The following is a 56553-nucleotide window of genomic DNA, read 5'->3' as shown; positions in this document are numbered from 1 at the left end:
GATGACCCACGGCACGAGGTACTCGCGCGCCCACGAGAGGTCCTCCGTCCGCGCTTCGCGCCACGTGCGCTCGGGCAGCGGCTCGGGCTTCATGGGCTCGAGGTCGTTCCCGACGTTCAGGGCGTCGAGCACCATCCGGGCGACCGTGTGATGGCCGAGCGCGTTGAGGTGCAGGCGGTCGCGGTCCCACATCCGCTGGTCCTGGATCTCGGCGAGGGCCCACTGGTCGGCCACGAGGCAGTCGTGCTTCTGCGCGATCGCCCGGAGGTTCTCGTTGTAGATCGCGACCTTGCCGCGGATGCCGCGGAACACGGGGGAGAATCCCACGTCGACCCCGGTGAAGATCACGATCGTCGCGCGGTCGCGCGCAAGCCGTTCGATCGCGTACTCGAAGCGCGCCGAGATCTCGTCGGGGTCGGTGCGGGGGCGGATCACGTCGTTGCCGCCCGCCGAGACCGTGATGAGGTCGGGCCGCAGCTCGAGCGCCGGCTCGACCTGCTCGTCGATGATCTGCTGGATCAGCCGACCGCGGATCGCCAGGTTCGCGTACGCGAAGTCGTCGGCTCCCTGCGAGAGGACCTCGGCGACGCGGTCGGCCCAGCCGCGGTGCCCGCCCGGCACGCCGGGCTCGGGGTCGCCGATGCCCTCGGTGAACGAGTCGCCGATCGCGACGTATCTCGACCAGGGATGCTGCTGGGTGACCATCCCTCCATTCTGCACAGCTCGCGAGCGGCTCGTGCGGCGTGTCCAGTGCACGTGCGTGCGGCACGCGACATCCGTGTCGGGCGTCTCGACTACAGTGCTGCAGAGTGAGCAACGCGACCCCCACCGGCAGCCATCACCTGCCCGGCACCTCGGCCGCCGAGCATCTCTCACCATCGTTCCCCGCCCGCGCGCCCTGGGGCACCGCGTCGAAGCTCCGGGCCTGGCAGGCCGAGGCGCTCGAGCAGTACTTCGAGACCGAGCCGCGCGACTTCCTCGCGGCGGCGACGCCGGGCGCCGGCAAGACGACGTTCGCGCTCCGCCTCGCGGCGGAGCTGCGGGCGCGCCGCACGATCGACCGGATCACGGTCGTCGCGCCGACCGATCACCTCAAGCGCCAGTGGGCGGATGCCGCGGCGCGCGTCGGCATCCGGCTCGACCCCGGCTTCCGCAACGCGCACGGGCGCTCCGCCCGGCACTACCACGGCGTCGCCGTGACGTACGCGCAGGTCGCCGTGCGACCCGCCCTGCACCGCGAGCTCACCCTCTCGGGGCGCACGCTCGTGATCCTCGACGAGGTGCACCACGGGGGCGACACGCTCTCGTGGGGCGACGCGATCCGCGAGGCGTTCGAGCCCGCGACGCGCCGGCTCTCGCTCACCGGCACGCCGTTCCGCAGCGACACCGCGCCGATCCCGTTCGTCGACTACGCGCCCGACGAGCAGGGCATCCGCGTCTCGCGGACCGACTACGACTACGGCTACGGCCGCGCCCTGCAGGACGGCGTCGTGCGGCCGGTGCTCTTCATGGTCTACGCGGGCAGCATGCGCTGGCGCACCAAGGCGGGCGACGAGATGGAGGCCCGCCTCGGCGAGGACGCCACGAAGGACATCCACTCGGCCGCCTGGCGCACCGCGCTCGAACCGACGGGCGAGTGGATCCCGTCGGTGCTGCAGGCCGCCGACCGCCGTCTCACCGAGGTCCGGCACGCGATCCCCGATGCCGGCGGGCTCGTGATCGCGACCGACCAGTCCGTCGCACGCGCCTACGCCGAGATCCTCGAGCAGGTCTGCGGCGAGAAGGTCACGGTCGTGCTCTCCGACGAGAAGGAGGCGTCGGCGCGCATCGAGGAGTTCTCGAACGGCACGAGCCGATGGATGGTCGCGGTGCGCATGGTCTCCGAGGGCGTCGACGTGCCGCGGCTCGCGGTGGGCGTCTACGCCACGAGCTCGTCCACGCCGCTGTTCTTCGCGCAGGCGATCGGCCGCTTCGTGCGCGCCCGCCGTCGCGGCGAGACCGCCTCGGTGTTCCTGCCGAACGTGCCCGTGCTCATGGCGCTCGCGGGCGAGCTCGAGCGCCAGCGCGACCACGCGCTCGACCGCCGCAGCGGCGACGGCGACGACGACCCCGGTCTCGAGGACGGGCTGCTCGAGTCGGCCAACCGCGAAGACACGGCCTCCGACGAGCTGCAGGACGAGTTCACCTGGCAGGCCCTCGGCTCCGACGCGACGTTCGACCGAGTGGTCTACGACGGCACCGACTTCGGCACCTTCGCCGAGCCCGGCAGCGACGAGGAGCTCGACTTCATCGGCCTCCCCGGCATCCTGGAGCCCGAGCAGGTCAGCGAGCTCCTCCGCCACCGGCAGGCCAGGCAGGCGCGCCGGGCATCGGATCGACGCAAGCACGTGCTCGCCGCAGGCGAGTCGGACGGCGCGGCCGAGGAGCGCGCCGAACCCGTCGCGCTCTACCGCACCCTCAAGGAGCAGCGCTCGCTGCTCAACAGCCTCGTCGGGCTCTACGCCAGGCAGACCGGCCAGGCGCACTCCCTGGTGCACGCCGAGCTCCGCCGCGCCTGCGGCGGGCCCGAGGTGGCGCAGGCGACCGTGACACAGCTGCAGTCGCGGATCGAGCTGCTTCGGAAGCGGCTCTCAGGGCGCTGAGCGCGGCCGCATCATCGGCCGCCGCCCCGCGGCATCCGTTCGAAGGTCGACCGCCTGCCGCGCATCGACGAACGGATCCGGGCGCTCGCCGGTGCCGCGTAGCATGGCGCGCATGGACCGGCGGACGCGCGTGCTCGTCATCGCCGTCGTGGTCGCGTTCATCGCGTTCCTCGACGGCGCGGTCATCAACATCGCGCTGCCGGCGATCGAGGCCGATCTGGGCGGCGGGCTGTCGCTGCAGCAGTGGGCGGTCGACGCGTACCTGCTCACGCTGGGCTCGCTGATCCTGCTGGCCGGGTCGCTCTCCGACTCGTTCGGGCGTCTGCGGATCCTGCGGATCGGATTGGTCGGCTTCGGCGTCACCTCGATCGCCTGCGCGATCGCGACGGACGGCACCGTGCTGGTCATCGCCCGCGCCCTGCAGGGCGCGGCGGGGGCGCTGCTCGTCCCGAGCTCGCTCGCGCTCATCATCGCCACCTTCCCGACCGCCGAGCAGGGCCGCGCGATCGGGCGCTGGACGGCGTGGACGACGAGCGCCTTCCTCGTCGGGCCGATCGTCGGCGGCGTGCTCGTCGACCTCGCCTCGTGGCGGCTGGTGTTCGCGATCAACGTGCTGCCGATCGCGGTGGCGCTCGCGATGATGCATCCGCTCGGGCGCGACGAGCCGAACGCCGGCCGGGCGCGCGTGGACTGGCTCGGCGCGGTGCTCGGCGTCGTCGGGCTCGGCGGCACCGTCTTCGCCCTGATCGAGCAGGGGCGGCTCGGGTGGGCCGACCCCCTGGTGTTCGTGCCCGCGCTCATCGGCGTGGTCGCGCTCGTCGCGTTCGTCCTCTGGGAGCGCCGCGCGCCCGCGCCGATGTTGCCGCTCACGCTCTTCCGAGCTCGGAACTTCGCCGCGGGCAACCTCGCGACATGGTTCGTCTACGCGGCGTTCGCGCTCGGACTCTTCGCCCTCCCGATCTTCCTCCAGCAGGTCGGCGGCTTCCCGGCGACCCTCGCCGGCCTCGCGACGTTGCCGCCGACGGCCATGCTCGTCATCCTCGGGTCGTGGTTCGGCAGGCTCGGCGGGAAGTTCGGACCGCGCTTCTTCATGGCCGTGGGGCCGATCGTGGTCGCGGCCGGGTACCTGCTCACGCTGCTGATCGACGTGCCGGTCGAGTACTGGTGGCAGGTGTTCCCGGGCATGCTCGTCGTCGGCCTGGGCATGGCGATGACCGTCGCGCCGCTCACCTCGGCGATCCTCGGTGCCGTCGACCCGTCGCGTGCCGGCATCGGATCCGCGGTGAACAACGCGGTCGCCCGCATCGCGGGCCTCGTCTCCGTCGCGTCGATCGGCGTTATCGTCGCCGGGGAGCTCGACGTCGACGGCTATCACCGCGTCGCGGTCGTCACCGCCGGGTTGCTCGTCGTGGGCGGCATCGTCTCGTGGATCGGCATCCGGAATCCGGCGCCGGCCGGTCACCCCAGCGCGTCGGCCGATACCGCGAATTCCGCCGACCGCCCCAGGTCCTGAGCGTCCGACGCCGCATCGAGGGCTGCCATGAGGTCGGCGGTCAGGTCGTCGACGTGCTCCAGCCCGATCGAGAGTCGGACCACGCCGGCGTCGGGCTTCGCGTCCGCCGCGACGAGTCGGTGCGTGAGCGAGGCGGGGTGCTGCACGAGGGAGTCCACTCCGCCGAGCGAGACCGCGTGCGTGACGAGACGGCACGCCTCGGTGAAGCGGCACGCCGCGGCGTAGCCGCCCGCGAGCTCGAGCGCGATGATCGAGCCCGCTCCGGCGAGCTGGCGGCCGATGAGGCCCTGCGGGTCCTGGCCGGGCAGGCCCGGGTACCGCACGCGGGCGACGGCCGGGTGCGCCTCGAGCCGGCGCGCGAGTTCACCGGCCGTCTCCTGCTGTGCGCGCACGCGCACCGGCAGCGTGCGGATGCCGCGGTGGAGCAGGTAGGCACCCATCGGGTGCAGCAGCGCGCCGGTCAGGGCGCGCACGCGGCGCAGGCGCTCGACCCACTCGGTCGGGCCCGCCACGACACCGCCCATCGCGTCGCCGTGGCCGCCGAGGTACTTGGTCGCACTGTGCAGGACGAGCGTCGCGCCGTGCTCGATCGGGCGCTGCAGGACGGGGGTCGCGAACGTGTTGTCCACCAGCAGCGGCACGCTGCCCGCGGCATCCGCCACCCGGCGCAGGTCGAGCAGCTCGAGTGTCGGGTTCGCGGGGGTCTCGACGATGACGAGTCCGGTGTCCGGACGGATCGCGGCGGCGATGCCGTCGACGTCGGTCCAGGTGACGCTGGTGCCGAGCAGCCCGCTCTCGAGCACATGGTCGCTGCCGCCGTAGAGCGGGCGGACGGCGACCACGTGCGGCGTGCCCGCCGTGGTGGCGGCGATGAGCGTCGCGGCGAGCGCCGCCATGCCGGTCGCGAACGCGACGGAGCCCTCGGCGCCCTCGAGATCGGCGAGCGCGGACTCGAAGCGCGCGACGCCGGGGTGCCAGAGGCGCTGGTACACGGCCGAGCGACCCTCGGTCAGGCAGCCGCCGGTGGCGAGCTCCTCGTAGGACATTCCGCCGTTCTCGACGTCGCCGAGCGGGTTCGTCGTGGAAAGATCGATGGTGGGAACGTGCGAGCCCTGCTCGCGCACCCCCTCCATCCCAGCGTGGACGGCACGGGTCTCGAGGTTGGACGACGGTGTCAACATGCGAGCAGGCTACAGAATCTGTCACCATTTCGGGTGTCTTGCGAAGATGCTTGCGATTCGACGAGAATTCATGCAGAAGCTTCACGTCCGACCGGGAGGTACGCGACCATGGTGCAGAAAGCCGAACTCGACCGGGTCGATCGGGCCCTCCTCACCGCCCTCTCGAAGAACGCGCGCGCATCGGGCGCCGCGCTCGCTGCGGAGGTCGGCGTCGCCGAATCCACGGTCTCGCTGCGCCTGCGTCGGCTGCAGAGCCTCGGCACCATCCGCGGCTACCGCGTCGACGTCGACCTCGTCTCGCTCGGCGTGTCGCTGCAGGCGCTCATCGCCATCCGTCTCGTGAAGCACGACCGCAGCGAGATCGACGCGTTCCGCAACGCGGTGCCCCACCTGCCGGGCGTGATCGGGGTGTTCCACATGGCCGGCGCCGAGGACTACCTGCTTCATGTCGCCGCGCGCGACGCGGAGGAACTGCGGGAGTTCGTGCTCGCGCACCTGACCGGGCATCCGGCCGTCGCGCACACCGAGACGAACCTCATCTTCGAGCACGCCGACGGCGACGGCTGGCAGAAGCTCGTCGGCTGAGCGCGCAGGGCGCCGGGCCACCGCATGGGCGCGGCACAGGAGCATCCGGTTCGGCGTTCCGAAATGCTGCCAATCCGGGAGAACGGCGCGACGCCGCGGCATCCCGCCCATTAGCCTTGCGGAGGCCCGCACGGGCCGAGACGCGACGAGGCGGGCGACCCGGCCGCCGAGGCATCCGATCGGGCGCTCGCGACCTTCGGATGGAGCAGGATGACCGCCGACGAGCCCCAGGGCACGCCAGCCGAGCGTGCCCGCTGGAAGCGCTACCTCGCCGATGAACGCGCCGAGGCCGCGGTCTATCGCGAACTCGCCGCCCGCCGGGAGGGCGAGGAACGCGACATCCTGCTCGCGCTGGCCGCTGCCGAGGGCCGCCACGAGGCGCACTGGCTGGGCCTGCTCGACGGCGACGACACCGGCATCCCCCGCGCCGACGTGCGCACCCGCATGCTCGCGTCGCTCGCGCGCCGCTTCGGCTCGATCTTCGTCCTCGCGCTCGCGCAGCGAGCCGAGTCGCGATCGCCGTATGCCGACGACCCCGACGCGACCGCTGCGATGGCCGCCGACGAGCGGATCCACGGCGAGGTCGTGCGCGGCCTCGCCGCACGCGGCCGCCGCCGCCTCGCCGGGACGTTCCGGGCGGCGGTGTTCGGCGCGAACGACGGACTCGTCTCCAACCTCGCGCTCGTCCTCGGAATCGGCGCCACGGGCGTCCCGGCCCCGGTGGTGCTGTTCACCGGCATCGCCGGACTCCTCGCGGGCGCGCTGTCGATGGGCGCGGGAGAGTACGTGTCGGTGCGCTCGCAGCGCGAGCTGCTCGAGGCATCCGCCCCGGATCCCGGGGCCCGCGACGCGCTCGGCGACCTCGACCTGGATGCGAACGAGCTCGCGCTCGTCTACCGCGCCAGGGGCATGGCCGAGGACGAGGCCGTGGACCAGGCCGCCCTGGTCCTCGCACGGGTGCAGGCCGCCGAACGGCTGCAGGCGCCCACCGACGCGATCGGGAGTCTCGAGCACGACGACGAGGCCGTCGGCACCGGGACGAGCGCGGCGATCTCGAGCTTCCTGTTCTTCGCCTCCGGCGCGCTCATCCCGGTGCTGCCGTGGCTGTTCGGGATGTCGGGACTCGCCGCGACCGTCACGGCGACGGTGCTCGTGAGCATCGCCCTGCTCGCCACGGGGGCGACGGTCGGCCTCCTGTCCGGGGCGTCGCCCATGCGACGGGCGCTCCGCCAGCTCGGCATCGGTCTCGGCGCCGCCGCCATCACCTACGCGCTCGGGCTCGCGTTCGGCACCACGATCGGCTGACGTGGTCCTCGGCCGGCCGGGCGGCCGGCCGCGCCGCCGTCAGTCGGCCGGCGCGGTCACGAAGTCGATCAGCTCCTCGACCCGGCCGAGCAGCGCGGGCTCGAGGTCGCCGTAGCCGCGCACCTGTCCGAGGATCCGCTGCCAGGCGCGGGCGATGTCGGCCTGGTCCTCGTGCGGCCAGCCGAGCGCGGCGCACACCCCGTGCTTCCACGACGTCCCGCGGGGGATCACGGGCCACGCCCGGCGGCCGATGCGATCAGGCTTCACGCCCTGCCAGATGTCGATGAACGGGTGGCCCACGACGAGCACGTGATCGCGGTGCCGGCCCCGCATCACGGCGTCAGCGATCCGCTGCTCCTTCGAGCCCGGCACGAGGTGGTCGACGAGCACCCCGACCCGTCGACCCGGCCCGGGCGCGAACGCGTCGAGGATCCGGTCGAGCACGTCGACGCCCTCGAGGTATTCGACGACGACGCCCTCGACGCGGAGGTCCGCGCCCCAGATCTTCTCCACGAGTTCGGCGTCGTGCCGGCCCTCGACGAAGATCCGGCTCGGCAGGGCGACCTTCGCCGGGCGACCGGGCTCGACCGCGAACGAGCCCGACGCCGTGCGCATCCGCCCCTGCGGTGCGGTCGCCGTCGGTGCGACGAGGCGAACGGGCTCGCCGTCCACGAGGAAGCCGTGGCCGAGCGGGAACATGCGCGTCCGGCCGTGCCGGTCCTCGAGCGTCACGGTCTGCTTCTCCACAGCCACGACCGCGCCGCAGTAGCCGTCGGCTGCGAGCTCGACGACGAGGTCGCGCGTCGCCGGCACCTCCGGGATCGTGCGGCGGCCGGCGGCGCGCCAGTCGCCGGCGAGCACGTCCTGGCCGTAGCGGTCGGGTCCGAATCGGTCGTTCGAGGCTGGGGGCACCGCCTGAGATTAACGGATGCCGCGGCGCGGCGACGCGCGACACGAGCGGTTCCGCCGGGACGATCATCCCGCCGCGGCGCGCGTTCGACGGGCGAGCCCCGCGGTCCAGGCGGCGCCCGCCCACGCGATCGCGGCCGCCGCGGCGAACGCCCACGGGATGCCGAGCGGCGCGGCGACCAGTCCCAGCAGGATCGGCCCGATGCCGAGCCCGAGATCGATCGCCGCGCTGCCCGTTCCCGACGCGATGCCGCGCTCGGACGGCGATGCCGTCGCGAAGATCGCGGAGAAGAACGCGGGCGTGCTGAACGCGACGCCGACGGCCATGACGACGGTCGCGACGACGAACCCCGCCGGCTGCCGCCACACGGCGGCGATCACCGCGCCCGCTCCGATCGCCGTGACCGCGGCAGTCCCGAGCACGAGGGAGGGGACCCGGTCGGGCACCCGGGCGAACGCCAGCCGGCACACCACGACCGTGCCGCCGTAGATCAGGAGGATGAGGCTCGGCGTCTCGAACCCGATGCGGCTCGCGTGCAGGGAGGCGAAGGCGAGGAGACCGCCCATCGCGATGAGCGAGGTCAGGAAGCCGAGCGATGCGGGAATGGCCGGTCGATGGATGATGCGCATCGGCCCGCCCCTCTGCGGCGGGGCGGTGCGCGTCTCGCCGACGACGAGGACGACGGTCGCGGCGATCGCCGCGACCACGGCCGCACCGAGCCACACGCCCGTGTACCCGGCGGCGTCGAAGACGACCTCGCCGATGGGCGGGCCGAGCGCGAGCCCCAGGTAGAGCCCGAGCGAGTTGTACGACAGGGCCTCGCCCATGCGCTCCGGCGGGGCGATGTCGGCGAGCGCGGCGAAGCTCGCGACGAAGAACGCGGCCTCGGCGACCCCGGCGAGCAGGCGCAGGGCGATGACGGCGACGAGCGATTCGGCGACGGCGGTGAGGGCGAAGGTCGACGCGAGCAGGAGGGCTCCGCCGACGAGCAGCGGCCGACGACCGAACCGGTCGGCGAGTCGCCCGGCGAAGGGGCGCAGGACGAGCGCGGAGACGGCGAACGCCCCGAAGGCGATGCCGGCGGCCGCTTCGTCCCCGCCGATCGGGCCGACGACGTAGAGGGGCAGTGCGAAGATCGCCATGCCGTGGGCCGTGAAGTAGGCGAGGTCGGCGGCCGCGAGGGCGACGAACGCCGTCGTGATGAGCGGTGCACGCGTCGGCCCGGCCACGGGATGGTTCCGTCAGCCCACCGCCGCGGCGATGCGCACGGCCATGCTCCAGCGTATCGCCGCCGGTCATGGGCGCGCACGGTGCGGCCGCCGGACCGCCGTCAGCGGAAGTCGCGCGACCGGTTCGTCGTCGACACCGTCAGCGGCTCGAACCGGTCGGCGACGAGGTTCACGACGCCCTCCCGCGAACGCTCGAGGATGCCGCGGACGACCATCGCGGGCGCCTCGCGCGCGATGCGGCGGTACCTGGTCCAGACCCCGACGCTCGCGATCACGTTGAGCGTCCCCGACTCGTCCTCGAGGTTCATGAAGGTGATGCCGCTCGCGGTCGCCGGCCGTTGCCGGTGCGTGACCACGCCGCCGACCTCGATGCGGCGACCCGACTCCGCGTCGTGCAGCAGGTCGATCCGTACGACGCCGCGCTCGTCGAGCCGGTCACGCACATGCCGGATCGGATGGTCGTCGGGGGAGATGCCGGTCGCCCACAGGTCGTACACGACCTGCTCGGCGTCGTTCAGCATCGGCAGCAACGGCGGCTGCACCACGACGACCGCGCCGGGCAGGTAGTCGGCGCGGTCCTGCGCGGCCTCGCCCGCGAGCCACAGCGCCTGTCGCGGCTGCAGGTCGAAGCACTCGAACGCGCCCGCCGCGGCGAGCGCCTCGAGCTGCGCCGCGTCCAGGTCGGCGCGACGCGACAGGTCCGCCATGTCGCGATACGGCCCGTGCTGCTCGCGCTCGGCCACGATGCGCTCGGCGACCTCGGCGCCGATCGAGGTGACCTCGGCGAGCCCCAGTCGCACGGCGAACGCGCCGTCGCGCCGGTGCTCCGCCGAACGGTCGGGCGCGTCGCGGTCGAACGGCCCGACGGGCGGCTGGACGGCGTCGGCGCAGCCCGGCAGGCCGGTGGGGCGACGGATGCCGCGCGCCCCCGCCGCGGCATCCGTCGCCGTCTCGCCGGCACCCGGCTCGGCGGTGGGACCGAGCGCCTCGAGCCCCGCGTGCACGCCCGACCGCGCCAGGTCGGGCCGGAGCAGCTCGACGCCGTGCCGGCGTGCGTCGGCCGTGAGCGTGTGCGGCGAGTAGAACCCCATCGGCTGGGCGCGCAGCAGCGCGGCGAGGAACGCCGCGGGGTAGTGCAGCTTCAGCCACGAGCTCGCGTAGACGAGCAGTCCGAAGCTGATGGCGTGGCTCTCGGCGAAGCCGAAGTTCGCGAACGCCTCGATCTTCTCGTAGATGGCGTCGGCGGTCTCCGGGGCGATGCCGTTGCGCTCCATGCCCGCGTAGAGCTTCGCGCGCAGGCGCTCGATCTTCTCGACGCCGCGCTTGGAGCCCATCGCGCGCCGCAGCAGGTCGGCGTCGGCCGCGTCGCAGTCGCCGACGGCGACGGCCATCTGCATGAGCTGCTCCTGGAACAGCGGCACCCCGAGCGTGCGCCGGAGCACGGGCTCGAGCTTGGGATGCAGGTAGCTCACCTGCTCCTCGCCCGTGCGACGGCGGATGTACGGGTGCACCGCGCCGCCCTGCACCGGACCCGGCCGGATGAGGGCGATCTCGACGACGAGGTCGTAGAAGCAGCGCGGCTTCAGGCGGGGGAGCGTGCCCATCTGCGCACGCGACTCGACCTGGAACACGCCGATCGAATCGGCCCGGCACAGCATGTCGTAGACCGCGGGCTCCTCCTTCGGGATCGTCGCGAGCTCCCACACCTCGCCGGTGTGCTCGCGCACGAGGTCGAACGTGTACTGCAGCGCGGCGAGCATGCCGAGGCCGAGCAGGTCGAACTTCACGAGCCCCATCCACGCGCAGTCGTCCTTGTCCCACTGCAGCACGGTCCGGTTCTCCATGCGGGCGTGCTCGATGGGGCACACCTCGCCGACGGGCCGGTCGGTGAGCACCATGCCGCCCGAGTGGATGCCGAGGTGCCGGGGGAACGTCAGCAGCTGCTCGGCGAGCTCCACGACGGCATCCGGGATGTCGTGGTCGTCGGTCTCGACGACGGCGCCCCACCGCTCGACCTGGCGCGACCACGCATCCTGCTGCCCGGTGGAGTAGCCGAGCGCCTTCGCCATGTCGCGCACCGCGCCCTTCGGCCGGTAGCTGATGACGTTCGCGACCTGCGCGGCGTTGTGCCGGCCGTACTTGCCGTAGACGTACTGGATGATCTCTTCCCGACGGTCGGAGTCGAAGTCGACGTCGATGTCGGGTTCCTCGTCGCGCAGCGACGACAGGAACCGCTCGAACGGCAGCTCGTAGAAGATCGAGTCGACGCCCGTGATGTCGAGCACGTAGCAGACCGCCGAGTTCGCCGCCGACCCGCGACCCTGGCAGAGGATGCCGCGGCGCCGGGCCTCCTGCACGAGGTCGTGCACGATCAGGAAGTAGCCGGGGAAGTCCTTCTGCTCGATCACGTCGAGCTCCTTCGCGAGCCGCTCGCGCACGTGGTCGGGCACGCCCGGGTAGCGGCGTTCGGCGCCCGCCCACACCAGCTCGCGGAGCCACGACATGGGGGTGTGCCCCTCGGGCACCTCCTGCCTGGGCAGCTTCGGGCGGGCGCTCCGCAGCCGGAACGACAGGTCGCGCGCGAGCGTCACCGAGTGGGCGACCGCGCCGGGATACCGGTCGAACCGCGCGAGCATCTCGGCGCCCGAGCGCAGGTGCAGCCCGTCGCTGGCAGGCAGCCAGCCATCGAGCTCGTCGAGGCTGCGCCGCGCCCGCACCGCGGCGAGCGCCGACGCGAGGCGGTGCTCGCCGGGGGTCGCGTAGTGCACGGCGTTGGTCGCGAGCACCGGCAGGTGCGCGCGGGCGGCGAGCTCCGCGAGTGCGTCGTTGCGCACCTGGTCCATCGGGTCGCCGTGGTCGGTGAGCTCGACCACGACGTGGTCGCGGCCGAACAGCGCGACGAGCCGGTCGAGCTCGTGCCACGCGGCATCCGCCCCGCCCTCGCCCGCCAGCGCCCGCCGCACCGCGCCCTTGCGGCAGCCCGTCGAGACCACCCAGTGGCCGTCGGCGCGCGCCGCCAGTTCCTCGAGGACGTACACCGGGCGCCCCTTCTCGCCGCCCGCGAGCTGACCGGCGGTGATCGCGGAGGCGAGCCGGTGGTACCCATCTTCGCGAGCCGCGAGCACGAGCAGGTGGTCGCCCTCGGGGTCGGCCGCGCCCATCTGCGGCTCGGTGAGCCCGAACGAGAGCTCGGCGCCGTACACGGTCTCGAGCTCGGGGTACGCCTCGGCGGCCTCGGCGAAGCGCACGATGCCGTAGAAGCCGTCGTGGTCGGTGATCGCGAGCCCCGTGAGCCCGAGCCGGTGCGCCTCCTCGACGAGCCGCTCCGGCCCCGACGCGCCGTCGAGGAAGCTGAACGTCGAGTGCGCGTGCAGTTCGGCGTACGGCACGACGGGACCGGCCGGCCGCGCGTCCTCCTCGTCGGGCGGGCGGTACGGATGCCGCTTGCGGCTCCAGGCGGGGCTGTCGCCGCCGTCGCCCGGGACCTTCGCGCGCCGGGTCGCCGTGGCATCCGGACGCTGCCGGTCGGAGAGCCGTCGCTCGAGCTCCGACCACGGGATCTCGGGGTTGTTCCAGCCCATCAGTCGTACCTCGCCTCGGCCCACCAGCCCTCGGCATCGCGGACGAGGAGCCACGCGCAGCCGTCGTGGTCGACCAGCTGGAACCGGTGCACGCGGCGGGCGCGCTCGGCATCCCACCACCGCTCGACCACCGGCCACGGCCCGGCCCAGGCGCGCACGGGCGCCGATCGACCGCCCGCGACCGCGAACGACGCCGGCGCCGCGGAGATCGTCCCGCGCGCGTCGACCCGCACGGGCGCCGCGTCGGCGTCGACGAGCGCGACCGGCAGACGCTCGCGGAACACGCTCGCGGGCGCGAGCGCGGGCAGGCTCCCCGGCCAGGGCGCCTCGGCCGCCACCCGCTCGGGCGCCCGGTCGCCCCACGGCACGAGCACCTGGCGGTCGGCGAGCATGCGCCCGCCCCCGATCGCCGCCGTGACCACGCCCTCGTGCCCGAGCATGCTCTGCACGCGCGTGAGCCCGTGGTGCACGCGCTCGTCGGGGCCGCCGCCCCAGAGCCCCTCCTCGTGGTTGCCGGTCGAGTCGACCCGTTCGGGCACGATCCGCAGCCGCACGATCGCGGCCTCGAGCCCGGCGTCGGCGGTGCCCGATCCCTGCAGCTGCCAGCGCACCCGGTCGACCACGTCGGCCGGCGTGAACCAGTGCGGGTGCAACCAGCTGCGGCTCGAATGCCCGCCGCGGTCGTCGTCGAGTTCCACACGGATGCCGGTGCACACGAGCCGCACGGACCGCATCCGGTCGATGAACTCCTCGGCCCGGACGCGGAACGCGAACGCGAGCTGGTCGACGCGCTCGAGCGGCGGCTCGAAGTGCTGCTCCACCTCGAAGTCGGGCGGGGGAGTGCGCGGTGCCACGCGCGACTGCTCGCGCCCCGCCGCGCGGTCGTGCGCGAACGCGCCCGCCGCGCCGAATCGCCGCCGCACGTCCTCCTCGGGCAGCGCGGCGAACTCGCCGAGCGTGCGGACGCCCAGCCGATGCAACAGGGTCGTGGTGCGCGCGTCGGCCACGAGCGAGACCGGCAGCGGCGCGAGGAACCCGGCCGAATCGCCCGGCGGCACCGCGAAGACGGGACCCGCGGCCCGCGCCGCCTGCTCGGCCGCGAACGGCCCGTCGGCGACGCCCACGCGCGCGCCCGCGATGCCGAGCCCCGAGGCCGCCTCGAGGAGCGCCCGCGCCGCGGCATCCTCACCGCCGTAGTACCGGACCGGACCGCGCGCCCGCATCGCCAGCGCGCCCGGCCGCAGCACCTGCACGCCCGGGACGATCGCCTCGATGCCGCGGACGACCGGCTCGAACGCGCGGTGGTCGAGCGCGGCGTCGTACTCGAGCACCGTGAGCGCGGTCGAACGGTACTGCGCCTCGCGGAGTCGCAGCCCGCGCGTCACGCCGTCGCGCCGGGCCGCGGCCGAGCACGAGTGCACGAGCCCCTTCTCGGTGAGGGCGACGGGCAGCGCAGGGTCGATGCCGTGCTCGCGGCACGCGGCGAGCACCGGCCAGTCGGGGCACCAGAGCACGATGGTGCGCACGGCCGGGTTCACGACGCCCTCGCGGCGAGGTCGGGGGCGGATGTCGCGGCCGCGACATCCGCGTCGACCCGTCCGGGCGCGCCCGACCGGACGGCTCCGCCTCCCGCGGCGACCGCCCGGATCGCGGGCGGCGGCCCCGCCGTGGTCGGCCTGATCGAGGTCGGTGCACCCGTGTCGTCGACCGCGGCGAACCCGAGGTCGCCCGCGGGCAGCCGCAGGCGGCGCCGACCGCCCCGGCCGACCTCGCCGCGCCCGGTGACCCGCACGACGACCTCGCGCTCGGCGAGGTGCCCGTGCCCGTGGTCGAGGCCCGTCCACTCGCTCTGCTCGAGTTCGAGGCGGGCGTCGCTGCCCGGCCAGTCGCCGTCGACGAGGAGCAGGGCGCCCCGCTGGCGGAGCCGCGCCGCGAACCGCGACGTCTCGGCGGGGGCGAGCCGCCCGACCGGGCGCACGGCGACCACGGGGATCACGTCGGCGAGCGCCGCCGCGACCGTCAGCCACTGCCGGCCGGGGTCGGGCACGAGCACGAGCCGCTCCAGGTCGATGCCGAACCGCGCCGCCGCCTCGACCCCGAACTCGGGGATGCCCGACACCGCGACCCAGCGGCCGCTCTGCGACGGCCCCGCGAGCGCGGCCATGAGCAGCGTGATCGACCCCTCGACCTGCACGACCGCGCCCTCGCGGAGCGCGCCGCCGGGGAGCACGCTCGCGAGCGCCGGGTGCGTGGGGACCGCGCGCGAGTCGAGCCTCGTCGCCTGCATGCCCCGGATGCGCGCCTGCAGTTCCTCGACCCGCTCGAGCTGCGCCGCAGGCGCCGGCTCGGGGGCGATCGCGCCGTCGGGCGCGGGTCGGGCAGCGGTCATCGTCACCCCTCAATGTTCGAACACATGTTCGAATGAGGCAAGTCGCGGATGCCACTCGTCCACACCCCCGACCGGGGGCCGCCCGACCCCGCAGCGCGTGCGCACGCTTCCCAGGAGCCAGGCGCCGAATGCACCGTCTCTCAGGAGGACACGCCGTCGAGAACGGCGACACGCCGGAAGATCCTGAGAAGGGCAACGAACGCAGGCGGATCAAACGCGAGAAGGCCGGATCCGAAGATCCGGCCTTCTCGACAACGCGTGCGCGAGGGGGGACTTGAACCCCCACGCCCGTTAGGGCACTAGCACCTCAAGCTAGCGCGTCTGCCATTTCCGCCACCCGCGCGTTGTCTCGGCCCTGATCGCTCAGCGGCCGTAGAAGACATTAGCACGGTTTCCGAGGCCCCTCCGACCACCGGCGGTCGCCCGGCTCGGCCGAGCGGCACAGGCGCAGATCAGGTGCGGAAAGCACGATTTCCGGGTCTCCGCCCCGGTGCCGGATGCCGCGGCGAGCGTCCGAGGGAGCTCGCCGACGCGCACGCTAGCGTGGACCGCATGGCCGAGACGCTCCCGACGACCCCCGCGCCCGAACCCGAGCGCGAACCCGAGCTCGACGAGACCGCGATCATCGCCCGCGACCTCATCCGGTTCGACACGACGAACCACGGCGAGGGCCGGTCGAACGGCGAGCGCGAGGCCGCCGAGTACGTCGAGGCGCGCCTGCGCGCGATGGGCCTCGATCCGGTGATGCACGAGTCGGCCCCGCGCCGCGCGAACGTGGTCGCCCGGATCCCCGGTGCCAACCCCGACAAGCCCGCGCTCGTCCTGCACGGCCACCTCGACGTCGTGCCCGCCGACCCGCGCAACTGGAGCGTCGACCCGTTCGCCGGCGAGATCCGCGACGGCATGCTGTGGGGACGCGGGGCGGTCGACATGAAGGACATGGACGCCATGATCCTCACCGCCGTCGGCGACATCCTCGCCTCCGGCCGGCTGCCCGAGCGCGAGCTGATCCTCGGGTTCTTCGCGGACGAGGAGGCCGGCGGCCTCTACGGCGCGAGCTGGCTCGTCGACGAGCACCCCGAGCTCTTCGCGGGCGCGACCGAGGCGATCAGCGAGGTCGGCGGGTATTCGATCACGGTCGGCGGTCAGCGCGCGTACCTCCTGCAGACGGGGGAGAAGTCGCTCCTCTGGATCCGGCTCGTCGCCCACGGCACCGCCGCGCACGGATCGCGCCGGGTGAGCGACAACGCCGTCACGAAGCTCGCCGAGGCGATCGCGCGCATCGGCCGGCGCGAGTGGCCGCTCCGGCTCACGGGCACGACCCGCGAGCTCCTGGCGGCCATCGCGGGGGCGCTCGGCGTCGACCCCGAGCAGGTCTCGCCCGACGAGCTCGCGCTCGCGACCGGGTCCGCGTCGGGGTTCATCACCGCGACCCTCCGCACGACGTCGAACCCGACGCTCCTGCAGGCCGGCTACAAGCACAACGTGATCCCCGATCGGGCAGAGGCGCTCGTCGACGTGCGCACCCTGCCCGGCGAGGAGGACGCGGTGCTCGCCGAGCTCGCCGAACTCGTCGGCCCCGACGTCGAGATCGAGATCGTGCACCGCGACGTCGGCCTCGAGGCGCCCACGCACGGCCCGCTCGTCGACGCCGTCACGCACGCGCTGCACGTCCACGATTCCGAGGCGACGGTGTTCCCGTACCTGCTGAGCGGCGGCACCGACAACAAGTCGCTGTCCCGCCTCGGCATCGCCGGGTACGGCTTCGCGCCGCTGCGCCTGCCCGACACGATCGACTTCCCTGCGATGTTCCACGGGGTGGACGAGCGGGTGCCGCTCGACGCACTAGTCTTCGGTAGGCAGGTCCTGAGGGACCTGCTGCTGGCGTACTGACGCCGGAGTTCGTTTCCCGACCACGACGGTCCCGTGCCCTTCGCGCGTCGAGGGGCGGAAGGATGCCCCCTTGCTCGAAGCCCTGATCCTCGGCCTCGTGCAGGGACTCACCGAGTTCCTGCCGATCTCCTCGAGTGCGCACCTGCGCATCCTGGGGGAGTTCCTGCCCAATGCGGCGGACCCGGGGGCGGCGTTCACCGCGATCACGCAGCTCGGCACCGAGGCCGCGGTCGTGGTGTTCTTCTGGCGCGACATCGTCCGCATCATCCGCCAGTGGTTCGGCGCGTTGCGCGGCCGCGTGCCGCGCAACGACCCCGACGCGCGCATGGGCTGGCTCATCATCGTGGGCTCGATCCCGATCGTGGTGCTCGGGCTGCTGTTCCAGGACCAGATCGAGACCGTGTTCCGCTCGCTCTACGTCGTCGCGACGATGCTCATCGTGTTCGGCATCGTGCTGGGGCTCGCCGACTGGGCCGGCGCGAAGCGGCGCAAGCTCGACGACCTGACCTACCCGCACGGCATCTACTTCGGACTCGCGCAGTCGCTCGCGCTGATCCCCGGCGTCTCACGTTCCGGCGGGACGATCACCATGGGACTGCTGCTCGGCTACGAGCGCGCGGCCGCCGCGCGATACGCGTTCCTCCTGGCCATTCCCGCGGTGTTCGGCTCGGGCTTCTACCAGCTGTTCAAGAGCTGGGGCGAGCCCGCCGTGTACGGCCCGCTCGAGACGGCCGCCGCGACCGCGGTCGCGTTCGTCGTCGCCATCCTCGTCATCGCGTTCTTCATGCGGTGGATCTCCCGGCACAGCTTCCTGCCGTTCGTGATCTACCGCATCGCGCTCGGCGCGACCGTGTTCGTGCTGCTCGGCACGGGCGTGCTCGAGCCGTTCTGATCGACCGACCGACGGGCGGGGAGCGGCGGGCGGATGCCTCGTCAGGCCCCGTCGCGGGGCCGCCACGGGCCCCCGCCCGGCTGGTCGCCGCGGCGGCGGAGGTAGCGTTCGAACTCCTGGGCGATGGCCTCGCCGGATGCCTCGGGCGCGTCCACCGCGTCGCGGGCCTGCTCGAGCTGGGTGATGTACCCGGCCATCTCCTCGTCGTCGGCGGCGAGCGCGTCGACGCTGGACTCCCACGCCTTCGCCTCGTCCTCGAGCGAACCGCGCGGGATGCTGAGGCCGGTGAGCTCCTCGACCTTGCCGAGGAGCGCGAGCACGGCCTTGGGCGACGGCGCGTTGTGCACGTAGTGGGGGACCGACGCCCAGAGCGACACCGTCGGGATTCCGACCCGCTCGGCCTGATCGGCGATGATGCTGAGGATGCCGACCGGTCCCTCGTAGCTCGAGCGCTCGACGCCGAGCGCCGCGCGGACCTCGGGGTTCTCGCTCGAGGCGAAGACCGAGAGGGGGCGCGTGTGCGGAGCATCGGCGAGCATCGCGCCGAGGAGCACGATGCCCTCGATGTCGGCCGTGAGGGCGGCGTCGATGAGCTCGGCGGCGAAGCCCTTCCAGGTGCGTGCCGGCTCCGCGCCGAGGAGCACGTGCAGCCGGTCGGCGCCGGGCCCGGTGACGACCTCGTCGTCCTCGGGGAGCGGCTCGCCGCTGGGACCCAGGATGGCGGCGCCCGGCCAGCTCAGCCGGCGCGTGCCGTCGGGCGCGGTCTCGATCGTGGGGCGCGTGAACTGGTAGTCGAAGTACTGCTCGGGATCGACCGCGGCGATCTCGACGAGGCCGAGCCGTTCGGCCAGGAGCCGTGCGGCCCCCGTGGCCGCCTCGCCGGCGTCGTTCCATCCCTCGAATGCCACGACGAGGAGTCGTCCGCCCTCGAACCCGGTCGGCTGCTGCACTCGGTCCGCCCCGCTTCCCGAGCCCGGAACCTCCGGACCCACCTCCACAATAGGCCGTACCGATAGAATCGCCCGTTGTGACCAAGCGCCTCCCCGCCGCCGTCCTCTGGGACATGGACGGCACCCTCGTCGACACCGAGCCGTACTGGATGCGAGCCGAGATCGAGCTCGTCGAATCGTTCGGCCGCACCTGGACCCACGAGGACGCGCTGCAGATGGTCGGCATGGGCCTCTGGGACGCCGCCGAGGTGTTCCGCGACGCCGGCGTCGACCTGCCCGCCGACGCGATCGTGGAGCGGCTGACCGAGCGCGTCCGCGAGCAGCTCGCGCAGCACGGCGTGCCGTGGCAGCCGGGCGCGCAGGCGCTGCTGAAGGAACTGCGGGACGCCGGCGTCCCGACCGCGCTCGTGACGATGTCGATCCGGTCGATGGCGGAGGACGTCGTGGGCGCGATCCCGTTCCCGGCCTTCGACGAGCTCGTCACGGGCGACGAGGTCGCCGCCCCCAAGCCGCATCCCGAGCCGTACCTGGCAGCGGCCGGCCGCCTCGGCGTCGACATCGCGGACTGCGTCGCGATCGAGGACTCGCCGACCGGCCTCGCGTCGGCGACCTCCGCGGGCGCGGTGACGATCGGCGTGCCGCACATGCTCTCGCTCGACGAGGCGCCGTCCGACGTCGTCTGGGAGACGCTCGCCGGCCGCACGCTCGACGACCTCGTCGAGGTCGCGACGACGAAGTGGGCTCGCGCGTGAGCCGCGGCGAGGCGAGCGGGCCGTTCCGCGTCGGCGACCGCGTGCAGCTCACCGGCCCCAAGGGCCGCTTGCACACGATCACGCTCGAGCCCGGCAAGGTCTTCCACTCCCACAAGGGGACGATCGCGCACAACGAGATCATCGGCCTGCCCGACGGCTCGGTCGTCGTGAACGCGGTCGGCGTCGAGTACCTCGCGCTCCGGCCGCTGCTCAGCGACTTCGTGATGTCGATGCCGCGCGGTGCCGCGATCGTCTACCCGAAGGACGCGGTGCAGATCCTCGGGCAGGCCGACGTCTTCCCGGGCGCGACGGTGGTCGAGGCGGGTGTCGGCTCGGGCGCCCTCTCGCTGTGGCTGCTGCGCGCCATCGGTCCGTCGGGCCGCCTCATGTCGTTCGAGCGCCGCGAGGAGTTCGCCGCCGTCGCCCGCGGCAACGTCGCGACATTCCACGGCGAGGACCCGTCGAACTGGTCCATCACGCTCGGCGACCTCGCCGACGCCCTGCCGGAGCAGGCGCCCGCGGCATCCGTCGACCGCGTCGTGCTCGACATGCTCGCGCCGTGGGAGTGCCTCGACGCGGTGTCGGCCGCGCTGAAGCCCGGCGGCGTGCTGCTCTGCTACGTCGCGACCGTCACCCAGCTGTCCCGCGTGGCCGAGGCGATCCGCGCGACGGGCCGGTACACCGAGCCCGTCGCGAACGAGACGATGGTGCGCGGATGGCACGTGCAGGGCCTCGCGGTCCGGCCCGACCACCGCATGATCGCGCACACCGGCTTCCTCCTCACCGCCCGCCGGCTCGCACCGGACACCGTCCTGCCCGAGCTCAAGCGCCGCCCGTCGAAGACGGAGTTCAGCGACGAGGATGTCGAGGCGTGGACGCCCGGGGCGCTCGGAGAGCGCAACGTCAGCGACAAGATCCTGCGCAAGCGCGCGAGGGCGGCGGATGCCGCGGCGCGCAGCTCGCGCGGCGGAGACGAGCCGTACCCCGCCACCGACCCCGCCGACGCCGACTAGGCTGTCTGCGCCCCGTTCACCCGACACGAAACGAGGATCCGTGCGCCTCCCGCTCGCACTCACCGCAACCGCGACCGCCGTCGCCCTCGCACTGACCGGCTGCGCCTCGGCGCCCGAGCCGCAGGCCGAGCCCGGCGCATCCTCCGACCTGGTCGAGGTCACCGGCGACTTCGGCGACACGCCCCGGGTCGAGTTCCCGACGCCGCTCGTGCCCGCGGAGACGCAGTGCACGGAGCTCATCGAGGGCTCCGGCGACCACCTGGCCGACGGCCAGCAGGCGCTCGTCGGGCTCGCGGTCTACAACGGGTCGACGGGCGACGAGATCCAGGTGACCGGGTTCGGCGACGAGGAGCCGGTTCCCGTCGTGCTCGGCGCGAACACGCTCACCGGGCTCAAGACGGGGCTGAGCTGCGCGCGCGAGGGGTCGCGCGTCGCGGTCGTGATCCCGCCGGCCGACGGGTTCGGCGAGGAGGGCAACGCGTCGCTCGGCATCGGCTCCGAGGACAGCCTGGTCGTGATCTTCGACGTGCAGGAGGCGTTCCTGCCGAAGGCGAACGGCTCGCCGCGCATCACGCGCGACGGCTTCCCCGCCGTCGTCACCGCGCCCGACGGGCGCCCGGGCATCACCGTCCCCGACGAGGAGCCCTTCGAGACCACCGAGGTGGAGGTCCTGAAGCAGGGCTCGGGCGAGACGATCGAGTCCGGCGACCGCGTGGTCGTGCACTACACGGGCGTCCTCTGGGACGGCGGGGAGGTCTTCGACTCCAGCTGGGAGAACGGCGCCCCGGCCTCGTTCGTGGTGAGCGACGGCGCCGACTCGCAGGTGATCCCGGGCTTCGCCGAGGCGCTGATCGGGCAGCAGGTGGGTTCGCAGGTGGGCGTGGTGATCCCCCCGGAGGACGGCTACGGCGACGCCGAGCAGGCCGGCATCCCGGCCGGATCGACGCTCTTCTTCGTCATCGACATCCTCGGGGTGGTGTGAGCCGGGCGGCCGCCGTGCCGCCGCGGGCGCTTCAGTATGATCGCTGACGTGGCGTCATCCAAGCCCGCGGGGGAGTCCCGGATCCCGGTCGAGGACCGGCTGTTCAGCCTCGTGCTCGCGCTCCTCGCGACCGAGACCGGACTGCTCAAGTCCGAGATCCTGTCGACCGTCCGCGGCTACGCGGAGCGGTACGACCCGCGGGGCGGCAACGCGAACCTCGAGCGCCAGTTCGAGCGCGACAAGGACGACATCCGCGACCTCGGCATCCCCCTGGAGACCGTGGAGTCCCCTGACCGTCCGGGCGACAACCAGTCGCTCAGGTACCGCATCCCGAAGGGCGAATACGACCTGCCGGTCGACGTCCGGTTCACGCCCGACGAGCTCGCCCTGCTCGGCCTCGCGGCCGAGGTGTGGCGCGAGGCCTCGCTCTCGGCCGACTCGCAGCGCGCGCTGACGAAGCTCCGCTCGCTCGGCATCGAGCCGCGCGAGCCGGTGATCGGCTACGCACCGAGGCTCCGGGTGCGCGACGCCGCGTTCGAACCGATCCGGCAGGCGCTCGACAAGCGGCAGCGCGTGCGCTTCCACTACCTCAAGCCGGGTGAGCGTTCGCCCCGGCTGCGCACGGTCGAGCCGTACGCGGTGGTGCTCCACGAGGGCCGCTGGCACCTCCACGGGCGCGACGTCGACGCGGCGGGCACGCGGACCTTCCTCCTCTCGCGGATCGTCGGCGACGTGAAGACGCTGACCGGAACGCCCTTCGATCCGCCGCCGGCCGACGTGCAGGACCGGGTCCTCGCCGACCTGCAGGCGCTCCGGCTGGCCAACTCGGCCGACCTCGTCGTGAGCGCCGGTTCCGACGCCGAGGTGCGGCTCGGCAAGCGCGCGGCCGACTCCGACGACGACGCCGGCGTGATCCGCCTGCACTACACCGATGAGGCCGTCTTCGCCGACGAACTCGCGTCCTACGGCCCGGAGGTCCGCGTGATCGCGCCCGATTCGCTGCGTCGCGCCGTGCGCGACCGCCTGGCGGCGGTGGCGGCCGCGCATCGCGCGGGAGGCGTCGAATGAGCGCTCGCCCGCCTCGGCGGTCCGGGGGGCTCCGCGCTCCCGACAAGCTCGTCTTCCTCCTCTCGCTGGTTCCCTACCTGCTGGAGCAGCGCGTCGTCGACGTGCCCGACGCGGCGGCGCACTTCGGCGTCGGCGAACAGGAGATCCGCGATGCGGTCATGCTCATCGCGACCTCCGGGCTGCCGGGCGCGACCGGCACGTACCAGCCGAACGACCTGTTCGACATCGACTGGGACGCGTTCGAGGAGGACGACGTCATCGTGATCGTCCACCACGTCGCCATCGACGACGCGCCGCGGCTCTCCGCGCGCGAGGCGGCGGCGCTCATCGCGGGCCTGCGCTACCTGTCCGCCGCGCCCGAGAACGAGGGCAGCGCGTCACTGGCCGCCCTGACCGAGAAGCTCCGCGCGGGCGCCTCCGGCGAGCCCAGCCGGATCGCGGTGGCGGAGGAGGCGGTCGACCAGACCCTCGCCGAGGTCCGTCACGCCGTGGCATCCGGTCATCGCCTGGAGTTCGACTACCTCAACGCCCGGGGGGAGCACCGCCGCCGCCGTGCCGATCCCCTCCGGATCGCCTCGCTGGGCGCGGACTGGTACCTGCAGGCGTACGACCTGCTCCGCGAGGACGTGCGGAACTTCCGCATCGACCGGATGAGCGGCCTCCGCATCACCGACGAGCCGATCGGGGACCACACGGGGCGGACGATCCCCGAGACGCTCTTCCAGGCCTCGCCCGACGACCTCGAGATCGTCGTCGACGTCGCGCCCGAGAGCCTCCCGCTGCTCGCCGACTACCTCGCCGACTCGACGTCCACCGAGGTCGACGGGCGCCTCCGCGTGACCCTGCGGCTCGCGCACGTGCATGGCCTGAAGCGGCTCGTCGCCGGGCTTCCCGGCCTGGTCACCGTGGTGGCGCCCGAGGAGGCCCGCGAGGTCGTCGCGGCGTGGGCCGAGGCGGGCCTGGCCGCCTATCCGGACGACCCGTCCGATCGTGATCCGATCGACGTCGGGGTGTGAGAGCGGGCTCTCACGCGAGCAGGTAGACTGGCCGCACCATCCCGCCAGAATGGACGCATACCTATGTTTGGAAACGCCTTCACCGGTTGGCACGCGCTGATCATCCTCCTGGTGATCCTGCTGCTGTTCGGTGCCCCGAAGCTTCCCGCACTCGCGCGGAGCCTGGGCCAGTCGATGAAGATCCTCAAGAACGAGGTCCGCTCCGAAGGTGACGACGCCGAGGCCAAGGACGGCACTGCGGCGAACGCCGAGGCCCCGGCCTCGTCGACCACGTCGGCGCCTGCGTCGACGACGACCGCCCAGGTCGAGCAGCCGAAGCGCGCGGACTCCGGCCCGAGCGCCTGAGCCGCATGACCGCGGTGAAGGATCGCGGGGAGAAGAACCGCGAGAAGCGGATGTCGCTCGGCGCGCATCTCATCGAGTTGCGCAAGCGCCTCTTCCGGTCCGCGATCGCCATCGTCGTCGGCATGGCCATCGGCTGGTGGCTGACCGACGCGTTCGTGTGGCAGGCCATCCAGGAGCCGGTGAACCTCGTGGTCGAGGCGCAGCAGGGCACCGATGCCGCGTCGACGGGCATCATCTTCCCGACGATCTCGAGTGCGTTCGACCTGCGGCTGCAGATCGCGTTCACGCTGGGCATCGTCGTGTCGGCGCCCGTGTGGCTCTACCAGGTCTTCGCCTTCCTCGTCCCCGGGCTGAACACTCGCGAGAAGAAGTACACGTTCGCGTTCTTCGCGACCGCGATCCCGCTCTTCTTCGCGGGCTGCGCGGCCGGGTGGTTCGTGCTGCCGAACATCGTCAAGCTCATGACGAGCTTCGTGCCCGACGGTGCCGAGACGCTGCTCACGGCGAAGGAGTACATCGACTTCGTGCTGAAGCTCGTCGTCGCGATCGGCATCGCGTTCGTTGTGCCCGTCTTCATCGTGCTACTGAACTTCGCTGGAATCCTGAGCGCCGCATCGATCATCAAGTCGTGGCGCGTGGCGATCCTCGTCATCGTGCTCTTCACCGCGTTCGCGACGCCCTCGGCCGATGTCGTCTCGATGTTCATGCTCGCGATCCCGATGATCGGGCTGTACTTCGCCGCGTACGGCATCGCGTACCTCCACGATCGCCGGGTGGCCAAGCGCAATCAGTTGGAGTTCGGCGAGGCTGTCTAGGCTGGAGGGGTGATGAGCCTCTCGCCGGCGGAACGCTACGCGCTGTCCCGGCAGCAGCGACGGCAGCCCCGATTGCAGGAATTCGCCGCGAACCTCGCGTTCGACCTCGACCCGTTCCAGCGGGCGGCCTGCGCCTCCCTCGACGAGGGCCGCAGCGTGCTCGTGGCCGCGCCGACCGGCGCCGGCAAGACCGCCGTCGCCGAGTTCGCGGTGCACCTGGCGATGCACGGCGCCGACGAGAAGGTGTTCTACACGACGCCCATCAAGGCGCTGTCGAATCAGAAGTACCAGGAGTTCGTCGAGGCGTGGGGCGCCGCGAACGTCGGGCTGCTCACGGGCGACACCAACATCAACTCCGGCGCACGGATCGTGGTGATGACCACCGAGGTCCTCCGCAACATGCTCTACGCCGACTCGCCGCTCCTCCAACGCCTGTCATTCGTCGTCATGGACGAGGTGCACTACCTCGCCGACCGGTTCCGCGGCGCGGTGTGGGAGGAGGTCATCATCCACCTCCCCGAGCACGTGCGGCTCGTCTCACTAAGCGCGACGGTCTCGAACGCCGAGGAGTTCGGCGACTGGCTGCAGGCCGTGCGCGGCGACACCGACGTGATCGTGTCGGAGCAGCGACCCGTCCCGCTCGAGCAGCACGTGCTCGTCGGCTCGAAGCTCGTCGACCTGTTCGACTCGTCGGGGCAGGCGGCGACGCACCGGGTCAATCCGGAGCTCCAGCGGCTGGCGCGCGCCGGCGGCCGCTCCATCGGCGCGCGGTCGCAGCGCGGCCGTCGTGGCAGCGACCGCGGGCGGTACCACAAGCCCGCTCCCGGCGCCGGGCGTTCGGATCGGCCGGCCGTCGTCGAACTCCTGAGCGGCAAGCACCTGCTCCCCGCGATCTTCTTCATCTTCTCGCGAGCCGGCTGCGACCAGGCAGTGCGCCAGGTGCTGCGCAGCGGCATCCGCCTCACCGATACCGAGGAGCGCGCGGAGATCCGCGAGATCGTGGAGGAACGGGTGCGCCAGCTGCGCGACGACGACCTCGCCGTGCTCGGGTACTGGGAGTGGGTGGAGGGCCTCCAGCGCGGCGTCGCCGCCCATCACGCCGGCATGCTCCCGACGTTCAAGGAGATCGTCGAGGATCTCTTCCAGCGCAAGCTCCTGAAGGTCGTGTTCGCGACCGAGACGCTCGCGCTCGGCGTCAACATGCCCGCACGGTCGGTCGTGCTCGAGAAGCTCGAGAAGTTCAACGGCGAGGCCCGCGTTCCGATCACGCCGGGGGAGTACACGCAGCTCACGGGCCGCGCCGGCCGTCGCGGGATCGACATCGAGGGCCACTCGGTGATCCAGTGGGTCGACGGACTCGACCCCGAGGCGGTCGCCTCGCTCGCATCGCGTCGCAGCTATCCGCTCAACTCGAGCTTCACTCCCACGTACAACATGGCCGTGAACCTCGTCGACCAGTTCGGCCGGGAGCGCACGCGGCAGATCCTCGAGCTCTCCTTCGCCCAGTTCCAGGCCGACCGCGCCGTCGTCGACCTCGCGCGCACCCTGCGGAAGCAGGAGGAGTCGATGGCCGGGTACGAGGAGGCCATGCGCTGCCACCTCGGAGACTTCGGCGAGTACGCCGGCATCCGCCGTCGCATCGCCGACCTCGAGCGTCAGACGTCGAAGGGCAACCCGACGCACGCGCAGCGCGAGCGGATGCAGCGCGAGCTCGCCGCAGAGCGCAAGCGCCTGCGCGCCCATCCGTGCCACGGCTGCGCCGAGCGGGAGCAGCACGCACGCTGGGCCGAGCGGTGGTGGCGCCTGAAGCGCGACCACGACGACCTCTCGCGGCAGATCCGCTCCCGCACCGGACAGGTCGCCAAGCGGTTCGATCGCGTCGCCGAGGTGCTCGAGGAGCTCGGCTACCTGGAGCGGGAGCGCGACGGCGGAATGACCTCCACGGCCGCGGGCCGGACGCTGAAGCGCATCTACGGCGAACGCGACCTCCTCGTCGCCGAAGCCCTCCGGCGAGGGCTCTGGGACGGTCTCGACGTCCCGTCGGTGGCCGCCATGGCCGCCGCACTCGTCTACGAGCCGCGCCGCGACGACCGCGGCGTGCAGTACCGGCTGCCGAAGGGCGGGTTCCGCGACGCGTTCGAGCGCACGCTCGACGCGTGGAGCGAGCTCGACGACGTCGAACGCGACCATCGGCTCGCGGGCACCGAGCAGCCTTCGCCCGCCCTCGCCTCGGCGATGCACGCGTGGGCACGCGGCGCGGGGCTCGCGCAGGTGCTCGCCGACACCGAGCTCGCCGCCGGTGACTTCGTGCGCCTGTCGAAGCAGGTGATCGACCTGCTCGACCAGGTGTCGATCGTCGCCGATGCGGAGCTCGGCGCCACCGCGCGCGCGGCGATCGACGCCGTCCGGCGCGGCGTCGTGGCGTACGGGGCGGCGGCATGACCGCAGAGCCGACCGCGCCCCCGCGGGACCTCCGATCGCCCGCCGCGGTTCGCGGCCCGCGCCCGATCCTCCCGCTCTGGGCCGCGCTCATCGTGTCCGCGCTCGGTGGGTTCGTCTACGACCTCGGGTTCCCGGGCGCCGGGGTGTGGCCGTTCGCGTTCGTCGGCATCGCGATGGCGCTCGTCCCGCTCATCGGGCGCTCCCTGCTCTCCTCGTTCCACGTCGGGCTCGCGTTCGGGCTCGCCTTCTACCTCTCGCACGTCTCATGGACGGCGCTCTACCTCGGGCCGATCCCGTGGCTCGCGCTCTCGATCCTCGAGTCGCTGTTCGTCGCGGGCGGCGCCGTGCTCGTCACGCTCGCATACCGCTGGGTGCCGCAGGCCGGTCGCTCGCGGTGGCTGCAGCTCATCGCGCTCCCGGCGCTCGTCGCCGGGCTCTGGATCGTCCGCGAGAGCGTCACCGGCACCTTCCCGTACGGCGGCTTCCCCTGGGGACGCGCCGCGCTCAGCCAGTCGGAGAGCCCGTTCGCACCCGTCGTGTCGTGGATCGGGTCCACCGGTCTCGGGTTCGTGATGGTCGCGATCACCGCGGGCGCGATCGAATGGGTGAGGGCACGCGGATGGCGCGACCTCCGTACCGGCATCCCGGTCGCGGCGCTCCTCGTCGTGGCCGTCGCGGTGCCGGCGTTCCCGACGACGCCGGCGGGCGAACTGCGGGTGGCGAGCGTGCAGGGGAACGGTCCCGCGGGCTACTTCGACGAACGCGAGCAGGGCGACGTGCTGCGGGCGCAGCTCGAGGCGACCGAGCCGGTCCTCGGCGAGGACGTCGACGTGCTGCTCTGGCCCGAGGGCGGCTCCGACATCGACCCGACGCGCAGCACGTCGGTCGCGCGGATCTTCGATCGCCTGTCCGAGGACCTCGACGCGCCCGTCATCCTCAACACGGTGACCGTCGAGGGCGCCGAGGGCGAGGAGCGCTTCTACAACACCTCGCTCCTCTGGGAGGCGGGCGAGGGCGCCGTCGACCGGTTCGCCAAGCGCAACCCGGTGCCGTTCGGCGAGTACATCCCCGACCGCTGGTTCTACGACGCCCTCGCCCCCGAGCTCACGGGCCTGATCCAGCGCGGCTACTCCCCGGGCACCCAGGCGCCCGTGTTCGACGTCGGCCGGACCGTCACGGGACTCGCGATCTGCTTCGACGTGATCTACGACGAGCTCATCTGGGAGGGCGCACGCGACGGCGCCGAGCTCTACATGCTCCAGACGAACAACGCCGACTTCCGCGGCACCGATGAGAACCAGCAGCAGCTCGCGATCGCGCGGCTGCGGGCGATCGAGACCGGCCGCTCGGTGGTGAACATCTCGACGGTGGGCACGAGCCAGGTGATCGATCCGGCCGGCCGGACGATCGACGCGCTGCCGGCGTACGAGGCCGGTGCCATGGTCACCGACGTCGAACTGCGCACCGGTCTCACGGCGTCGGTCGTGCTCGGCGGAATGGTCCCGCTCGTGATCGTCGTGCTCTCGCTCGGCGGACTCGCCTGGGCGGGGGTCGCCGCTCAGCGGAACGCCCGGCACCGGACGGGGTCCGGGGCCGGGCGTGAAACTGCGCTGGAGGCTTAGGCGCCGATCTTCTGCTGACCGCGGCGGGCTCGCAGGTACTGGAGGCGCTCCTCGAGGATCTCCTCGAGCTCGGCGCGCGTGCGGCGCTCGAGCAGCATGTCCCAGTGGGTTCGGGCGACCTTCTCGCCCGAGCGGTCGATCTCGACCGGCTTGGAGTCGACGAGGAGCACGGCGGGGTTGCCGCAGTGACGGCACTCCCACTCCTCGGGAAGCTCGGCCTCGGTCGAGAAGGTCATCACGGTGTCCCGCCCGCACGTCTCGCAACGGTACGTGTAGTCCGCGCGATCGGCGAAGATCACGCCGTCCTCGCTCTGCAGGCTCTGGGCGCCGATACGCATGCCCCGAAGGCTCCGGTCCGCCATGGCGTACTCCTCTCGATCGTCAACAGGTATAAACGATCAAGCTGGGCATCTTCTTTCCACAGCCTGAGGTTTTGCCGGGGAACTCTCAGCTCTCGGCCATGATGCGCAGCGCCAGGTCGGCGCGATCGGTCACGAGACCGTCGACGCCGAGCGCGAGGAGCCGACGCATGTCGGCCTCGTCGTTGACCGTCCACACGTGCACCTCGAGGCCCGCGGCGTGCGCGGTCTCGACGAGGGCGGGGGAGAGGAGCCGGATCCGGCCCACCCGCTCCGGGATCTGCAGCGCCCGAGCGCCGGCGACCCCGCGGCGCATGGCTGCCGAGTTCCTGGTGCGGGATGCCGCGGCGGCACGCAGCACGGATGCCCGGCCCGCCGAGGTGACCGAGCCTGGCACCGCGGCCGCGAGCCGTCGCCGCCGGGCATCCGAGAAGGCGGTGAGCAGGACCCGGTCGGCGGCATCGGCGCGACGGACCGCCTCGATCGTCGCAGCGACCGCGGCATCCGTCTTCACGTCGATGTTGAGTCGCGCCGCGGGGAAGGCGTGCAGGAGCTCGTCGAGCGTGCCGAACCCGTGCCCGCCGCCGAGGTCGACCCGCCGCAGGGCGTCGAGCGGGAGGTCGGCGACGGCCTCGGCCCGGGCCGCGACACGTCGGAGCGTGGGGTCGTGCGCGAGCACGGCCGCGCCGTCGGCGCTCGGGTGGATGTCGGTCTCGAGGTAACGCGCCCCGGCCCGCACGGCAGCCTCGAACGCGGCGAGCGTGTTCTCGGGTGCCTCGAGCGCGAGCCCGCGGTGCGCCAGAACGCGCGGCGCGGGCGGCTCGAACCAGCCGCCGGCCACCCGCGTCATCCGGTTCAGCCGGGGACGCCGGGACGCGGCGCCGAACCGCTCGTGCCGTCGCCGCGACCGTTCGGCGTGAACGCGCCCCCGATGCCCTTCAGCGCCTCCGTGAGCTCGCTCGGGATGATCCAGAGCTTGTTCGACGCCCCCTCGGCGAGCTGCGGCAGCATCTGCAGGTACTGGTAGCCGAGCAGCTTCGGGTCGGGGTCGCCCTTGTGGATGGCGTCGAAGACGGTGAGGATCGCCTCGGCCTCGCCCTGTGCTCGGAGCACCGCGGCCTTGGCGTCGCCCTCGGCCTTGAGGATCGCCGCCTGGCGGGAGCCCTCCGCCTCGAGGATCGCGGACTGCTTCGTGCCCTCGGCGGTGAGGATCGCCGCGCGGCGGTCGCGCTCGGCGCGCATCTGCTTCTCCATCGAGTCCTGGATGGAGAGGGGCGGGTCGATCGCCTTGAGCTCGACGCGGGAGACGCGGATTCCCCACTTGCCGGTGGCCTCGTCGAGCACGATGCGCAATTGGCCGTTGATGTTGTCGCGGCTGGTCAGCGCCTCCTCGAGGTTCAGCCCGCCGACGACGTTGCGGAGGGTGGTCGTGGTCAGCTGCTCGACCGCGCCGAGGTAGTTGTTGATCTCGTAGGTGGCGGCGCGGGCATCGGTCACCTGGAAGTAGACGACCGTGTCGATCGACACGACGAGGTTGTCCTCGGTGATGACCGGCTGCGGCGGGAACGAGACGACCTGCTCGCGCATGTCGACGAGCGGCAGGAGGCGGTCGATGAACGGGATCAGGATGTTGAGGCCCGGGGTGAGCGTCTTGTGGTACCGCCCGAGTCGCTCGACCACGCCCGCGTAGGCCTGCGGGATGATCCGGATCGACTTCGCGATCACCACGATCGCGAAGATCGCGATCGCGACGACGACGATCAGGGCGATGATGGGTCCGACGTCGTTCACGCCTGGGTGCTCCTCTCCATCGGGACGACGACCGCCGTCGCCCCGTCGATGCCGGTGACGAGCACGTGCTCGCCCACGGCGACATCCGCCTGCTCGGTCACGGGCGACAGCCGTGCCGTCCAGACGTCTCCGTTCTGCAGCCGGACCTGGCCGCCGGCCGGGCCGACCGTGCGGACCACTGTGCCGGAGACGCCGATCAGGGCGTCCACGTTGCTGCGGGCCGGGTCCGCGCCACGCCGGAGCAGCCGCAGCAGCGAAGGCCGCAGCGTCAGGATCAGCGCGATCGCGACGACGGCGGCGACGATGAACTGCGCCCACCACGGGATGCCGAGGAGCCCCGACAGAAGCCCCGCGACGCTGCCGAGGGCCAGCATGAGGAAGGTCATCTCGAGGGTGAACACCTCGATGGTCGCGAACACCAGGATCAGGACGAGCCAGGCGATCCACGCGTACTGGGTCAGAACATCCAAGTCGGTCTCCTTCGGGCCCCTCTCTCAACCTAGCAGCGCGGGAGGCGCCGATGGGGGGAGTTGGTAGTCTCGGTGCGGCGCGCAGCGCGCCCCGCGACGTCCGCACCATCAAGGAGCCCAACGTGACCAACCCGCTCGCCCCCGGATCGCTCGACGGCCGCGTCGCCCTCGTCACGGGATCGTCCCGCGGCATCGGCGCGGACACCGCCCGCTACCTCGCGGAGGCGGGAGCGGCGGTCGTCATCAACTACCGCAGCAAGGCGCCCCGCGCGGAGAGGATCGTGGGCGAGATCACCGCCGCCGGCGGCCGTGCGATCGCCGTCGGCGCCGACCTGACGGATGCGGAGTCGGTGCGGTCCATGTTCGAGCGGGCCACCGCCGAGCTCGGCCGCGTCGACGTGCTCGTGCTGAACGCCTCGGGCGGCATGGAGACCGGCATGGGCGAGGACTACGCCATGCGCCTGAACCGCGACGCGCAGGTCAACGTGGTCGACAACGCTATGCCGCACCTCGCCGACGGTGCCCGCATCGTCTTCGTGACGAGCCATCAGGCGCACTTCATCCGCACGACGCCGACCATGCCCGAGTACGAGCCCGTCGCGCTCTCCAAGCGTGCCGGCGAGGATGCGCTCCGTGCGAAGCTGCCCGAGTTCGAGGCGGAGGGCGTCGAGTTCGTCGTCGTGTCCGGCGACATGATCGAGGGCACGATCACCGCGACGCTCCTCGAGCGAGCCAACCCGGGCGCGATCGCCGCTCGCAAGGAGGACGCGGGCAAGCTCTACAACGTGGCCGAGTTCGCCGCCGAGGTCGCCTCGGCCGCCGTCGACCCGATTCCCGCCGACCACACGCGCTACGTCGGCGACGTGTCCGGGTTCGCGCCCGAGCGCTGACTCGCGCTCCGCGCCGCGCGGCAGCCGCACGACGAGGGCGGGACCGGTTCCACCGGCCCCGCCCTCGCTGCGTCTGCGGACTCAGCGCATCACGACGACAGCTGCATGCCGCGCCCGAACGTGAACGCGCGCACGATCTGGACGATGCCGAGGATGATGAGCGCGATCCCCGTCACCCAGAACAGGATGGCGACGCCCCAGAGCGGCGAGAAGAGCAGCACGATTCCGGCCACGATGCTCAGGATGCCGAAGAAGATGCTCCATCCCCTCGACGAGGAGTTTCCGGACTGCGCGAGCGCGACCGCGCCCTCGATGATCCAGAGGATGCCGACCAGGATGCCGACGAAGATGCCGATCACGACGGCGCTCTCGGTCGGGTTGGCGAACATGACGATCGCGCCGATCAGGAAGAGCACTCCGAGGATGATGTCGAGGGCCCTGGCGCCGCCCGAGATCGACCTCGAGAAGATGCCGAGCCCCAGGTAGGCGAGGCCGGCGATCAGGAAGTAGATCGCGAGCATCACGGTCAGCACGACGGCCGAGTTCTTCGGCCAGAACGTGATGAACACGCCGATGATGAGGGCGATCACGCCGGTCACGCCCAACGCGACGCGGATCGTGTTCACCGCCGACTTCGTCATCTCGGCCGAATCGAAGGCGAACGCCGCGAACGCGCTGTTGGACTGCGGGGAGGACATTGCGACTCCTTCCGGCGCGCCCGGAGTGGCGCGCTCGTGCTCAGGCTATTCCCAGCGAGCGGGATGGCGCGGGAGCCATTGGTCCCGGGCTTCGGCGTGTCGCGACGCGCACGCCTCCGGCCCTCCGGGGTCAGGTCCGTCGCGCCTCGATCCAGCCGTCGATGCGCTCCCATTCGCCCATCAGCCAGTCGGCGCGCGCATCGTGGTCGTCGGGGATGCCGCTGCGCGCCACGTTCCACACCTGCATCGTGATCGTCTTGTCGGTCGGGAGCTCCCGCCAGACGTCGCCGATCGTCCGGATGCGGTCGAGGCCGGTGTGCGCGACGAGGAAGACGTCGGCCTCCGGTGCGGCGTCGAGCGCGGCGAACAGGCCGGCCGGCCGCGGCGCCATGACGTTCATGAGCCGGGCGGCCCGTTCGGCGGCCGCCACGAGTCCCGCCGACCGCAGTCGCTCGATCGCCCGGGCGCGCCGCTCCGGCGTGAAGTTGCCGCCCTCGGGGAAGATCACGAGCGCGTCGCGGTCGCGCATGTCGCTCGCGAGTTCGCTGATGCGCGCGGTCAGTGGGATCGCCGTCGGTCCGCCGTCCCGGCGCCGTCTCCGTCCGGCCTCGCCCGCCAGCGGCGGCGGGGCGATGAACCGGTTCGGGAGCCGGTTCAGCACGACGTCGATCGCCGGGTCCCACTGCAGCGTGTCCTTCAGCACGATGCGCGGCGCTCGGTCGAACCAGTTGAGGACGGCGTGGATCAGGATGAACGAGTCGCCGGGTCCGGCGTGCCGACTCGCGATCACGCGCGGTCGGTCGTCGTCGTGGAACCCCTCGGGCACGCGGACGTCGATGTCGAGGCGGAGCACCCAGTGCGCGTTCCAGAACAGGAGGCCGAGCATCCGTGCAACGAACCGGTAGTGCGCGTGTTGGAACCCCGGCGACCGGATGCGCCATCCGAAGCCGGACACGACCCACAGGACGAAGAGGACGACCAGCGCCGCGGCATCCCACAGCAGGTAGATCGCGATCATGAGGAGCAGCCGCGGCGTCCGCAGGCGCGGCTCGACGAAGATCGACACGATGAGTGCGACCGCGAGCCATGCCGGCGACGACGCGATCACGGTGAGCGCGAGCACGATGACGAGGGGCGCGAGGATGCCGCGGCGCACCCACCTCGGCGGGAGTCGCATCAGTCGGCGGACCGGTCGGAGATCCCGGCCCCTTCGCCGCCGGTGCGCTCGCGCAGCCGCGCCTCCTCGCGGTCCAGGTACGCGGACGCCGCGCCGTGCGCAGTCGCCATGCGCCGACGCACGGCGGTGGGGGAGAGGTTGCGCGAGATCCGGTTCTCCCTGGCCGAAACCGTTCCCGTCGGGAGGACGTGCAGGCGCGTCCCCTCGGCGAGCGCCGCGGTGTCGCGCGCGAACCGGTGCCGGCGGGAGATCTCGAACGCGACGCGTGCGTTGTCGAACTGGTTGCGCGGGGGCGTCAGGGCGTGCTCGATGCGGCCGACCTGCATCACGTAGATGTCGGTCGCGCCGGCGTCGGCCGCCTGGCCGACCGGGATCGAGTTCACGATGCCGCCGTCGACGAAGTGCTCGTCGCCGATGCGCACCGCAGGGAAGAGCCCGGGCAGCGCCGCCGAGGCGAGGACGGCGGGCACCAGCGGGCCCGAGTCGAACCAGTGCTCGGCCGCGCGCTCCACGCTGGCCGCGCAGCAGCGGAACTCGACCTCGAGGTCCTCGAACTCGCCGACCCCGCCGAGGCCGTAGGCGAGCATGCGCCGCAGGGGCTCGGTCGACATCACGTGGGCCCGCCCGGGCCTGAGCCCCATCCCGGTCGTGAGCGTCCGCGCATCCTTCGAGCTCCACGCCTCCTCGAGTCGCACGAGGCTCCGGCCGACGTCGGCGGCGATGATCGCGCCGTTGATCGCTCCGATCGAGGTGCCCACGACGAGGTCGGGGCGGATGCCGCGTTCGAGCACCGCACGGAGCATCCCGACCTGCACGGCACCGAGCACGCCGCCGCCGCCGAGGACGAACGCCACCTTCCGGGAGCCCATGGCGTCATTCTGGCACCGGCGCGATGCCCCGAGCGGGCCCGATGGCCCACCCGGGTCCGCCGTCGCTGGACTTCACTGCGGGGAGGTGGAAGCATCGCGCTCGTGAGCAGCAGACCGACCGCCCCCGACGACCTGCGCGATCTCGCGGTGCTGCGCCGCGTGCGCGACCGCATCGACCGGGAGTACGCGAAGCCGCTCGACGTGGAGGCGCTCGCACGCGGCGCGAACATGTCCTCCGGGCACCTCAGCCGACGGTTCCGAGCGGCGTTCGGCGAGTCGCCGTACTCGTACCTCATGACCCGGCGCGTCGAGCGCGCGATGGCGCTGCTCCGGCGCGGCGACCTCTCCGTCACCGAGGTGTGCTTCGCAGTCGGCGGCTCGTCGCTCGGCACGTTCAGCACGCGGTTCACCGAACTCGTCGGGGTGCCGCCGAGCGTCTACCGGGAGCGGTACGCGGGCGCGACGCTCGGCATGCTGCCGTGCGTGGCGAAGCAGGTGACGAAACCGATCAGGAATCGAGAAGCGACCGTCGGCGGTGGTGGATAGCGTGGCCCTCATGAGCCTCACCATCCACTCCAGCTTCCTGCCGCACCTCGACCCGGAGGCGTCGCTCGTGTTCTACCGCGACGTGCTCGGCTTCGAGGTCCGAAACGACGTCGGATACGAGGGCATGCGCTGGATCACCGTCGGCCCGGTCGAGCAGCCCGACACCGCGATCGTCCTCCACCCGCCGGGCGTCGGGCCCGGCATGACCGATGACGATCGCGCGGCACTCCTCGAGATCATCGCGAAGGGCAGCTACTTCGGCGTGAACCTCGCCGCGAGCGACGTCGACGCCACATTCGCGTCGCTCGAGGCCGCGGGTGCCGAGGTGGTCCAGGAGCCGGTCGACCAGCCGTACGGGCTCCGAGACTGCGCCTTCCGCGACCCCGCGGGCAACATGATCCGGATCCAGCAGGCCGGCTGAGCCGGCACGCCGCACGCCGACGACGCTGCCGTCGCGGCATCCGCGGTGCTTGGATCGAACCGACTCGATGGAGGCACGATGACCACGACCACGACCCCGAACGTCGAGACCTCGCCATCCGGTCCGGCTGCCGCCGACGCCCACGACCGGATCCGGGTGCAGGGCGCCCGTGAGAACAACCTGAAGGACGTCTCGATCGAGCTGCCGAAACGCCGCCTCACGGTGTTCACCGGCGTGTCCGGCTCGGGCAAGAGCTCGCTCGTCTTCGACACGATCGCCGCCGAGTCGCGGCGGCTCATCGACGAGACCTACAGCGCGTTCGTCCAGGGCTTCATGCCCTCCGTGCCGCGACCCGACGTCGACGTGCTCGAGGGCCTCACCACTGCGATCATCGTCGACCAGGAGCGGCTCGGGGCGAACCCGCGCTCGACGGTGGGCACCGTGACCGATGCGAACGCGATGCTGCGCATCCTGTTCAGCCGCTTCGGCGAACCGCACATCGGGGGTCCGACGGCGTTCTCGTTCAACATCCCGACGCAGAAGGCCAGCGGGGTCATGACCTCGGCGACCGGCGACAAGACGATCGTGCGCGATGTCGTGTACCTCGGCGGCATGTGCCCGCGCTGCGAGGGCCGCGGCTCGGTCTCCGACCTGGACCTCTTGCAGGTGATCGACGAGAGCAGGTCGCTGAACGGCGGCGCCATCATGGTGCCCGGGTACACGGCCGACGGCTGGATGGTGCGCGGGTTCGCGGAGTCCGGCTTCTACGACCCCGACAAGCCGATCGCCGAGTTCACCGAGAAGGAACGCCACGCGCTGCTCTACAGCGAGCAGAAGAAGGTCCGTATCCAGAACATCAACATGACCTACGAGGGGCTCATCCCGAAGATCACCAAGTCGATGCTCTCGAAGGACCTCGACGCGCTGCAGCCGCACATCCGCGCGTTCGTCGAGCGCGTGGCGACCTTCGCCCGATGCCCGGAATGCGACGGCACGCGCCTGACCGAGGCGGCACGCTCGTCGCGGATCGACGGCGTCAGCATCGCCGACGCGTGCCGGATGCAGGTGACCGACCTCGCCGAGTGGGTGCGGGAACTCGATCGTCCCGACGCGGGACCGCTGCTCGACGCGCTCGGCGCGAACCTCGACGCGTTCGTCACCCTCGGTCTCGGCTACCTGAGCCTCGAACGACCGTCGGGCACGCTCTCCGGCGGCGAGGCCCAGCGCATCAAGATGCTGCGGCACCTCGGGTCCTCGCTCACCGATGTCACGTACGTGTTCGACGAGCCCACGATCGGACTGCACCCCCACGACATCCAGCGCATGAACACCCTGCTGCTCCGGCTGCGCGACAAGGGGAACACCGTGCTCGTCGTCGAGCACAAGCCCGAGACGATCGCCATCGCCGACCACGTCGTCGACCTCGGCCCCGGAGCGGGCCGCGACGGCGGCGAGATCGGCTTCGAGGGAACCGTCGACGGGTTGAAGGCGAGCGCCACGATCACCGGGCGGCACCTGGAGGACCGTGCGACGATCAAGCCCGCGGTCCGGGAGGCTTCGGGCGCGATCGAGGTGCGCGGTGCCGATGAGAACAACCTCCAGGACGTGGACGTCGACATCCCGCTCGGCGTGCTCACCGTCGTGGCGGGAGTGGCCGGGTCGGGCAAGAGCTCGCTCATCCACGGCTCCGTCGCGCCGCGCGAGGGGATCGTCTCCATCGACCAGGGCGCGATCAAGGGCTCCCGGCGCAGCAGCCCGGCGACGTACACGGGCCTCCTCGAGCCCATCCGCAAGGCGTTCGCGAAAGCCAACGGGGTGAAGCCGGCGTTCTTCAGCGCCAACTCGGAAGGCGCATGCCCGACGTGCAAGGGCGCCGGGGTGATCATCACCGAGCTCGGGTTCATGGACACCATCGAGACACCATGCGAGGACTGCGGCGGAAAGCGCTTCCAATCCGGTGTGCTGCAGTACACGCTCGGGGGACTGGACATCACCGAGGTCCTGGACCTGCCCGTTGCCAAGGCGCGCGAGTTCTTCTCGTCGGGCGAGACGAAGATCCCGGCCGCCGCCGCGATCCTCGGCCGGCTCGAGGACGTGGGGCTCGGATACCTGAGCCTGGGGCAGCCGCTGTCGACGCTGTCCGGCGGCGAGCGCCAGCGCGTGAAGCTCGCGATCGCGATGGGGGAGGCTGGTGACGTCTACGTGCTCGACGAGCCGACGACCGGCCTGCACCTGGCCGATGTCGACAACCTGCTGCGCCTGCTCGACGGACTCGTGGACTCCGGCAAGACGGTGATCGTCATCGAGCACCACCAGGCGGTCATGGCCCACGCCGACTGGATCATCGACCTCGGGCCGGGCGCCGGCCACGACGGCGGGCGAGTCGTCTTCGAGGGGACGCCCGCCGATCTCGTGGCGAGTCGCGCGACGCTCACGGGCGAGCACCTCGCCGAGTACGTCGGCGCCTGACAGCGATCTCCGGAAGAGAGGAACGCTCATGTGCCTGCATTCGGCATACGAGGTCGGGGGAGTGGTGCATTCCCGCGACCTGCCGCCGGTGGCGCTCCGCGATTCCGCGGCGGCGGCGCCGGCGGTGCCACGCACTCCGACGTCAGCGATCGCATCGAACGAATCGAGAGGAGCCGACCATGGCTGAGACGACGAGGAAGACCGCACGCGATGAGGAGCCCGACGGCTTCACCGACGAGGAACGCGCCGCCATGAAGGACCGCGCCAAGGAGGTGCGGCGCGGCAAGAGGAAGGACGGCGCCGCCGACCTTCGTGAGAAGATCGCCGAGCTCGAGGGGGACGATCGCGTGATGGCGGAGCGGCTGAACGCGCTCATCACCGAGCACGCGCCCGCTCTCGCGCCACGGACCTACTACGGCATGCCCGCGTGGGCGAAGGACGGCAAGGTGCTCTGCTTCTTCCAGCCCGCCCTGAAGTTCAAGACTCGCTACGCCACGTTCGGCTTCAACGACAACGCGACCCTCGACGACGGCCAACTCTGGCCGACGTCGTATGCGCTGACGGAGTTGACGCCCGCGGGGGAGAAGGCCATCGTCGAACTCGTCAGGAGGGCGATCGGCTGAGCCACGGTCCGCGGAGAGGGTTCTCCGCATCCTTGGGAGTCACTCGCGGAAGGACGTCGCGCTCGGCACGGCGCCCACCAGCCGCATCCAGTCGTCGAGCCTGCCATCGGTCTCCCCGCAGCGGAAGCCGACATAGCCGTCGGGGCGCACGGCCACCACGCCGCGGCCGGCATGACCGACCAGGCGGTGGACGTGGATTCGGCCGTCCGGCGCTCGGCCATCGAGCATCCCGGCGTGCCGAGCTGCGTGCGGTTCGAGGAAGACGTGGATACCCGGTGCCGCGGTCAGCTCGTGGAGGCGAGCCCTGCGACCGCCCATCGTGACGGGAGCGTCGGGGAGCCGGTGCCCCGGGTGAGGCCAACGCGTGGCGCGTGGCGGGGCGTCCTGGGAGATGCTGCTGTTCCGATAGTGCACGTACGGCTGGGAGAGCATGCGCACGGCGGCGGCCGTGAGACGCCGCCGGCGGAGGAGGCCGGGAAGCACCGGAGCGGCATACGGCAGGAGCGCGCTCCGGATGAGCCGTGCGGCGGGGTTCGGCGACGCCTCGGCGAAGAAGATCAGATGCGTCAGGGCCAGCACCTGGTGGGCGGCTCGCCGCCGTTCCTGGTCGTACGATTCGAGCAGCTCGTCCCCGGCCGCGCCGGAGGCGGCGAAGCCCAGCTTCCAACCCAGGTTGACCGCGTCGAGGATGCCGTTGTTCATCCCCTGTCCGCCGGCTGGCGAATGCGCGTGAGCGGCATCGCCGGCGAGGAACAGCCGTCCGTGTCGGAACGGTTTCGCCACCCGGTGCTGGAGCGCCACGCGGGCGGACCAACGGACGTCGTCGATGGTCGCCCCGAGGCGCGACTCGCGGATCAGACGACGCACCTCCTCAGCGTCGACACCCTCACCGAGTTGCCCGTACGGCCCGGTCGACGGGACGGCCGCGGGGCGGGTGGCCAGCATCCGCCAACTGGCACCCTCGCCGAGCGCGAACAGGAACGCCAGCCCGGCGTCGCCGACCGCGACGTGGAGCACGCCCGGCTCGAGGACCGTGCCGAGCTCGACATCGGCGAGGACCGCCTCCACTCGATACGGCGCGCCGCTCCACTTCGCGCCGACGAGGCGACGCACGGAGCTGGACTGGCCGTCGCACCCGGCGACGAACCGACAGGGGAGATCCTCGACCGTCCCGTCCGCCCGCCTGAGGCGCGCCGACACGGTGCCCTCCTCGGACGCCTGTGCGTACAGCCCGACGAACTCGACGCCCCACTCCACGTCCACGCCGCGCTCGCGCAGCGTGGCCCACAGGACCTCCTCGATGTCGGCCTGGCGGACCAGCGTCAGGTGCGGGAACGCGGTGTCGGGAAGGTCGACGTGACCGAGTCGGACCGGCACGACCCGGCGGCCGAGGTGGATGCGCGCCTCCGGAGCGGTATCCGCCCGTTCGAGGAGCGCGTCGGCGACGCCGAGCGGTCGGAGGCACTCGAGCGCTCGAGCATGGAGCATCATCGCCCGGGACGGCCGGACCCGCTCCCGGCGCCGATCGACGATCCGGACGTGGGCGCCATGAGCGTGCGCCTCCAGTGCGGCGGTCAACCCGGTCGGACCGGCACCGACGACCAGGACGTCCGTCTCGGGCGTCATGTCGCCGAGACGACCCGCCACCACGCGTCATCCGCTGCCGCGATCGTCGACATCAGGTTCGGATCCGCCAGGACGTCGTCGCGGTGCAGGGCGGGGAGGACCCGGTAGCGGATGGAGCCGGGCACGCTGCCCAGTTCGAGCACCCGCCAGAGCGACGCGGCGTACTGCTGCGCCCGCTGCGGGCCGTCCCACTCGTAGAGCCCGCGATAGACGCCGGAGCCGTCATGGGTGCACCAGAGCTTGGACACGTACCCCGGGAAGCCGACGAACAGCGGGGTGTTGAGGAGGCTCTCCGCCTCGAAGGCGCGGTGCATCCGAGGGCCCCGGATCAGACGCAGCTTGAAGGCGACGACGAGCACGCACGGATCTTTGGGCGGCCTCCGGTCGACCGTCGTCTCGCGATAGACGCGGGCCGTGCTTCCATCGGCGAAGCGCAGCACGCGACCGACGTTCCCGCGCGGCAGGTGGACCTCACGACGAGCGAGCATCACCACACTCGCGCCGAAGCAGCGAGCGACCGCTCGCCAGGCTCGACCCCGAGGCGCGGGTCCCGGTTCACCGGCCGTCATGCCGCCTCCAGTTGCACGTTCTCGACGCGCGGACATCGTCTCGATGCTGACCGAAGGGCTCGGAATCGCCAAGGGCACTTGGACCTGCACGTCTCGTGGTCACTAACGCCGATAATGCACATTATGTCCGTTCGGTGAACGATGCAGGCACGAGGGCCTCTCCCCGGCGCCACGCTTCGCGTCCGCGCCGCTTCATCGTGAAGCAGCTTCATCGAGCACCGAATTCAGCGCCAGGGTGCGCGCCCGACGGCCTCGCCGCGGGTTCGGTCGTCCCGCCGCCGGATCCACGACTCAGGCGCGTTCGTCGCGCCTGAGCTTCTCCACGCGTTCCTCGCTCGCGGGCATGCCGAACTCGTTGAGCGGTCCGCTGTCCGCCGGTTCCGGCAGCCGGACGTCCGTCGGGCATTCGAGCAGGACGTTCGGCGTGGATTCGTCGATACGGTGCTCGAACATCGGGTGCCCGCACAGCGGACACGGCTTCTCCCCCGACTGACTGCGGTCGTCAGGGTCCTCCGGGGCCATCCGCGGTGACTCGAACGCCGGGGTCATGACCCGATCCACCCGGTCGAAGAACCGGGTGAACGCGTTCCCATCGCCGTGGCCCGCCATATCGCGTGCCATGGCGCCGATGGTACTCCCCGGCCCCGTCTCCCCGCGAGGAACAATTAGAGAGTACCACTATCCAATAGAGCCGGCAGATCGGGCACGCTTCGGCGGTCCCGACACAGCCCAGCGCGACATCCGGCTCCACGCCCGGTCAGGGCTCGCCGAACCCCGACGACGCGAGGTCGGCGAGCGCCTCGACCGCAGTGGCACCGTCGGGGTCGTCGGTCGCGATCTCGACCTCGTCGCCTTTCACGAGCCCCAGCGCCATGATCGCCAGCAGGCTCTTCGCATCGATCCCGTTCACGGTGACACGTTGCGGGAAGGTGCTCGCCAGTTTCACCAGCTCGGCGGCGGGGCGCGCGTGCAACCCGTCCGAGTTCGTGAGCGTCACGCGGCGGCTGACACGGTCGCGCGTCGCCTCCCCGCCGGTCGCGACCGCGCCCGCAGCGCCGGCGGATGGCTCGAGGGCGGCCGCTCCCCCGCCCGCCGACTCGGCCGCCCGGACGACGGTCTCGAGCGGGTCGCCCGACTCGGCGGCGACGGATGCCGCCACGGCGCCCTCCACGAGTGGTGCATCCGCGATGCGGACACGCGCGCGCTGGTCGTCGTCCAGGAAGTCCATCGCGGTCTCTGCCGTCAGGATCGCAGAGCCGAGGTCGCACAGGACGACGACCCCGGCGCCGGCATCAGCCGCACCGATCGCAGCGGTGACACGCTCGAAGCTCGTGCCGATCCGACCGTCGTCGGTGCCGCCGGCCGGTTCGATGCGCACGTTCGGCGCCATCTGGTGCGCGAGCTCGACGACGCCGGCGGCGAGCTGCTCCGAGTGCGAGACGACGACGATCCCGATGCGGTCTCCGTCCGCCATCTCAGGCACTGGTCCCGTTGGACGCCGCCGCGGCCGCCGCCTCGAGGAGGTAGGCGGTGGACTGCGCACCCGGGTCCCGGTGACCCGCGGAACGTTCGCCGAGGTAGCTCGCCCGGCCCTTCCGCGCGACGAGCGGTTCGGTCGCCACGGCGCCCGATGCCGCGGCATCCGCTGCGGCACGCAGGGTCTCGGCCGCGCTTGCGCCGCCGTCGGCCGCGGCCCGCGCCGCATCGACCGCGGGCGTCCACGCGTCGACCATCGTCTTGTCGCCCGACTCCGCCTTCCCGCGCAGGACGATGCCGTCACGCGAGGCCTCCAGGAACGAGGCCACCCCGTTCGCGTCGATGGACGACTCCCCCGCGATCGCCCCGGAGCCCTTGAGGTAGGCCGTTCCGTACAGCGGTCCGGCCGCGCCGCCCACCGTGGAGATGAGGGTCGTCGCGACGAGCTTCAGCACGTCGGCAGGCGTCGACCCCGCGGGCAGGTCGTCGAGCTTGGGGAGGATCGCCTGGAATCCGCGATCCATGTTCTCGCCGTGGTCGCCGTCGCCGATCTCCCGGTCGAGCGTGATCAGTTCGACGCGATGCTCGGCCATCGAGTCCGCGCTGCGCCTGACCCAGTCCACCGCCCAGGTGATGTCCAATCCCACCGCGGCCGCCCTACCGGCCCCACCGCAGCGCCGCCGTGTGCACGGGGGCGTCCCAGAGCTCGACCATCTCGTCGTCGAGCTTCAGGATGGTGATCGAGAAGCCCTGCATCTCGAGCGAGGTGATGTAGTTGCCGACGAGCGAGCGCTCGATCCTGATGCCCTGCTCGGCGAGGACCTCGGCGGCGCGCCGGTAGGCGATGTAGAGCTCGATCTGCGGAGTGCCGCCCATGCCGTTGACGAACAGGAGCACCCGGTCGCCCGACGAGTACGGCAGGTCCTCGATGATCGGCGAGATCAGCCGGTCGACGATCGCGTCCGCGGGTTCGAGCTTGATGCGCTCGCGCCCGGGCTCGCCGTGGATGCCGATGCCGATCTCGACCTCGTCCTCCGCGAGGGTGAAGCTCGGCTCACCGGCGTGCGGGACGATGCAGGGGGTGAGCGCCATGCCCATCGACCGGACGTTGTCGTTGACGCGCTCGGCGATCTCGGCGACCTGGTCGAGCGTGTCGCCGCGTTCGGCCGCCGCGCCGGCGATCTTCTCGACCAGCACCGTGCCGCCGACACCGCGGCGGCCGGCCGTGTAGAGGGAGTCCTTGACCGCCACGTCGTCGTTCGTGACCACGGCGCGGACCTCGATGCCGTCGGCGGCGGCGAGGTCGGCCGCCGTCTCGAAGTTGAGCACGTCGCCGGTGTAGTTCTTGACGATGTGGAGCACGCCCTTGCCCCCGTCGACGGCCTTCGTCGCCGCGAGGATGGGATCCGGCGTCGGCGAGGTGAACACCGCGCCGGGCACGGCCGCATCGAGCATGCCCGGGCCGACGAAGCCGGCGTGCAACGGCTCGTGCCCGCTCCCGCCGCCGGACACGAGTCCGACCTTGCCCGCCACCGGCGCATCCGCGCGCACGACGTGGATGGGATCCGTCTCGACCCTCACGAGGTCGGCGTGCGCGAGGCCGAAGCCTGCGACTGACTCGTCGACCACGTGCTTGGGATCGTTGATGATCTTCTTCACGGAAACGTCCCTTCCCCTCGACCGCACCCGCCCGGCCTGTCGCCTGTCGACGTCGACGCGGCACTCCCCCGCAAAACTACTCCCGCGAGACCCGGGGATGAAAGGGCTCTCCGGACGAATCCCGCATGACTCGCCGCGAAACCTGCGCGCCCTTCCGCGGATCTCTTCCACGCGAGTAGGGTGGGCGCTGATCCGCCCTGGGGCGCGGCCTCTCGGGCACGGCGAAAGGATGGAAGGTCAACGTGGACAATCTCGGAGTGCTGTTCCTCTCCGAACTCGTGGGCACCGCGATGCTGGTGCTCCTCGGTTGCGGAGTCGTGGCCAACGTCGCCCTCGTGAAGAACAAGGGCTACAACGGCGGGTTCCTCATGGTCAACATCGGCTGGGGCTTCGCGGTCTTCGCCGGTGTCATCGTCGCGTACGCGTCGGGCGCGCACATCAACCCGGCCGTCACGCTCGGACTCGTCGCCAACGGCGCGACCGAGTTCGGGAACGCGGCGCTCGGGACGACCGTCCCCGTCGACGCGTTGTCGGTGCTCACCTACATCGGCGCGCAGCTGATCGGCGCGATCCTCGGTGCGATCGTCTGCTGGCTCGCGTACAAGCAGCACTTCGACGAGGAGCCGGAGCCGGCCAACAAGCTCGGCGTGTTCTCGACCGGTCCCGCCATCCGCTCGTACGGATGGAACCTCGTGACCGAGATCATCGGCACGTTCGTGCTGGTGTTCGTCGTGATCGGCTTCGGCCGCAACGGCGACGCCTCCGGTCTCGCGGCGCTCGGCGCCCTGCCCGTCGCCCTGCTGGTCATCGGGATCGGCGCCTCCCTGGGTGGCCCGACCGGCTACGCGATCAACCCGGCCCGTGACCTCGGACCTCGCATCGCGCACGCCATCCTCCCGATCGCCGGCAAGGGCGGCAGCGACTGGTCCTACTCCTGGGTCCCGATCGTCGGCCCCATCATCGGCGGCGTGCTCGCGGGCTGGACTGCGATCGTGGCGCTCCCGCTCCTGGGCTGATCAACCGAGGGGCCGGTCGAACGACCGGCCCCTCGTCCGTCCGCACCACGTGACCTCGCCCGTGACCGTTCGGACGGACGCATCCACCACTGCGACAGAGAGGACGCATGGACATGGCTGACTACATCCTGGCGATCGACCAGGGCACGACGAGTTCGCGAGCGATCATCTTCGACAAGAAGGGTTCGATCGTCTCGACCGGGCAGCTCGAGCACGAGCAGATCTTCCCCAAGGCCGGCTGGGTCGAACACGACCCGATGGAGATCTGGCGGAACACCCGCGAGGTGATCGGCCAGGCGCTCGGCAAGGGCGATCTCACCCGCCACGACATCGCCGCGGTCGGCATCACCAACCAGCGCGAGACCGCGGTGGTCTGGGACCGGAACACCGGCGAGCCCGTGTACAACGCGATCGTCTGGCAGGACACCCGGACCCAGCCCATCGTCGACCGCCTCGCGGCCGACGGCGGCGTCGAACGATTCAAGCAGGACGTCGGTCTCCCGCTCGCGACGTACTTCTCGGGCACCAAGATCGTCTGGATCCTCGAGAACGTGCCCGGGGCGCGTGAGAAGGCCGAGGCCGGCGACCTGATGTTCGGCACCACGGACTGCTGGGTCCTCTGGAACCTCACCGGCGGGGTCGACGGCGGCGTGCACGCGACGGATGTCACCAATGCGAGCCGCACGATGTTCATGGACCTCGAGTCGCTCTCCTGGCGGGACGACATCCTTGAGGCGTTCGGCGTGCCGCGCTCGATGATGCCCGAGATCCGGTCCTCCTCCGAGGTCTACGGCACGGTGGAATCCTCGAGCCTGCTCCGCGAGGTCCCCGTCGCGGGCATCCTCGGCGACCAGCAGGCGGCGACCTTCGGCCAGGCGGCGTTCGACGCCGGCGAGTCGAAGAACACCTACGGCACGGGCAACTTCCTCATCTTCAACACCGACACCGAGATCGTCCACTCGAAGAACGGGCTGCTCACGACCCTCGGCTACAAGCTCGGCGACCAGCCGGCGCACTACGCGCTGGAAGGTGCCATCGCGGTGACCGGGTCGCTCGTGCAGTGGCTGCGCGACAACCTGGGGATGATCTCGAGCGCCCCCGAGATCGAGGAGCTCGCGAAGTCGGTCGAGGACAACGGCGGCGCGTACTTCGTGCCCGCCTTCTCGGGGCTCTTCGCCCCGTACTGGCGTCCGGACGCACGCGGTGCGCTCGTGGGCCTGACCCGCTACGTGAACAAGGGGCACATCGCGCGGGCGGCACTCGAGGCCACCGCGTTCCAGACGCGCGAGGTCCTCGACGCCGTCAACGCCGACTCCGGAGTCGACCTGACCGAGCTCAAGGTCGACGGCGGCATGATCGCGAACAACACGCTCATGCAGTTCCAGGCCGACATCCTCGGCGTGCCCGTCGTCCGCCCGGTCGTCGCCGAGACGACCGCGCTCGGCGCCGCCTATGCCGCGGGACTCGCGGTCGGGTTCTGGTCAGACCTCGACGAGCTCCGCGCGAACTGGCAGGAGGACCGTCGCTGGGAGCCCCAGATGGATGTCGACGAACGGGAGCGCCAACTCCGACTGTGGAAGAAGGCCGTCACGAAGACCTTCGACTGGGTCGACGAGGACGTCACCTGACATCCGGAGGATCGACGGACGGGGTCCCGCTTCGGCGGGGCCCCGTCCGTCGTCTCGGCCGTGCGCCCGACGCGAGGCAGGCAGGCCCGGGCTCAGCGTCGGGTCGCCGCGACCCACTCCTCCAGCTTGCGCGCTGCCGCACCGCTGTCGATCGCGCCCTCCGCGAGGGCCATCTTCTCGTGGAAGCGCTCCAGGACGGTCCGCTGGAACTGGCTCGGGTCGTTCGCGAGCTCGAACGCGACGAGCCCCGCCGCGGCGTTCAGGACGACGATGTCGCGGACCGGCCCGCGCGCCCCCGCGAACACCCGGTGCACGATCTCTGCGTTGTGCTGCGCGTCACCGCCCTGCAACTGGTCGATCGTGGTCCGGGGGATCCCCAGGTCGCGCGGGTCGAGGTCGTGTTCCTTCACGGTGCCGCGCGAGACCTCCCAGATGTGGCTGTGGCCGGTGGTGGTCAGCTCGTCGAGCCCGTCGTCGCCGCGGAAGACGAGCGCGGTCGCGCCGCGGGTCTGGAACACGCCGACGATGAGCGGCACCCGGTCGAGGTGGGCGACGCCGACGGCGGATGCCTCGGGGCGGGCGGGGTTGCAGAGCGGACCGAGGAAGTTGAACACCGTCGGGACGCCGAGCTGGGCGCGCACCAGGCCCGCGTGGCGGAACCCGGGGTGGAAGGCGGCCGCGAAGGCGAAGGTGATGCCCGTCTCGCCGAGCACCTCGGCCACGCGGTGCGCCGGCATGGTGAGGTCGATCCCCAGGGCGCCGAGCACGTCGGAGGAGCCCGACGCCGAACTCGCGGCCTTGTTGCCGTGCTTGACGACGGGCACGCCGGCGGCCGCGCAGACCACGGAGGCCATCGTGGACACGTTGACGGTGCCGAAGCGATCGCCGCCCGTGCCGACGATGTCGAGCGCCATGGCGTCGACCGGCAGTTCGACGGCGTGCTCGAGGATGGCGTCGCGGAACCCCACCACCTCGTCGACGGTCTCGCCCTTGACGCGGAGGGCGACGAGGAATGCCGCGAGCTGCGCGTCGGTCGCGGCGCCCGTCATGACCTGCTCCATGCACCACGCGGCATCCGACACGCTGAGGTCTTCGCCCGCGAGGAGGGCGTTCAGGACTTCCGGCCAGGTCTGCATGGTGGGCATGCGATCGATCCTATCCGCGCCGATTCGCGGCGGATTCACGGCGTTCGGCCAGCGGGATCCGTGGCCCGTCGGCGAGAATCCTCCGTATCCGGACCCGCCCCGTCCGAAAACACGTCCGAGGATCAGCCATAATGGTGAACGTGACGAGCACCTCAATGACGTTTCAGACGAGCGCGCCCGCGATCAAGCGGCCGAACACCGTCGCGGTCGGCACCATCGTGTGGCTTGGCAGCGAGGTCATGTTCTTCGCGGGCCTCTTCGCGATCTACTTCACGCTGCGATCGACGTCGCCTGAGCTGTGGGACTTCGAGGCAGGCCGGCTGAACGTCCCGTTCGCACTCGTCAACACGCTGATCCTGGTGGCGTCCTCGTTCACGTGCCAGTTCGGCGTGTTCGCCGCCGAGCGCATGCAGCCCTACCGCACGAGCTGGAAGCTGCGCGACTGGGGCATGGTCGAGTGGTTCTTCGTCACCTACGTGATGGGCGCGATCTTCGTCGCGGGCCAGTCGCTCGAGTACGCCCAGCTCGTCTCCGAGGGCATCGCGCTCGACTCGAACGCCTACGGCTCGGCCTTCTACCTGACGACCGGTTTCCACGCGCTGCACGTCACCGGCGGACTCATCGCGTTCCTCCTCGTCATCGGTCGCGTGTTCGCCGTCAAGAACTTCGGCCACAAGGAGGCCACCAGCGCGATCGTCGTCTCGTACTACTGGCACTTCGTCGACGTGGTCTGGATCGGCCTGTTCCTCGTCATCTACGTCCTCAAGTAGCCGAGCCAGGAGCGATCACCCCGCAATGCCCGTGAACAGGAAGAGATCAATGAACCGCTCGAAGCGACGCACCGGCCGCCGGCATCCGCTCGCCACCGCCGCGCTGCTCGCGCTCGGCCTCGTGTTCACCGGAGGCGCCTACGCCGCCTTCAGCAGCACGACCGCCCAGGCAGAGCCCTCCCCCACGTCGCAGGAGACGATCGAAGAGGGCAGCAAGCTCTTCCAGGCCAACTGCGCGACCTGTCACGGCCTCGAGGCGCAGGGCACCGACGAGGGCCCGAGCCTGATCGGCGTCGGCGCCGCCGCGGTCGACTTCCAGGTCGGCACTGGCCGCATGCCCATGCAGATGCAGGGCCCGCAGGCCGAGCAGAAGCCGGTGCAGTTCACCGATGAGCAGGTCAAGCAGCTCGCCTACTACGTCGGCTCGCTCGGCCCCGGCCCCGACATCCCCGCCGACAGTCTCGTCAACGGCGGCGGCGACGCTGCGAACGGCGCGGAGCTCTTCCGCATCAACTGCGCCATGTGCCACAACGTGGCCGGTGCGGGCGGTGCCCTCACCGAGGGCAAGTACGCCCCGCCGCTGACGGATGTCTCGGGCGTGCACATCTACGAGGCGATGGTCACCGGTCCGCAGAACATGCCGGTCTTCAACGACCTCAACATCACCCCGGAAGACAAGCGCGACATCATCACCTACCTGCAGTACGTGCAGGACAACCGTTCGCCCGGCGGCTTCGAGCTCGGCTCGCTCGGCCCGGTCGCGGAGGGTCTGTTCATCTGGATCTTCGGTCTCGGCGCCATCGTCGCGATCACCGTGTGGATCACGGCGAAGTCCAACTAGGGCCCGCACCGAAGAAGCGAAGAAGGAGAACCATGGCACAGGACGACCACAGCGGCACGGAACTCGCCGCTGCCGACTCGTCGCACGCCGAGACCGTCCCCGCCGTGAAGACGGGCACCGCCCTCATCCAGTCGGACGCGTTCGAGAACCCCGGCTTCCCGCCGCACCGTCCGCGCGTCACCGACGAGGACCCGGCCAAGGAGAAGCGCGCGCAGCGCACGGTGTACACGCTCTTCTACCTGTCGATCCTCGGTAGCATCTGGGCGATCGCGGCGTACATGCTCTTCCCGATGGAGGGCAACGACGTCGGCGATGTCCGGCTGAACAACCTGTTCATCGGCCTCGGCGCTGCCCTCGCGCTCCTCGGCATCGGCTTCGGCGCGGTGCACTGGGCGAAGTCGGTCATGACCGACGTCGAGCTCGCGGACGAGCGCCACAAGATCGGCGGCAACGTGGTCTCGCGCGAGGGCGCGGTGAAGGTCTTCCAGGACGCCGACCGCGAATCGGGCTTCACCCGCCGATCGGTCATCCGGAACAGCCTCATCGGCGCGCTCCTGGTCTTCCCGCTTCCCGCAGTCGTGCTCTTCCGAGGCCTCGCCCCGCAGGACGAGAACCCCGTCGAGCTGCTCAGCCACACCATGTGGAAGGAGGGCACGCGGCTCACGCTCGACCCGTCGGGCGTGCCGATCAAGGCCGCCGACGTCACCATCGGCAGCGCCTTCCACGTGATCCCCGAGGGCCTCAGCGAGATGCACCACGGCAGGCTCGAGGAGAAGGCCAAGGCCGCCGTCCTGCTGATGCGCCTCAACCCCGACGAGCTCAACGAGCTTCCGGACCGCGCGTCGTGGTCGTACGACGGCATCGTCGCCTACTCGAAGATCTGCACGCACGTCGGCTGCCCCGTGGCCCTGTACGAGCAGCACACGCACCACCTGCTCTGCCCCTGCCACCAGTCGCAGTTCGACGTGGCCAACCACTGCGAGGTCATCTTCGGACCGGCCGCACGGCCGCTGCCGCAGCTGCCGATCATGGTCGACGATGAGGGTTACCTCGTCGCGCAGAGCGATTTCACCGAACCCGTGGGCCCGAGCTTCTGGGAGCGTCATTGAGCACCGCAACCACACGCACGCCGCAGCGTCGTACCTTCACCGCGGCCGCTTCGAACTACATCGATGAGCGCACGAGCGTCTCGACGTTCGTCAAGGAGCTCGGCCGCAAGGCCTTCCCCGACCACTGGTCGTTCCTCCTCGGCGAAGTGGCGCTGTTCAGCTTCCTCGTCATCCTCATCACGGGCACGTTCCTGACGTTCTTCTTCCAGGCCTCGATGGCCGAGGTGGAGTACGACGGCTCCTACGTGCCGCTCAAGGGCGTCGAGATGTCCGTCGCGATGGCCTCGACGCTCGACATCTCGTTCGACCTCCGCGGCGGACTCTTCGTGCGGCAGATGCACCACTGGGCCGCGCTCCTGTTCGTGGCCGCCATCGGCCTGCACATGCTGCGCATCTTCTTCACCGGTGCGTTCCGCAAGCCGCGCGAGCTCAACTGGGTCATCGGCTTCGTGATGTTCATCCTGGCCATGGGCGAGGGCTTCACCGGCTACTCGCTCCCCGACGACCTCCTCTCGGGCAACGGCCTCCGGATCATCGACGGCATGATCAAGGGCATCCCGCTGATCGGCACGTGGACCTCGTTCCTCCTCTTCGGCGGCGAGTTCCCGGGCACCGCGATCGTCGGACGTCTCTACACGCTGCACATCCTGCTGCTGCCGGTGATCCTGCTCGCGCTCATCGCGCTGCACCTGATGTTCGTCGTCGTGCACAAGCACACCCAGTACGCGGCACCGGGTCGCACCCAGCAGAACGCGGTCGGCCCGCCCATCCTGCCGATCTACGCGGCGAAGGCCGGCGGCTTCTTCTTCCTGGTGTTCGGCGTGCTGGCGCTCATCGCGTCGCTGTTCACGATCAACCCGATCTGGAACTACGGCCCGTACGACCCCTCCCCCGTCTCCGCCGGTACCCAGCCCGACTGGTACATCGGCTTCGCGGACGGCGCGCTGCGCCTCATTCCGCCGGGCTGGGAGTTCGTCCTCTTCGATCGCACGTGGTCGTTCAACATCCTGGTCCCGCTGATCGGCCTCGGGCTCTTCATCGTCACGGTGCTGATCTACCCGTTCATCGAGGCCTGGGTCACCGGCGACAAGCGCGAGCACCACATCGCGGACCGTCCCCGCAACGCCCCGACCCGCACCGCGATCGGCGCGGCCGGCGTGACGTTCTACGCCGTGCTCTGGGCGGCGGCGAGCTCCGACATCATCGCCACGCACTTCAAGCTGACGATGGAGGGCGTGATCCACTCGCTGCAGGCTCTGCTGTTCCTCGGCCCGATCGTCGCGTACTTCGTCGCGAAGCGCGTCTGCATCGCGCTGCAGAAGAAGGACCGCGAGATCGTCCTGCACGGCTACGAGTCCGGACGCATCGTCAAGCTGCCGGGCGGCGAGTTCATCGAGGTCCACCAGCCCCTCGACGAGTACGAGCGCTGGAAGCTCGTGAGCTACGAGTCGTACGAGCCGCTCATGATCCGACCCAACGACCGCGGGAAGATCACGGTCGGCCAGCGCCTGCGTGCCGGCATGTCGCGCTGGTTCTTCGAGGACCGCATCGCGCCGGTCACGAAGGGCGAGCTCGAGGCCGCGCACCACGATCACCACTGATCGCCGCACCACCTGAGTTCGGGCACCGGACCATGTCGATCGACTCGACGTGGCTCCGGTGCCCGAACTGTTCCTCGGACCTCTCGGCGGTCGACGAACGCGTCTTCGGCTGTGCGAACGGCCATCGGTTCGACCGATCGAGGCACGGGTTCCTGACGCTCCTCCCGCCCAGGGCGCCGCGCACGCTGGGCGACGACCGGCAGATGCTGAGCGCTCGCGCCCGGTTGCTGGACGGTGGGGCGTTCGCCCCGATCGCCGACGCGGTGGTCGCGGCGGCCGGCGAGGTGATATCGACCGAGCCCGGTGCCGGCGCAGTTCGCGTCGCCGACCTCGGCTGCGGGACCGGCTACTACTCCGCGCGACTGGCGGCCTCGTTCCAGCGCGTCGACACGCTACTGGCCGACCGGTCTCCCGACGCCGTCAGGATGGCACTCCGGGCGATCTCGGGCGCGACCGGCGTGGTGCTCGACATCTGGAGCCCCCTCCCGCTCCGGGATGGCTCGGCTGACGTGATCCTGGACGTGTTCGCGCCGCGCAATCCGACCGAGTTCGCCCGGATCCTGCGGGCCGATGGGCGTCTGATCGTCGTGGTCCCGACCGTCGCCCACCTTCACGAGCTCCGTCGACGCGGCATGATGCTCGACATCCCCGCGGAGAAGGACGCAGCCGTCGCCGAACAGTTGGCGGTCGCGGGCCTGGTGCGTACGTCCTCCCGTCGCGTCGAGTACGTCCTCGAGGCGGATGCCGCCCGGCGCGAGCTCCTCACCGGAATGGGACCCTCAGCGCACCATGCGACGGCACTCGCCTCGTCGGGCGGCGAGGTCGACGCGCGCGCCGTGACGGTCTCGGTGGACGTCCTCTCGTTCGGCCGTCGCGACCTCTGACCCTGTCGTCGTCCCCGGGACGCGGCGGGTGCATACTGGGCGCATGGACGACTGCTGCGGTCGCGGGCAGGCGCGCTACGACGAGGTCTTCGACGATCGGTTCGCCGGCGATCTCGCACGCCGGTACCGCCGCCATGGCCTCACCCGACCCGAGCGACGTATCGCGGAGCGCGTGGAGTCGGCCGGCATCGGCGGGACGTCCGTGCTCGAGGTCGGCGGCGGCATCGGCGCGATCCAGATCGAACTGCTGCGGCGCGGCGCCTCCAGCACCACGAACCTCGAGCTGTCGGCTGCCTACGAGCCGAGCGCGCGGGCTCTGCTCGATGAGGCGGGGCTGTCGGCACGTGCGCGTCGGCTGATCGGCGTCGACCTCGCCACCGACGGCTCCCGCGTGCCGAGCGCCGACCACGTCGTGCTGCACCGTGTGGTGTGCTGCTACCCGGACGCCGCCGGGTTGCTCTCGGCTTCGGCGGCGCACGCGCGTCGCACCGTGGTGTTCAGCCATCCGCCGGACAACTGGATCCGGCGCTCGCTCGTGAGATCCGTCAACCTGATGATGCGACTCCGCGGGCGCGAGTACCGGGGCTACGTGCACTCCCCCGCCGCGATGTACGACGTGCTCCGCTCATCGGGTTTCTCGCTCGATGGCGTCGTGCGCGTCGGGGCGTGGCGCGTCGCGAGCGCACGACGGGCGTGAACGACGACGTCCCCGGTGCCGAAGCACCGGGGACGTCGAGGGTGGGATGCGCTCAGCGCGCGAAGTTCCCGCGATAGTACTCGTAGACCCAGCCGACGAGGCTGACCAGGATCGGGCCGATCGCGAGGAAGGTGATCCAGACGCCGACCGCGAGGCCGAGGAACGCGAGCGCTGCTGAGCCGGCGAGCATGATGGGCCACCAGCTCCACGGGCTGAAGAAGCCCAGCTCCGCGTCACCGTCGTCGATGTTCGCGTCGAGACGGTCCTCCGGGAGCTCTCCACCCTGCTCCTTGTGCACGCGACCGAGGTAGAACGCGATGAACGCGCTCAACACGCCGCTCAACGAGATCGCGACCAGCCCGACCCACTCGACACCCGGCTCATTCTCGTCGATGGTCGTCCAGAAGATGTAGACCGCGGCCGAGAGGGCGAAGAAACCGGTCAGGACCCAGAACAGGATGACATTCGCGCGCATCTACTTGACTTCCTTGGTCTCTGCGTCGACGACGGGGGCGTTCGGTGCATCCTTGGCCGGGCCGATGCCGACCGGGATGCCCGCCTCAGGGTGGTTCAGGTCGAAGGCCGGGCGCTCCGAGCGGATGCGCGGGATCGACGTGAAGTTGTGTCGCGGCGGCGGGCAGCTCGTCGCCCACTCGAGCGATCCGCCGTAGCCCCACGGGTCGTTGACCGTCACCTTGGGCGCGCGCCGGGCCGTGATGTAGACGTTCAGGAAGAACGGCAGCAGCGAGACCGCGAGGATGAAGGCGCCGACGGTGGACAGCTGGTTCATCCAGGTGATGTTGTCCTCCGGCAGGTACGAGTAGTACCGGCGCGGCATCGCCACGACGCCCAGCCAGTGCTGGATGAGGAACGTCGTGTGGAACCCGATGAACAGGAGCCAGAAGTGCCACTTGCCGAGCGTCTCGTTCAGCATCTTGCCGGTCCACTTCGGCCACCAGAAGTAGAAGCCCGCGAACATGGCGAACACGACCGTGCCGAAGACGACGTAGTGGAAGTGCGCGACGACGAAGTACGTGTCGGAAACGTGGAAGTCGAGCGGCGGCGACGCCAGGATGACGCCCGTCAGTCCGCCGAAGACGAACGTGATGAGGAAGCCGAGGGACCAGATCAGGGGGGTCTCGAACGTGATCGAGCCCCGCCACATCGTTCCGATCCAGTTGAAGATCTTCACACCGGTCGGGACCGCGATGAGCATCGTCATCAGCGCGAACCAGGGCAGCAGGACCGACCCGGTGACGTACATGTGGTGCGCCCACACCGTGACCGACAGCGCGGCGATCGCGATCGTGGCGTAGATCAGCGTCTTGTAGCCGAAGATCGGCTTCCGGCTGAAGACCGGGAAGATCTCCGACACGATGCCGAAGAACGGCAGGGCGATGATGTACACCTCCGGGTGTCCGAAGAACCAGAACAGGTGCTGCCAGAGGATCACGCCCCCGTTCTCCGGGTCGTAGATGTGGGCGTTGAACACGCGGTCGGCGGCGGCCGCGAGGATCGCCGCGGCGAGGACCGGGAACGCCATCAGGATGAGGAGCGAGGTCACGAGGGTGTTCCACGTGAAGATCGGCATCCGGAACATGGTCATGCCGGGGGCGCGCATCGTGACGATCGTGGTGATGAAGTTCACCGCGCCGAGGATGGTGCCGAAGCCGGAGAGGCCCAGACCGAGCATCCAGAGGTTGCCGCCGATGCCGGGCGAGAAGGTCGTCGACGCGAGCGGCTGATACGCGAACCAGCCGAAGGACGCGGCACCCTGGGGCGTGAAGAACCCGGCGACGGCCATCAGCGAACCGAAGTTGAAGGCCCAGTAGGCAAAGGCGTTCAGGCGCGGGAACGCCACGTCGGGGGCGCCGATCTGCAGCGGCATGAGCACGTTCGCGAAGCCCGCGAAGAGCGGGGTCGCGAACATCAGCAGCATGATCGTTCCGTGCATCGTGAACAGCTGGTTGTACTGCTCACGCGTCTGGATGATCTCCAGGCCGGGCTCGAAGAGCTGCGCGCGGATGATCAGCGCCATCACGCCGCCCACGCAGAAGTAGATGAACGACGTGATCAAGTACAGGTACCCGATGG

Annotated in this window: 52 protein-coding genes and 1 tRNA gene (2 of these 53 running past the window's edge); 28 read left to right on the top strand and 25 right to left on the bottom strand. The window is 71.3% G+C overall.

Features of this window, described 5'->3' with window-relative positions:
- A protein-coding gene (locus ACULK2_RS09405; protein ID WP_445967000.1) for an SGNH/GDSL hydrolase family protein crosses the window boundary here: on the bottom strand, positions 1–705 show its 5' portion. 99 nt of this gene lie to the left of the window's left edge; 705 of the gene's 804 nt are visible here — the first part of the coding sequence; it begins with the start codon at positions 703–705; its stop codon lies off the left edge, out of view.
- Positions 706–809: 104 nt separating this feature from the next.
- Between ACULK2_RS09405 and ACULK2_RS09400 the strand changes: the two genes are divergently transcribed.
- Positions 810–2642 (top strand): DEAD/DEAH box helicase, encoded by a 1833-nt coding sequence (locus ACULK2_RS09400; RefSeq protein WP_445966999.1) that lies wholly within the window; start codon positions 810–812, stop codon positions 2640–2642.
- A gap of 112 nt (positions 2643–2754) precedes the next feature.
- Positions 2755–4155: a DHA2 family efflux MFS transporter permease subunit gene (locus tag ACULK2_RS09395; RefSeq protein WP_445966998.1), complete on the top strand. Its 1401-nt coding sequence runs from the start codon at positions 2755–2757 to the stop codon at positions 4153–4155.
- Here ACULK2_RS09395 and ACULK2_RS09390 read toward each other — a convergent pair.
- The gene (locus ACULK2_RS09390) at positions 4101–5336 is read right to left on the bottom strand and encodes a trans-sulfuration enzyme family protein (RefSeq protein ID WP_445966997.1); all 1236 of its coding nucleotides are present in this window, start codon (positions 5334–5336) and stop codon (positions 4101–4103) included. The two genes, ACULK2_RS09395 and ACULK2_RS09390, sit on opposite strands and share 55 nt — an antisense overlap.
- Before the next feature lie 108 nt (positions 5337–5444).
- Between ACULK2_RS09390 and ACULK2_RS09385 the strand changes: the two genes are divergently transcribed.
- Together ACULK2_RS09385 and ACULK2_RS09380 are read left to right on the top strand one after the other, a co-directional pair.
- Positions 5445–5921 (top strand): Lrp/AsnC family transcriptional regulator, encoded by a 477-nt coding sequence (locus ACULK2_RS09385; protein WP_445966996.1) that lies wholly within the window; start codon positions 5445–5447, stop codon positions 5919–5921.
- A gap of 210 nt (positions 5922–6131) precedes the next feature.
- A complete protein-coding gene (locus ACULK2_RS09380) occupies positions 6132–7226 on the top strand; it encodes a VIT1/CCC1 transporter family protein (RefSeq protein WP_445966995.1) in 1095 nt (364 codons plus the stop codon).
- Positions 7227–7265: 39 nt separating this feature from the next.
- Here ACULK2_RS09380 and ACULK2_RS09375 read toward each other — a convergent pair whose 3' ends face one another.
- The 6 genes from ACULK2_RS09375 to ACULK2_RS09350 all read right to left on the bottom strand — a co-directional run bounded on the left by ACULK2_RS09375 (position 7266) and on the right by ACULK2_RS09350 (position 15678).
- Complete coding sequence (locus ACULK2_RS09375) at positions 7266–8138, bottom strand: DUF3097 domain-containing protein (protein WP_445966994.1); 873 nt, start codon at positions 8136–8138, stop codon at positions 7266–7268.
- Between the two features lie 63 nt (positions 8139–8201).
- Positions 8202–9365 carry an MFS transporter gene (locus ACULK2_RS09370; protein ID WP_445966993.1) on the bottom strand — a complete coding sequence of 388 codons (1164 nt, stop codon included), beginning with the start codon at positions 9363–9365 and terminating at the stop codon, positions 8202–8204.
- A 101-nt stretch (positions 9366–9466) separates the two neighbouring features.
- Entirely contained in the window at positions 9467–12946 is a 3480-nt protein-coding gene (locus tag ACULK2_RS09365; RefSeq protein WP_445966992.1) for an error-prone DNA polymerase, read from the bottom strand.
- The gene (locus ACULK2_RS09360) at positions 12946–14484 is read right to left on the bottom strand and encodes a DNA polymerase Y family protein (protein ID WP_445966991.1); all 1539 of its coding nucleotides are present in this window, start codon (positions 14482–14484) and stop codon (positions 12946–12948) included. Before ACULK2_RS09360 ends, ACULK2_RS09365 begins: the two co-directional genes overlap by 1 nt.
- Positions 14481–15335 (bottom strand): DnaE2-dependent mutagenesis accessory factor ImuA', encoded by an 855-nt coding sequence (imuA', locus tag ACULK2_RS09355; protein ID WP_445966990.1) that lies wholly within the window; start codon positions 15333–15335, stop codon positions 14481–14483. The genes ACULK2_RS09360 and imuA' overlap by 4 nt, the downstream gene beginning before the upstream one ends.
- Before the next feature lie 259 nt (positions 15336–15594).
- Positions 15595–15678, bottom strand: a tRNA-Leu gene (locus ACULK2_RS09350).
- Positions 15679–15887: 209 nt separating this feature from the next.
- On the opposite strand from ACULK2_RS09350, the gene ACULK2_RS09345 reads away from it, so the two are divergent.
- Together ACULK2_RS09345 and ACULK2_RS09340 are read left to right on the top strand one after the other, a co-directional pair.
- On the top strand, positions 15888–17228 hold the full coding sequence (locus ACULK2_RS09345) for a M20/M25/M40 family metallo-hydrolase (protein ID WP_445966989.1): 1341 nt from the start codon (positions 15888–15890) through the stop codon (positions 17226–17228).
- A gap of 70 nt (positions 17229–17298) precedes the next feature.
- Positions 17299–18120, top strand: coding sequence for an undecaprenyl-diphosphate phosphatase (locus tag ACULK2_RS09340; RefSeq protein ID WP_445966988.1), 822 nt, complete (start codon positions 17299–17301; stop codon positions 18118–18120).
- Between the two features lie 41 nt (positions 18121–18161).
- On the opposite strand, the gene ACULK2_RS09335 is transcribed toward ACULK2_RS09340, so the two are convergent.
- Entirely contained in the window at positions 18162–19070 is a 909-nt protein-coding gene (locus tag ACULK2_RS09335; protein WP_445966987.1) for a PAC2 family protein, read from the bottom strand.
- A 77-nt stretch (positions 19071–19147) separates the two neighbouring features.
- Here ACULK2_RS09335 and ACULK2_RS09330 point away from each other — a divergent pair, with 77 nt between their 5' ends.
- From ACULK2_RS09330 to lnt, 9 genes are all read left to right on the top strand, one after another.
- Entirely contained in the window at positions 19148–19822 is a 675-nt protein-coding gene (locus ACULK2_RS09330) for an HAD family hydrolase (protein WP_445966986.1), read from the top strand.
- Entirely contained in the window at positions 19819–20835 is a 1017-nt protein-coding gene (locus tag ACULK2_RS09325; RefSeq protein WP_445966985.1) for a tRNA (adenine-N1)-methyltransferase, read from the top strand. Before ACULK2_RS09330 ends, ACULK2_RS09325 begins: the two co-directional genes overlap by 4 nt.
- A gap of 40 nt (positions 20836–20875) precedes the next feature.
- Entirely contained in the window at positions 20876–21817 is a 942-nt protein-coding gene (locus tag ACULK2_RS09320) for an FKBP-type peptidyl-prolyl cis-trans isomerase (protein ID WP_445966984.1), read from the top strand.
- A 48-nt stretch (positions 21818–21865) separates the two neighbouring features.
- On the top strand, positions 21866–22885 hold the full coding sequence (locus ACULK2_RS09315) for a helix-turn-helix transcriptional regulator (protein ID WP_445966983.1): 1020 nt from the start codon (positions 21866–21868) through the stop codon (positions 22883–22885).
- Positions 22882–23901 carry a helix-turn-helix transcriptional regulator gene (locus ACULK2_RS09310; protein ID WP_445966982.1) on the top strand — a complete coding sequence of 340 codons (1020 nt, stop codon included), beginning with the start codon at positions 22882–22884 and terminating at the stop codon, positions 23899–23901. The genes ACULK2_RS09315 and ACULK2_RS09310 overlap by 4 nt, the downstream gene beginning before the upstream one ends.
- A 63-nt stretch (positions 23902–23964) precedes the next feature.
- On the top strand, positions 23965–24246 hold the full coding sequence (gene tatA / locus ACULK2_RS09305) for a twin-arginine translocase TatA/TatE family subunit (protein ID WP_445966981.1): 282 nt from the start codon (positions 23965–23967) through the stop codon (positions 24244–24246).
- Between the two features lie 50 nt (positions 24247–24296).
- Positions 24297–25061, top strand: a complete 765-nt coding sequence (gene tatC, locus ACULK2_RS09300; RefSeq protein WP_445967576.1) for a twin-arginine translocase subunit TatC — start codon at positions 24297–24299, stop codon at positions 25059–25061.
- 12 nt (positions 25062–25073) lie between these two features.
- Positions 25074–27503 carry a DEAD/DEAH box helicase gene (locus ACULK2_RS09295; RefSeq protein WP_445966980.1) on the top strand — a complete coding sequence of 810 codons (2430 nt, stop codon included), beginning with the start codon at positions 25074–25076 and terminating at the stop codon, positions 27501–27503.
- Positions 27500–29125: an apolipoprotein N-acyltransferase gene (gene lnt / locus ACULK2_RS09290; RefSeq protein ID WP_445966979.1), complete on the top strand. Its 1626-nt coding sequence runs from the start codon at positions 27500–27502 to the stop codon at positions 29123–29125. The genes ACULK2_RS09295 and lnt overlap by 4 nt, the downstream gene beginning before the upstream one ends.
- Here the strand turns inward: lnt and ACULK2_RS09285 are convergent.
- The 4 genes from ACULK2_RS09285 to ACULK2_RS09270 all read right to left on the bottom strand — a co-directional run bounded on the left by ACULK2_RS09285 (position 29122) and on the right by ACULK2_RS09270 (position 31745).
- Positions 29122–29487 (bottom strand): RNA polymerase-binding protein RbpA, encoded by a 366-nt coding sequence (locus tag ACULK2_RS09285; RefSeq protein ID WP_445966978.1) that lies wholly within the window; start codon positions 29485–29487, stop codon positions 29122–29124. The two genes, lnt and ACULK2_RS09285, sit on opposite strands and share 4 nt — an antisense overlap.
- 85 nt (positions 29488–29572) lie before the next feature.
- Positions 29573–30334 (bottom strand): glycerophosphodiester phosphodiesterase family protein, encoded by a 762-nt coding sequence (locus ACULK2_RS09280; protein ID WP_445966977.1) that lies wholly within the window; start codon positions 30332–30334, stop codon positions 29573–29575.
- A gap of 5 nt (positions 30335–30339) precedes the next feature.
- Positions 30340–31275, bottom strand: a complete 936-nt coding sequence (locus tag ACULK2_RS09275; RefSeq protein ID WP_445966976.1) for an SPFH domain-containing protein — start codon at positions 31273–31275, stop codon at positions 30340–30342.
- Complete coding sequence (locus tag ACULK2_RS09270) at positions 31272–31745, bottom strand: NfeD family protein (protein ID WP_445966975.1); 474 nt, start codon at positions 31743–31745, stop codon at positions 31272–31274. The genes ACULK2_RS09275 and ACULK2_RS09270 overlap by 4 nt, the downstream gene beginning before the upstream one ends.
- A gap of 122 nt (positions 31746–31867) precedes the next feature.
- On the opposite strand from ACULK2_RS09270, the gene ACULK2_RS09265 reads away from it, so the two are divergent.
- Complete coding sequence (locus tag ACULK2_RS09265; RefSeq protein ID WP_445966974.1) at positions 31868–32635, top strand: SDR family oxidoreductase; 768 nt, start codon at positions 31868–31870, stop codon at positions 32633–32635.
- Between the two features lie 89 nt (positions 32636–32724).
- Here the strand turns inward: ACULK2_RS09265 and ACULK2_RS09260 are convergent, their stop codons facing one another.
- The 3 genes from ACULK2_RS09260 to ACULK2_RS09250 form a co-directional block, all read right to left on the bottom strand.
- Entirely contained in the window at positions 32725–33333 is a 609-nt protein-coding gene (locus ACULK2_RS09260) for an HdeD family acid-resistance protein (RefSeq protein WP_445966973.1), read from the bottom strand.
- A 130-nt stretch (positions 33334–33463) separates the two neighbouring features.
- Positions 33464–34510 carry a 1-acyl-sn-glycerol-3-phosphate acyltransferase gene (locus ACULK2_RS09255; RefSeq protein WP_445966972.1) on the bottom strand — a complete coding sequence of 349 codons (1047 nt, stop codon included), beginning with the start codon at positions 34508–34510 and terminating at the stop codon, positions 33464–33466.
- Positions 34510–35379 carry a patatin-like phospholipase family protein gene (locus tag ACULK2_RS09250; RefSeq protein ID WP_445966971.1) on the bottom strand — a complete coding sequence of 290 codons (870 nt, stop codon included), beginning with the start codon at positions 35377–35379 and terminating at the stop codon, positions 34510–34512. The genes ACULK2_RS09255 and ACULK2_RS09250 overlap by 1 nt, the downstream gene beginning before the upstream one ends.
- A gap of 102 nt (positions 35380–35481) precedes the next feature.
- Between ACULK2_RS09250 and ACULK2_RS09245 the strand changes: the two genes are divergently transcribed.
- The 4 genes from ACULK2_RS09245 (at position 35482) to ACULK2_RS09230 (ending at position 39438) form a co-directional block, all read left to right on the top strand.
- Positions 35482–35925: a helix-turn-helix transcriptional regulator gene (locus ACULK2_RS09245; RefSeq protein WP_445966970.1), complete on the top strand. Its 444-nt coding sequence runs from the start codon at positions 35482–35484 to the stop codon at positions 35923–35925.
- Between the two features lie 10 nt (positions 35926–35935).
- Positions 35936–36346 (top strand): VOC family protein, encoded by a 411-nt coding sequence (locus ACULK2_RS09240; RefSeq protein WP_445966969.1) that lies wholly within the window; start codon positions 35936–35938, stop codon positions 36344–36346.
- A 78-nt stretch (positions 36347–36424) separates the two neighbouring features.
- Positions 36425–38815, top strand: coding sequence for an ATP-binding cassette domain-containing protein (locus tag ACULK2_RS09235; protein ID WP_445966968.1), 2391 nt, complete (start codon positions 36425–36427; stop codon positions 38813–38815).
- Between the two features lie 179 nt (positions 38816–38994).
- Complete coding sequence (locus ACULK2_RS09230) at positions 38995–39438, top strand: iron chaperone (RefSeq protein WP_445966967.1); 444 nt, start codon at positions 38995–38997, stop codon at positions 39436–39438.
- A gap of 39 nt (positions 39439–39477) precedes the next feature.
- Here ACULK2_RS09230 and ACULK2_RS09225 read toward each other — a convergent pair whose 3' ends face one another.
- The 6 genes from ACULK2_RS09225 to dhaK form a co-directional block, all read right to left on the bottom strand.
- On the bottom strand, positions 39478–41064 hold the full coding sequence (locus tag ACULK2_RS09225) for an FAD-dependent monooxygenase (protein WP_445966966.1): 1587 nt from the start codon (positions 41062–41064) through the stop codon (positions 39478–39480).
- The gene (locus tag ACULK2_RS09220) at positions 41061–41504 is read right to left on the bottom strand and encodes a hypothetical protein (RefSeq protein ID WP_445966965.1); all 444 of its coding nucleotides are present in this window, start codon (positions 41502–41504) and stop codon (positions 41061–41063) included. The genes ACULK2_RS09225 and ACULK2_RS09220 overlap by 4 nt, the downstream gene beginning before the upstream one ends.
- Before the next feature lie 420 nt (positions 41505–41924).
- A complete protein-coding gene (locus ACULK2_RS09215) occupies positions 41925–42182 on the bottom strand; it encodes a hypothetical protein (RefSeq protein ID WP_445966964.1) in 258 nt (85 codons plus the stop codon).
- A 208-nt stretch (positions 42183–42390) separates the two neighbouring features.
- Positions 42391–43107 (bottom strand): dihydroxyacetone kinase phosphoryl donor subunit DhaM, encoded by a 717-nt coding sequence (dhaM, locus tag ACULK2_RS09210; protein ID WP_445966963.1) that lies wholly within the window; start codon positions 43105–43107, stop codon positions 42391–42393.
- A 1-nt stretch (position 43108) separates the two neighbouring features.
- Complete coding sequence (gene dhaL, locus ACULK2_RS09205) at positions 43109–43756, bottom strand: dihydroxyacetone kinase subunit DhaL (protein ID WP_445966962.1); 648 nt, start codon at positions 43754–43756, stop codon at positions 43109–43111.
- Positions 43757–43766: 10 nt separating this feature from the next.
- Positions 43767–44768 (bottom strand): dihydroxyacetone kinase subunit DhaK, encoded by a 1002-nt coding sequence (gene dhaK / locus ACULK2_RS09200; RefSeq protein WP_445966961.1) that lies wholly within the window; start codon positions 44766–44768, stop codon positions 43767–43769.
- A 290-nt stretch (positions 44769–45058) separates the two neighbouring features.
- Here dhaK and ACULK2_RS09195 point away from each other — a divergent pair, with 290 nt between their 5' ends.
- Both ACULK2_RS09195 and glpK read left to right on the top strand, forming a co-directional pair.
- A complete protein-coding gene (locus tag ACULK2_RS09195; protein ID WP_501044997.1) occupies positions 45059–45784 on the top strand; it encodes an aquaporin in 726 nt (241 codons plus the stop codon).
- 113 nt (positions 45785–45897) lie between these two features.
- Complete coding sequence (gene glpK / locus ACULK2_RS09190) at positions 45898–47412, top strand: glycerol kinase GlpK (RefSeq protein ID WP_501044911.1); 1515 nt, start codon at positions 45898–45900, stop codon at positions 47410–47412.
- Positions 47413–47504: 92 nt separating this feature from the next.
- On the opposite strand, the gene trpD is transcribed toward glpK, so the two are convergent.
- A complete protein-coding gene (trpD, locus tag ACULK2_RS09185) occupies positions 47505–48557 on the bottom strand; it encodes an anthranilate phosphoribosyltransferase (protein ID WP_445969455.1) in 1053 nt (350 codons plus the stop codon).
- 131 nt (positions 48558–48688) lie between these two features.
- Between trpD and ctaE the strand changes: the two genes are divergently transcribed.
- Genes ctaE through ACULK2_RS09155 form a run of 6 tightly spaced genes read left to right on the top strand, consistent with a single transcriptional unit; the run spans position 48689 to position 54459 of the window.
- A complete protein-coding gene (gene ctaE, locus ACULK2_RS09180; protein WP_353814057.1) occupies positions 48689–49327 on the top strand; it encodes an aa3-type cytochrome oxidase subunit III in 639 nt (212 codons plus the stop codon).
- Positions 49328–49376: 49 nt separating this feature from the next.
- Positions 49377–50168, top strand: a complete 792-nt coding sequence (gene qcrC / locus ACULK2_RS09175; RefSeq protein ID WP_445969456.1) for a cytochrome bc1 complex diheme cytochrome c subunit — start codon at positions 49377–49379, stop codon at positions 50166–50168.
- Positions 50169–50200: 32 nt separating this feature from the next.
- Complete coding sequence (gene qcrA, locus ACULK2_RS09170) at positions 50201–51277, top strand: cytochrome bc1 complex Rieske iron-sulfur subunit (protein WP_445969457.1); 1077 nt, start codon at positions 50201–50203, stop codon at positions 51275–51277.
- On the top strand, positions 51274–52878 hold the full coding sequence (gene qcrB, locus ACULK2_RS09165; RefSeq protein ID WP_445969458.1) for a cytochrome bc1 complex cytochrome b subunit: 1605 nt from the start codon (positions 51274–51276) through the stop codon (positions 52876–52878). Before qcrA ends, qcrB begins: the two co-directional genes overlap by 4 nt.
- A gap of 32 nt (positions 52879–52910) precedes the next feature.
- Positions 52911–53762: a putative RNA methyltransferase gene (locus tag ACULK2_RS09160; RefSeq protein ID WP_445969459.1), complete on the top strand. Its 852-nt coding sequence runs from the start codon at positions 52911–52913 to the stop codon at positions 53760–53762.
- A gap of 43 nt (positions 53763–53805) precedes the next feature.
- Positions 53806–54459, top strand: a complete 654-nt coding sequence (locus ACULK2_RS09155; RefSeq protein WP_445969460.1) for a class I SAM-dependent methyltransferase — start codon at positions 53806–53808, stop codon at positions 54457–54459.
- Positions 54460–54511: 52 nt separating this feature from the next.
- Here the strand turns inward: ACULK2_RS09155 and ACULK2_RS09150 are convergent, their stop codons facing one another.
- Positions 54512–54934 (bottom strand): cytochrome c oxidase subunit 4, encoded by a 423-nt coding sequence (locus ACULK2_RS09150; protein WP_445969461.1) that lies wholly within the window; start codon positions 54932–54934, stop codon positions 54512–54514.
- A protein-coding gene (gene ctaD / locus ACULK2_RS09145) for an aa3-type cytochrome oxidase subunit I (protein ID WP_445969462.1) crosses the window boundary here: on the bottom strand, positions 54935–56553 show its 3' portion. Its footprint extends 115 nt past the window's final position; 1619 of the gene's 1734 nt are visible here — the last part of the coding sequence; the start codon falls outside the window, past its right edge; the stop codon is at positions 54935–54937.

It is taken from the genome of Agromyces molybdatiresistens, assembly GCF_052748445.2.
Note: the sequence above shows the minus strand (reverse complement) of the source record. Positions and strands in the feature narration are given on the sequence as shown.

What these genes read in the sequence shown, in the direction of transcription:
- ACULK2_RS09230 (WP_445966967.1), top strand. Translation starts at nt 38,995, where the DNA reads ATGGCTGAGACGACGAGGAAGACCGCACGCGATGAGGAGCCCGACGGC.
- ACULK2_RS09345 (WP_445966989.1), top strand. Translation starts at nt 15,888, where the DNA reads ATGGCCGAGACGCTCCCGACGACCCCCGCGCCCGAACCCGAGCGCGAA.
- trpD (WP_445969455.1), bottom strand. Translation starts at nt 48,557, where the DNA reads ATGCCCACCATGCAGACCTGGCCGGAAGTCCTGAACGCCCTCCTCGCG.
- ACULK2_RS09225 (WP_445966966.1), bottom strand. Translation starts at nt 41,064, where the DNA reads ATGACGCCCGAGACGGACGTCCTGGTCGTCGGTGCCGGTCCGACCGGG.
- ACULK2_RS09285 (WP_445966978.1), bottom strand. Translation starts at nt 29,487, where the DNA reads ATGGCGGACCGGAGCCTTCGGGGCATGCGTATCGGCGCCCAGAGCCTG.
- ACULK2_RS09235 (WP_445966968.1), top strand. Translation starts at nt 36,425, where the DNA reads ATGACCACGACCACGACCCCGAACGTCGAGACCTCGCCATCCGGTCCG.
- dhaM (WP_445966963.1), bottom strand. Translation starts at nt 43,107, where the DNA reads ATGGCGGACGGAGACCGCATCGGGATCGTCGTCGTCTCGCACTCGGAG.
- ACULK2_RS09150 (WP_445969461.1), bottom strand. Translation starts at nt 54,934, where the DNA reads ATGCGCGCGAATGTCATCCTGTTCTGGGTCCTGACCGGTTTCTTCGCC.
- ACULK2_RS09195 (WP_501044997.1), top strand. Translation starts at nt 45,059, where the DNA reads ATGCTGGTGCTCCTCGGTTGCGGAGTCGTGGCCAACGTCGCCCTCGTG.
- tatC (WP_445967576.1), top strand. Translation starts at nt 24,297, where the DNA reads ATGTCGCTCGGCGCGCATCTCATCGAGTTGCGCAAGCGCCTCTTCCGG.
- ACULK2_RS09215 (WP_445966964.1), bottom strand. Translation starts at nt 42,182, where the DNA reads ATGACCCCGGCGTTCGAGTCACCGCGGATGGCCCCGGAGGACCCTGAC.
- ACULK2_RS09310 (WP_445966982.1), top strand. Translation starts at nt 22,882, where the DNA reads ATGAGCGCTCGCCCGCCTCGGCGGTCCGGGGGGCTCCGCGCTCCCGAC.
- ACULK2_RS09260 (WP_445966973.1), bottom strand. Translation starts at nt 33,333, where the DNA reads ATGTCCTCCCCGCAGTCCAACAGCGCGTTCGCGGCGTTCGCCTTCGAT.
- ACULK2_RS09365 (WP_445966992.1), bottom strand. Translation starts at nt 12,946, where the DNA reads ATGGGCTGGAACAACCCCGAGATCCCGTGGTCGGAGCTCGAGCGACGG.
- imuA' (WP_445966990.1), bottom strand. Translation starts at nt 15,335, where the DNA reads ATGACCGCTGCCCGACCCGCGCCCGACGGCGCGATCGCCCCCGAGCCG.
- ACULK2_RS09395 (WP_445966998.1), top strand. Translation starts at nt 2,755, where the DNA reads ATGGACCGGCGGACGCGCGTGCTCGTCATCGCCGTCGTGGTCGCGTTC.
- ACULK2_RS09155 (WP_445969460.1), top strand. Translation starts at nt 53,806, where the DNA reads ATGGACGACTGCTGCGGTCGCGGGCAGGCGCGCTACGACGAGGTCTTC.
- ACULK2_RS09385 (WP_445966996.1), top strand. Translation starts at nt 5,445, where the DNA reads ATGGTGCAGAAAGCCGAACTCGACCGGGTCGATCGGGCCCTCCTCACC.
- ACULK2_RS09295 (WP_445966980.1), top strand. Translation starts at nt 25,074, where the DNA reads ATGAGCCTCTCGCCGGCGGAACGCTACGCGCTGTCCCGGCAGCAGCGA.
- tatA (WP_445966981.1), top strand. Translation starts at nt 23,965, where the DNA reads ATGTTTGGAAACGCCTTCACCGGTTGGCACGCGCTGATCATCCTCCTG.
- ACULK2_RS09255 (WP_445966972.1), bottom strand. Translation starts at nt 34,510, where the DNA reads ATGCGACTCCCGCCGAGGTGGGTGCGCCGCGGCATCCTCGCGCCCCTC.
- ACULK2_RS09160 (WP_445969459.1), top strand. Translation starts at nt 52,911, where the DNA reads ATGTCGATCGACTCGACGTGGCTCCGGTGCCCGAACTGTTCCTCGGAC.
- ACULK2_RS09240 (WP_445966969.1), top strand. Translation starts at nt 35,936, where the DNA reads ATGAGCCTCACCATCCACTCCAGCTTCCTGCCGCACCTCGACCCGGAG.
- ACULK2_RS09390 (WP_445966997.1), bottom strand. Translation starts at nt 5,336, where the DNA reads ATGTTGACACCGTCGTCCAACCTCGAGACCCGTGCCGTCCACGCTGGG.
- ctaE (WP_353814057.1), top strand. Translation starts at nt 48,689, where the DNA reads ATGGTGAACGTGACGAGCACCTCAATGACGTTTCAGACGAGCGCGCCC.
- glpK (WP_501044911.1), top strand. Translation starts at nt 45,898, where the DNA reads ATGGCTGACTACATCCTGGCGATCGACCAGGGCACGACGAGTTCGCGA.
- ACULK2_RS09380 (WP_445966995.1), top strand. Translation starts at nt 6,132, where the DNA reads ATGACCGCCGACGAGCCCCAGGGCACGCCAGCCGAGCGTGCCCGCTGG.
- ACULK2_RS09250 (WP_445966971.1), bottom strand. Translation starts at nt 35,379, where the DNA reads ATGGGCTCCCGGAAGGTGGCGTTCGTCCTCGGCGGCGGCGGCGTGCTC.
- lnt (WP_445966979.1), top strand. Translation starts at nt 27,500, where the DNA reads ATGACCGCAGAGCCGACCGCGCCCCCGCGGGACCTCCGATCGCCCGCC.
- ACULK2_RS09280 (WP_445966977.1), bottom strand. Translation starts at nt 30,334, where the DNA reads ATGACGCGGGTGGCCGGCGGCTGGTTCGAGCCGCCCGCGCCGCGCGTT.
- qcrC (WP_445969456.1), top strand. Translation starts at nt 49,377, where the DNA reads ATGAACCGCTCGAAGCGACGCACCGGCCGCCGGCATCCGCTCGCCACC.
- qcrA (WP_445969457.1), top strand. Translation starts at nt 50,201, where the DNA reads ATGGCACAGGACGACCACAGCGGCACGGAACTCGCCGCTGCCGACTCG.